General features: G+C 47.0%; 50 protein-coding genes, 16 tRNA genes, 1 rRNA gene and 1 pseudogene. 8 read left to right on the forward strand and 60 right to left on the reverse strand.

Annotation, left to right across the window (positions count from 1 at the left end; genetic code table 11):
- Nucleotides 1-444: 444 nt before the first annotated feature.
- The 12 genes from AC6ESP_RS27070 to AC6ESP_RS27125 form a co-directional block, all read right to left on the reverse strand.
- On the reverse strand, nucleotides 445-2,337 hold the full coding sequence (locus AC6ESP_RS27070; protein WP_497099867.1) for an LTA synthase family protein: 1,893 nt from the start codon (nucleotides 2,335-2,337) through the stop codon (nucleotides 445-447).
- Between the two features lie 172 nt (nucleotides 2,338-2,509).
- On the reverse strand, nucleotides 2,510-4,606 hold the full coding sequence (locus AC6ESP_RS27075) for a YhgE/Pip domain-containing protein (protein ID WP_497099868.1): 2,097 nt from the start codon (nucleotides 4,604-4,606) through the stop codon (nucleotides 2,510-2,512).
- A 115-nt stretch (nucleotides 4,607-4,721) separates the two neighbouring features.
- Nucleotides 4,722-5,306: a TetR/AcrR family transcriptional regulator gene (locus tag AC6ESP_RS27080; RefSeq protein ID WP_497099869.1), complete on the reverse strand. Its 585-nt coding sequence runs from the start codon at nucleotides 5,304-5,306 to the stop codon at nucleotides 4,722-4,724.
- Nucleotides 5,307-5,504: 198 nt separating this feature from the next.
- A complete protein-coding gene (locus AC6ESP_RS27085) occupies nucleotides 5,505-6,764 on the reverse strand; it encodes a helix-turn-helix transcriptional regulator (protein ID WP_497099870.1) in 1,260 nt (419 codons plus the stop codon).
- A 26-nt stretch (nucleotides 6,765-6,790) separates the two neighbouring features.
- Nucleotides 6,791-7,810, reverse strand: a complete 1,020-nt coding sequence (locus AC6ESP_RS27090; protein WP_497099872.1) for a hydroxyacid dehydrogenase — start codon at nucleotides 7,808-7,810, stop codon at nucleotides 6,791-6,793.
- Between the two features lie 96 nt (nucleotides 7,811-7,906).
- Nucleotides 7,907-9,049 (reverse strand): glycoside hydrolase family 88 protein, encoded by a 1,143-nt coding sequence (locus AC6ESP_RS27095; protein ID WP_497099873.1) that lies wholly within the window; start codon nucleotides 9,047-9,049, stop codon nucleotides 7,907-7,909.
- Nucleotides 9,050-9,194: 145 nt separating this feature from the next.
- On the reverse strand, nucleotides 9,195-10,067 hold the full coding sequence (locus tag AC6ESP_RS27100; protein WP_497099874.1) for a histidine kinase: 873 nt from the start codon (nucleotides 10,065-10,067) through the stop codon (nucleotides 9,195-9,197).
- 6 nt (nucleotides 10,068-10,073) lie between these two features.
- Entirely contained in the window at nucleotides 10,074-10,490 is a 417-nt protein-coding gene (locus AC6ESP_RS27105) for an ATP-binding protein (RefSeq protein ID WP_497099875.1), read from the reverse strand.
- Nucleotides 10,474-11,613, reverse strand: a complete 1,140-nt coding sequence (locus AC6ESP_RS27110) for a sensor histidine kinase (protein ID WP_497099877.1) — start codon at nucleotides 11,611-11,613, stop codon at nucleotides 10,474-10,476. The genes AC6ESP_RS27105 and AC6ESP_RS27110 overlap by 17 nt, the downstream gene beginning before the upstream one ends.
- Before the next feature lie 21 nt (nucleotides 11,614-11,634).
- Nucleotides 11,635-12,276: a hypothetical protein gene (locus tag AC6ESP_RS27115; RefSeq protein WP_497099878.1), complete on the reverse strand. Its 642-nt coding sequence runs from the start codon at nucleotides 12,274-12,276 to the stop codon at nucleotides 11,635-11,637.
- Nucleotides 12,277-12,511: 235 nt separating this feature from the next.
- A complete protein-coding gene (locus AC6ESP_RS27120; RefSeq protein ID WP_497099880.1) occupies nucleotides 12,512-16,951 on the reverse strand; it encodes an S-layer homology domain-containing protein in 4,440 nt (1,479 codons plus the stop codon).
- 482 nt (nucleotides 16,952-17,433) lie between these two features.
- Nucleotides 17,434-17,703, reverse strand: a complete 270-nt coding sequence (locus AC6ESP_RS27125; protein WP_497099882.1) for a YolD-like family protein — start codon at nucleotides 17,701-17,703, stop codon at nucleotides 17,434-17,436.
- Between the two features lie 238 nt (nucleotides 17,704-17,941).
- Here AC6ESP_RS27125 and AC6ESP_RS27130 point away from each other — a divergent pair, with 238 nt between their 5' ends.
- Together AC6ESP_RS27130 and AC6ESP_RS27135 are read left to right on the forward strand one after the other, a co-directional pair.
- Entirely contained in the window at nucleotides 17,942-19,114 is a 1,173-nt protein-coding gene (locus tag AC6ESP_RS27130; RefSeq protein ID WP_497099883.1) for a response regulator, read from the forward strand.
- A gap of 25 nt (nucleotides 19,115-19,139) precedes the next feature.
- Nucleotides 19,140-19,238 (forward strand): annotated as a pseudogene (locus AC6ESP_RS27135) (IS5/IS1182 family transposase); the annotation flags it as partial.
- On the opposite strand, the gene AC6ESP_RS27140 reads toward AC6ESP_RS27135, so the two are convergent.
- Nucleotides 19,231-19,362 (reverse strand): hypothetical protein, encoded by a 132-nt coding sequence (locus tag AC6ESP_RS27140; protein WP_497099884.1) that lies wholly within the window; start codon nucleotides 19,360-19,362, stop codon nucleotides 19,231-19,233. The pseudogene AC6ESP_RS27135 and the gene AC6ESP_RS27140 sit on opposite strands and share 8 nt — an antisense overlap.
- A gap of 375 nt (nucleotides 19,363-19,737) precedes the next feature.
- Between AC6ESP_RS27140 and sspI (AC6ESP_RS27145) the strand changes: the two genes are divergently transcribed.
- Nucleotides 19,738-19,875, forward strand: a complete 138-nt coding sequence (sspI, locus tag AC6ESP_RS27145) for a small acid-soluble spore protein SspI (protein WP_497099885.1) — start codon at nucleotides 19,738-19,740, stop codon at nucleotides 19,873-19,875.
- Here sspI (AC6ESP_RS27145) and AC6ESP_RS27150 read toward each other — a convergent pair.
- The 9 genes from AC6ESP_RS27150 to AC6ESP_RS27190 all read right to left on the reverse strand — a co-directional run bounded on the left by AC6ESP_RS27150 (nucleotide 19,869) and on the right by AC6ESP_RS27190 (nucleotide 28,017).
- Nucleotides 19,869-20,216, reverse strand: a complete 348-nt coding sequence (locus AC6ESP_RS27150; protein ID WP_497099886.1) for an amidohydrolase family protein — start codon at nucleotides 20,214-20,216, stop codon at nucleotides 19,869-19,871. The genes sspI (AC6ESP_RS27145) and AC6ESP_RS27150 overlap by 7 nt on opposite strands.
- Nucleotides 20,195-20,533: a hypothetical protein gene (locus AC6ESP_RS27155; RefSeq protein WP_497099887.1), complete on the reverse strand. Its 339-nt coding sequence runs from the start codon at nucleotides 20,531-20,533 to the stop codon at nucleotides 20,195-20,197. The genes AC6ESP_RS27150 and AC6ESP_RS27155 overlap by 22 nt, the downstream gene beginning before the upstream one ends.
- Nucleotides 20,534-21,173: 640 nt before the next feature.
- Nucleotides 21,174-21,980 carry a nickel import ATP-binding protein NikE gene (gene nikE / locus AC6ESP_RS27160; protein ID WP_497099888.1) on the reverse strand — a complete coding sequence of 269 codons (807 nt, stop codon included), beginning with the start codon at nucleotides 21,978-21,980 and terminating at the stop codon, nucleotides 21,174-21,176.
- Nucleotides 21,977-22,810 carry an ABC transporter ATP-binding protein gene (locus AC6ESP_RS27165; protein WP_497099890.1) on the reverse strand — a complete coding sequence of 278 codons (834 nt, stop codon included), beginning with the start codon at nucleotides 22,808-22,810 and terminating at the stop codon, nucleotides 21,977-21,979. The genes nikE and AC6ESP_RS27165 overlap by 4 nt, the downstream gene beginning before the upstream one ends.
- Nucleotides 22,811-22,827: 17 nt before the next feature.
- The gene (gene nikC, locus AC6ESP_RS27170) at nucleotides 22,828-23,661 is read right to left on the reverse strand and encodes a nickel ABC transporter permease subunit NikC (protein WP_497099891.1); all 834 of its coding nucleotides are present in this window, start codon (nucleotides 23,659-23,661) and stop codon (nucleotides 22,828-22,830) included.
- On the reverse strand, nucleotides 23,658-24,602 hold the full coding sequence (gene nikB, locus AC6ESP_RS27175) for a nickel ABC transporter permease subunit NikB (protein WP_497099893.1): 945 nt from the start codon (nucleotides 24,600-24,602) through the stop codon (nucleotides 23,658-23,660). Before nikB ends, nikC begins: the two co-directional genes overlap by 4 nt.
- Nucleotides 24,603-24,620: 18 nt before the next feature.
- Entirely contained in the window at nucleotides 24,621-26,246 is a 1,626-nt protein-coding gene (nikA, locus tag AC6ESP_RS27180; RefSeq protein ID WP_497099895.1) for a nickel ABC transporter substrate-binding protein, read from the reverse strand.
- A gap of 300 nt (nucleotides 26,247-26,546) precedes the next feature.
- Nucleotides 26,547-27,344 carry a TrmH family RNA methyltransferase gene (locus AC6ESP_RS27185; protein WP_497099897.1) on the reverse strand — a complete coding sequence of 266 codons (798 nt, stop codon included), beginning with the start codon at nucleotides 27,342-27,344 and terminating at the stop codon, nucleotides 26,547-26,549.
- A gap of 7 nt (nucleotides 27,345-27,351) precedes the next feature.
- The gene (locus tag AC6ESP_RS27190; protein WP_497099899.1) at nucleotides 27,352-28,017 is read right to left on the reverse strand and encodes a potassium channel family protein; all 666 of its coding nucleotides are present in this window, start codon (nucleotides 28,015-28,017) and stop codon (nucleotides 27,352-27,354) included.
- Nucleotides 28,018-28,190: 173 nt separating this feature from the next.
- On the opposite strand from AC6ESP_RS27190, the gene sspI (AC6ESP_RS27195) reads away from it, so the two are divergent.
- On the forward strand, nucleotides 28,191-28,418 hold the full coding sequence (gene sspI, locus AC6ESP_RS27195) for a small acid-soluble spore protein SspI (protein ID WP_497099901.1): 228 nt from the start codon (nucleotides 28,191-28,193) through the stop codon (nucleotides 28,416-28,418).
- On the opposite strand, the gene AC6ESP_RS27200 is transcribed toward sspI (AC6ESP_RS27195), so the two are convergent.
- The 5 genes from AC6ESP_RS27200 to AC6ESP_RS27220 all read right to left on the reverse strand — a co-directional run bounded on the left by AC6ESP_RS27200 (nucleotide 28,412) and on the right by AC6ESP_RS27220 (nucleotide 33,805).
- Nucleotides 28,412-29,629 (reverse strand): alpha-D-ribose 1-methylphosphonate 5-triphosphate diphosphatase, encoded by a 1,218-nt coding sequence (locus AC6ESP_RS27200; RefSeq protein ID WP_497099903.1) that lies wholly within the window; start codon nucleotides 29,627-29,629, stop codon nucleotides 28,412-28,414. The genes sspI (AC6ESP_RS27195) and AC6ESP_RS27200 overlap by 7 nt on opposite strands.
- 139 nt (nucleotides 29,630-29,768) lie before the next feature.
- Nucleotides 29,769-30,872, reverse strand: coding sequence for a Gfo/Idh/MocA family protein (locus tag AC6ESP_RS27205; protein WP_497099904.1), 1,104 nt, complete (start codon nucleotides 30,870-30,872; stop codon nucleotides 29,769-29,771).
- Nucleotides 30,862-31,560, reverse strand: a complete 699-nt coding sequence (locus tag AC6ESP_RS27210) for a ThuA domain-containing protein (RefSeq protein ID WP_497099905.1) — start codon at nucleotides 31,558-31,560, stop codon at nucleotides 30,862-30,864. The genes AC6ESP_RS27205 and AC6ESP_RS27210 overlap by 11 nt, the downstream gene beginning before the upstream one ends.
- A 36-nt stretch (nucleotides 31,561-31,596) precedes the next feature.
- On the reverse strand, nucleotides 31,597-32,763 hold the full coding sequence (locus tag AC6ESP_RS27215) for a Gfo/Idh/MocA family protein (RefSeq protein ID WP_497099906.1): 1,167 nt from the start codon (nucleotides 32,761-32,763) through the stop codon (nucleotides 31,597-31,599).
- Between the two features lie 19 nt (nucleotides 32,764-32,782).
- A complete protein-coding gene (locus AC6ESP_RS27220; protein ID WP_497099907.1) occupies nucleotides 32,783-33,805 on the reverse strand; it encodes a LacI family DNA-binding transcriptional regulator in 1,023 nt (340 codons plus the stop codon).
- A gap of 217 nt (nucleotides 33,806-34,022) precedes the next feature.
- Between AC6ESP_RS27220 and AC6ESP_RS27225 the strand changes: the two genes are divergently transcribed.
- Nucleotides 34,023-34,364: a TM2 domain-containing protein gene (locus AC6ESP_RS27225; protein WP_497099908.1), complete on the forward strand. Its 342-nt coding sequence runs from the start codon at nucleotides 34,023-34,025 to the stop codon at nucleotides 34,362-34,364.
- Between the two features lie 8 nt (nucleotides 34,365-34,372).
- Complete coding sequence (locus AC6ESP_RS27230) at nucleotides 34,373-34,780, forward strand: NINE protein (RefSeq protein ID WP_497099909.1); 408 nt, start codon at nucleotides 34,373-34,375, stop codon at nucleotides 34,778-34,780.
- A 66-nt stretch (nucleotides 34,781-34,846) separates the two neighbouring features.
- Here AC6ESP_RS27230 and AC6ESP_RS27235 read toward each other — a convergent pair whose 3' ends face one another.
- From AC6ESP_RS27235 to AC6ESP_RS27245, 3 genes are all read right to left on the reverse strand, one after another.
- Nucleotides 34,847-36,439, reverse strand: coding sequence for a peptide chain release factor 3 (locus AC6ESP_RS27235; RefSeq protein WP_497099910.1), 1,593 nt, complete (start codon nucleotides 36,437-36,439; stop codon nucleotides 34,847-34,849).
- Nucleotides 36,440-36,569: 130 nt separating this feature from the next.
- Entirely contained in the window at nucleotides 36,570-38,126 is a 1,557-nt protein-coding gene (gene zwf, locus AC6ESP_RS27240; RefSeq protein ID WP_497099911.1) for a glucose-6-phosphate dehydrogenase, read from the reverse strand.
- 126 nt (nucleotides 38,127-38,252) lie between these two features.
- Complete coding sequence (locus tag AC6ESP_RS27245; RefSeq protein WP_497099912.1) at nucleotides 38,253-39,050, reverse strand: YwmB family TATA-box binding protein; 798 nt, start codon at nucleotides 39,048-39,050, stop codon at nucleotides 38,253-38,255.
- Nucleotides 39,051-39,297: 247 nt separating this feature from the next.
- Between AC6ESP_RS27245 and AC6ESP_RS27250 the strand changes: the two genes are divergently transcribed.
- Nucleotides 39,298-39,666 carry a hypothetical protein gene (locus AC6ESP_RS27250; RefSeq protein ID WP_497099913.1) on the forward strand — a complete coding sequence of 123 codons (369 nt, stop codon included), beginning with the start codon at nucleotides 39,298-39,300 and terminating at the stop codon, nucleotides 39,664-39,666.
- 86 nt (nucleotides 39,667-39,752) lie between these two features.
- Nucleotides 39,753-40,433 (forward strand): hypothetical protein, encoded by a 681-nt coding sequence (locus AC6ESP_RS27255; RefSeq protein ID WP_497099914.1) that lies wholly within the window; start codon nucleotides 39,753-39,755, stop codon nucleotides 40,431-40,433.
- A 166-nt stretch (nucleotides 40,434-40,599) separates the two neighbouring features.
- Here AC6ESP_RS27255 and AC6ESP_RS27260 read toward each other — a convergent pair whose 3' ends face one another.
- From AC6ESP_RS27260 to AC6ESP_RS27405, 30 genes are all read right to left on the reverse strand, one after another.
- A complete protein-coding gene (locus AC6ESP_RS27260) occupies nucleotides 40,600-41,268 on the reverse strand; it encodes a response regulator (RefSeq protein ID WP_497099915.1) in 669 nt (222 codons plus the stop codon).
- A 40-nt stretch (nucleotides 41,269-41,308) separates the two neighbouring features.
- Nucleotides 41,309-42,289: a sensor histidine kinase gene (locus AC6ESP_RS27265; protein WP_497099917.1), complete on the reverse strand. Its 981-nt coding sequence runs from the start codon at nucleotides 42,287-42,289 to the stop codon at nucleotides 41,309-41,311.
- A 79-nt stretch (nucleotides 42,290-42,368) separates the two neighbouring features.
- Nucleotides 42,369-43,061, reverse strand: a complete 693-nt coding sequence (locus AC6ESP_RS27270; protein ID WP_497099918.1) for a PspA/IM30 family protein — start codon at nucleotides 43,059-43,061, stop codon at nucleotides 42,369-42,371.
- A 1-nt stretch (nucleotide 43,062) separates the two neighbouring features.
- Nucleotides 43,063-43,566, reverse strand: a complete 504-nt coding sequence (locus AC6ESP_RS27275; protein ID WP_497099919.1) for a PspC domain-containing protein — start codon at nucleotides 43,564-43,566, stop codon at nucleotides 43,063-43,065.
- Nucleotides 43,563-44,249, reverse strand: coding sequence for a PspA/IM30 family protein (locus AC6ESP_RS27280; RefSeq protein ID WP_497099920.1), 687 nt, complete (start codon nucleotides 44,247-44,249; stop codon nucleotides 43,563-43,565). Before AC6ESP_RS27280 ends, AC6ESP_RS27275 begins: the two co-directional genes overlap by 4 nt.
- A 27-nt stretch (nucleotides 44,250-44,276) precedes the next feature.
- Complete coding sequence (locus tag AC6ESP_RS27285) at nucleotides 44,277-44,573, reverse strand: LiaF transmembrane domain-containing protein (protein WP_497099921.1); 297 nt, start codon at nucleotides 44,571-44,573, stop codon at nucleotides 44,277-44,279.
- Between the two features lie 251 nt (nucleotides 44,574-44,824).
- Entirely contained in the window at nucleotides 44,825-46,372 is a 1,548-nt protein-coding gene (locus tag AC6ESP_RS27290; protein WP_497099922.1) for an ABC transporter substrate-binding protein, read from the reverse strand.
- A 130-nt stretch (nucleotides 46,373-46,502) separates the two neighbouring features.
- Nucleotides 46,503-48,047 (reverse strand): ABC transporter substrate-binding protein, encoded by a 1,545-nt coding sequence (locus AC6ESP_RS27295; RefSeq protein WP_497099923.1) that lies wholly within the window; start codon nucleotides 48,045-48,047, stop codon nucleotides 46,503-46,505.
- A gap of 109 nt (nucleotides 48,048-48,156) precedes the next feature.
- Nucleotides 48,157-49,089 carry a carbohydrate ABC transporter permease gene (locus AC6ESP_RS27300; protein WP_497099924.1) on the reverse strand — a complete coding sequence of 311 codons (933 nt, stop codon included), beginning with the start codon at nucleotides 49,087-49,089 and terminating at the stop codon, nucleotides 48,157-48,159.
- Nucleotides 49,090-49,100: 11 nt separating this feature from the next.
- Nucleotides 49,101-49,970: an ABC transporter permease gene (locus AC6ESP_RS27305; RefSeq protein WP_497099925.1), complete on the reverse strand. Its 870-nt coding sequence runs from the start codon at nucleotides 49,968-49,970 to the stop codon at nucleotides 49,101-49,103.
- Nucleotides 49,933-50,205 carry a hypothetical protein gene (locus AC6ESP_RS27310; RefSeq protein WP_497099926.1) on the reverse strand — a complete coding sequence of 91 codons (273 nt, stop codon included), beginning with the start codon at nucleotides 50,203-50,205 and terminating at the stop codon, nucleotides 49,933-49,935. Before AC6ESP_RS27310 ends, AC6ESP_RS27305 begins: the two co-directional genes overlap by 38 nt.
- Entirely contained in the window at nucleotides 50,202-51,815 is a 1,614-nt protein-coding gene (locus tag AC6ESP_RS27315; protein WP_497099927.1) for a response regulator, read from the reverse strand. Before AC6ESP_RS27315 ends, AC6ESP_RS27310 begins: the two co-directional genes overlap by 4 nt.
- Nucleotides 51,808-53,565 (reverse strand): sensor histidine kinase, encoded by a 1,758-nt coding sequence (locus AC6ESP_RS27320; RefSeq protein ID WP_497099928.1) that lies wholly within the window; start codon nucleotides 53,563-53,565, stop codon nucleotides 51,808-51,810. Before AC6ESP_RS27320 ends, AC6ESP_RS27315 begins: the two co-directional genes overlap by 8 nt.
- A gap of 197 nt (nucleotides 53,566-53,762) precedes the next feature.
- Nucleotides 53,763-53,844, reverse strand: a tRNA-Leu gene (locus tag AC6ESP_RS27325).
- A gap of 12 nt (nucleotides 53,845-53,856) precedes the next feature.
- A tRNA-Arg gene (locus tag AC6ESP_RS27330) sits at nucleotides 53,857-53,933 on the reverse strand.
- A 13-nt stretch (nucleotides 53,934-53,946) separates the two neighbouring features.
- A tRNA-Cys gene (locus tag AC6ESP_RS27335) sits at nucleotides 53,947-54,020 on the reverse strand.
- A 7-nt stretch (nucleotides 54,021-54,027) separates the two neighbouring features.
- Nucleotides 54,028-54,102, reverse strand: a tRNA-Gly gene (locus tag AC6ESP_RS27340).
- Nucleotides 54,103-54,108: 6 nt separating this feature from the next.
- Nucleotides 54,109-54,183, reverse strand: a tRNA-Gln gene (locus tag AC6ESP_RS27345).
- Nucleotides 54,184-54,213: 30 nt separating this feature from the next.
- Nucleotides 54,214-54,289: transfer RNA gene (locus AC6ESP_RS27350), tRNA-His, on the reverse strand.
- A gap of 22 nt (nucleotides 54,290-54,311) precedes the next feature.
- A tRNA-Trp gene (locus AC6ESP_RS27355) sits at nucleotides 54,312-54,385 on the reverse strand.
- 7 nt (nucleotides 54,386-54,392) lie between these two features.
- Nucleotides 54,393-54,476, reverse strand: a tRNA-Tyr gene (locus tag AC6ESP_RS27360).
- 5 nt (nucleotides 54,477-54,481) lie between these two features.
- A tRNA-Thr gene (locus tag AC6ESP_RS27365) sits at nucleotides 54,482-54,557 on the reverse strand.
- A 34-nt stretch (nucleotides 54,558-54,591) separates the two neighbouring features.
- Nucleotides 54,592-54,667, reverse strand: a tRNA-Phe gene (locus AC6ESP_RS27370).
- A 13-nt stretch (nucleotides 54,668-54,680) separates the two neighbouring features.
- Nucleotides 54,681-54,757 (reverse strand) — tRNA-Asp (locus tag AC6ESP_RS27375).
- Nucleotides 54,758-54,790: 33 nt separating this feature from the next.
- A tRNA-Met gene (locus AC6ESP_RS27380) sits at nucleotides 54,791-54,867 on the reverse strand.
- A 17-nt stretch (nucleotides 54,868-54,884) separates the two neighbouring features.
- Nucleotides 54,885-54,960, reverse strand: a tRNA-Val gene (locus AC6ESP_RS27385).
- A gap of 69 nt (nucleotides 54,961-55,029) precedes the next feature.
- A tRNA-Glu gene (locus tag AC6ESP_RS27390) sits at nucleotides 55,030-55,104 on the reverse strand.
- 32 nt (nucleotides 55,105-55,136) lie between these two features.
- A tRNA-Ser gene (locus tag AC6ESP_RS27395) sits at nucleotides 55,137-55,227 on the reverse strand.
- A gap of 3 nt (nucleotides 55,228-55,230) precedes the next feature.
- Nucleotides 55,231-55,306: transfer RNA gene (locus tag AC6ESP_RS27400), tRNA-Asn, on the reverse strand.
- 73 nt (nucleotides 55,307-55,379) lie between these two features.
- Nucleotides 55,380-55,486: ribosomal RNA gene (locus tag AC6ESP_RS27405) — 23S ribosomal RNA — on the reverse strand; the annotation flags it as partial.

Below are 55,486 nucleotides of genomic sequence, written 5' to 3' on the forward strand. Positions count from 1 at the left end.
AGCGAATTCACGGAACTTTAGGGTACGTATCGCCTGTTCAGTTTGAGTCCATGTATTACAAAAGGGGAAGCTAAATGATTGATGTTGTCCACTTTCTTGACAGAGGTCCATACATACAACCAAATCCGTTGTTTTGGCTCATAAAAGTAAATTTCAGGAAACTGAATTGTAGTGAGTACAGTGTATAGCAAGCTATTGTTGCTATACCGCCATAAGGTTGTATGAAATACAGTCTGCATCAAGCGAGATTGACTATGTAATTGTGCGCGCTGGAGCTACATTGTATGTAGTGCAATCAAATCAGTGGGGACGGCACTAAACCACCAAATAAAAAAAGTGCCGAAAAGTCCCTTGGACTTTCTCGACACTCTGAAAAGACCTTCGCTATTAGCGAAAGTCTCTTCTCTACCCACCCCATCCACATTTCTCCACTATTACTCACAGCTAGGAAGCAAGTCCGCGCTTCGGCAGCAGCCGAACATACTCATCGGACAGCTTCATCAGCTGTGTAATGTATTCGTAATCACTACGGTACTGCTCGATATCGGCGACTGGCTCCATCGTATCTAGAGATACAGCCGTCCCATCATCGAAGCCTTTCCCAGGAACGAATAAGATATCGTTGTTGAAGAAAGAGCCTGTCGGCAAATAATAACGCATGCCGAACACGTTCTGTTTCACATTAAGAAGGTCCTGCCCGAAAGCAACGACGCCCTCATCCTCCGGCTTTATCCCAAGCAGATTAGCCATTGTCGGCATCATATCAAGCTGGCCACCAGGCTGCTTAACCGTACTGCCTTCCGACTGACCTGGAGCATGAACGACAAAAGGAATATTGAAGCGGCTAAGGCGGGCATCATACTTAATGCCAAGCTCGGAGCTAATCATAGCGGCATCAGCCTTATCCGGCTGCAGCCCGAAATGATCGCCGTAGACAACAAGCATCGTGTCCTCCCACATACCGCTGTCCTTCAACTGATCTATGAGCGTTCCGAGTGCATAATCGGCATAATGGACAGCCATCAAATAATCACCCAAATGGGTTCCATCAAGCGATTCTGGCAGCACAAGTGTATTGCGATCAGCAGGCACCTTGAATGGGAAATGGCTGGACACCGCTACGAACTGGGCATAGAATGGTGTACCTTCCGCATTTAATTGCTTAAGATTATCCATCCCGACCTTGTACAGCTCTTCATCGGAAGGTCCAAAATCATTGAAGTAATCATTCTCGAAGCTTGGCTTATCGTAATAGTGATCGAAATTAAGTGCTGGATACAGCTTATTCCGATCCCAGAACGATACATCATTCACATGATAAGTGCTCGCTTCATAACCCCGGCTCTGCAGTAAGCGCGGTAAGCCTGGAAGCTCGCGATCACCGAAGCCTGTCGACATTGCGATGTCTCCAACCGGATAGATCGATGTGTTGGACATGAATTCGGCATCCGATGTATTGCCTTGTCCAATCTGCTGATACACATGCGGGAAATAATAGCTCTCGTCAGTAAGCTTGTTCAACACAGGAGTCAGCTCGACCCCTCCAACGGACAGGTTAACCGGGAAGTTCTGGAACGCCTCCAGCTGGACGACGATTACATTCTTCCCTTCAGCTGCCCCGAAGCCTACAGGCATAGTATCTCCTGACGCCGCATCCCGATAAGGATATGAAGCCTGAAGCTCTCTTACAGCAGCTGTCGTTTCTTCCAAGCTTCCGGTCTGCGCAGCAAGCGTGCTGTTCCCTGCCTTCCACACAGCAGCTGCTTGATATCCAAGGAAACCAAGACTTTCAACTTGGGCATGTTCATTCTCTATAGCCGCTGCCTTATACAACGAGCCGCCAGAGAGCGCCAGACAAATAATAGCCAAGCCAAGCACAATGCTCACACGCCCAATACGGCTGCGGCCTGGAATACGAACCCCTCTTACTCTATTAATAATAAATAGAAGGGCAATCGCGGCAACATCAATAAAATACACGAAATAAATGCCTTTTACCAGGGATTGAATACTGCTGCCAATTTGAGAGACTTGATCAAGCGCTTTAAGCGCGGTATAGGTCGGAACCGAGCCATAATAGCTGTAATAGACTGTCGCTGCAAAAAGCAGCAGAGATACGAGCAGATTCACCATCCAATAGCCTGCCCCTCTCCATCTTGAAGGGATAATCAATTCGAATAGCAGCAGAATACTGAGTAAAATCGCAGCATCTGTTAACAGACCTGTGATAGACACTTGGCTGAATAGAAAGAGACGAAATACGATAGATTTGATGAACAGCAACACAAATACAGGAATAATAAGCGATCGCCTATATCCATTATCATAGAAATTCATAGCTTCACTCCCCCGTGAACTTACCTGAACAAAGAAAGAAGCCATCAACGAGTGACGGCTCCTTTACTTTCTCTTAATCTACTATTACTAATACTAACTCATTTGATTAGCTTTATAAAGCCAGATAGACAATTTTCACCATACCAATTGCTTCCCTGGTATTCCTTTGTCATTATACTGTCACTTCTGCCAAGCGCGCTTTTTTCTCCTTCAAGCCTTGCCGTGCGAAATACAGGAAGGTGAGTGCCAGGAAGACAACAGCATAGATGGCAAGATAGAGCATTTGCTCCCGCATAAGCGCAAAATCTCCGCTTGCGATAATCGCTTTTAAGCCTACAATACTATGTGTCATTGGAAGCCAAGGATTAATCGCCTGCATCCAGCTCGGCAGCAGCTCCAGCGGGAACGTCCCCGCACTGGAAGTCAGCTGGAATATCATAAGCACGATCGCCGCGAAGCGTCCCGGATTATCAAGCCAAGTGACAAGCGCTTGAACGATCATCGTGAATGCCAAGCTAGCCATTAGTGTGAATACGAAGAAAAGTGGAACACTTTGCACTTCAATCTTAAGCACGTACAGCAGCACAACATCTGCAAGGATAGACTGCACAATACTTACTGTCACGAACGTTAGCGTACGGCTTGCGAATCTTCCCATCGCCGAAGCGCCAGGTACATTCGATTCACGTAGCGAGAATACCGTCGTGAATACGAGTGCCCCCATGAACAAAGCTAGCGATAAGAAATAAGGTGCAATGCCCAGACCATAGTGAGAAAGCTTATAATCCGTCTTCTCAACCAGCTTAACGGGCTCAGCGAACATGTTAACCGTATCATCGCCCGATTTCACCTCGGAGGTTTCGGTGGCCGCATCATTCAGCTTATCAGCAAGCTCACCGCTGCCATCAACTAGCTTCTCCGAGCCATCCTTCAATTCGCCAGCACCATCATCCAGCTTCTTGGAGCCGTCGGCTAATCCATCAACTCCGCTGCCAAGCTTAACAAGCCCCTCTGCCAGCTGCGCAGCACCTTGATTAAGCGCTGTTGCTCCCTCAGCAAGCTTGCTTCCGCCTGCCGATGCTTCATCGAGCTTCTCTCCGAACGTATTCATCCCAGTAACAAGCTGCGCTCCGCCTTGCTTCAGCTGCGCAGCACCATCAACCAGCTGCTGCTGGCCCTCATCCAGCTCCTTGCTGCCAGCCAGCAGCTGCTGCTGACCTTGGTGAAGCTGTTCACTGCCTGCCGCAACCTTCTGGCTTGCGGCAAGCAATTGCTTAAGCTGCTCATTCTCTTGAAGCTCAGGCGTCGCCTCAATCAGCTGCTCCAGCCCTTTGGCTACCTGATCCGCACCATCTGCAACCTGAGCGCTGGCTGCCTCGGAGGTTGTCAGACCATCCTTCAGCTTGCTGCTGCCGGCTTGTGATGATTTCAAACCTTCCTCCAGCGAAGAAGCGCCTGCTTGCGTCTGTACAGCTCCCTCTTGCAGCTGCTTCTCTGCTGCTGCCAGCTGATCCAGACCGCTTGCCAGATCCGTTGTTCCTTCGGTGAGTGCGCTTGTGCCCTCTTGCAGACTGCCAGCACCGTTGTAGAGCAGCTTAAGCCCACTCTGAAGCTCAGTCGTGCCGCTTGCCAGCTTATTCAAGTTAGTCTTCAAGGTAGTCAGACCATCTGTCAGCTTGCCTGCTCCATCCTTCAGCTCGTTCGCGCCATCGCCCGCTTCTCCCAATCCTTCGGATATGGTATCAACCTGCTCGAACATGCTGCGTGTATAAGCTTCCGTAATCTGCGAGGAGAGCTTCGACTTCAGCTCCTTCATCGCGCTGTTGCCGATCTGTCCTGCTACGAAGTTATAATGGCTGTTCGGCTCGAATATAATTTCGGCTTGCACCGGATGCTCCTGTGTTAGCGTCGTTGCATTCTCAGAAAAGTCAGATGGAATCGTGATTGTCATATAATAGCGATTATGCGACATACCATCCTCGGCTTCATCTTGATCGACGAATATCCATTTGAAATCATCGTTAGTCTTCAGCTCATCGACAAAGTCTTTGCCGACATCCATGCTCTCACCCTCATAGTCTGCTCCTTGGTCTAGATTAACAACCGCAACAGGAAGCTTGCTCGTATTGCCGTAAGGGTCCCATGACCCCTCCACAAGGAAGCCGCTGTAGAGCATAGGCAGCGCAGCTACACCTAAGAAGGTGAGCAGTAGCATCGGCTTGCTTACGAGTATTTTCATATCCTTCAAAAAAACGCGAAATGCATTCAATCGTCACACACCCTCCATCTATTCAGTTATGAATAATTGACCATTTCAGTATTTCGGTCATTTATTGACTAAAAAAAATTCCTCCAAACCAGCAGAGGAAGCTAGAACAACCTATTCAACCTTTGTCTTGCAATATACCGTCCACTACGAACAAGGTCAAATGCTCTTTAATCTGCTCTTTGGTTAAGGGTTTCTCATGCGTATTATCCCAGTCCGTCGTAATAGCCAAATATAGACGTAGAATCATATAGGCAGCAATGTCGGTATCGCAACGCTTCATTTCACCTTTCTCGATTGCATCATCCATCTGCTGCTTCAGGAAGGCAATTGAGAACTTCTCCATCAGACGAATGCCTTGAAGTGCTTGATGTGTTCCAATATCTCTAACCTCTTGCGTGAGCTTGACGAATAAATCATGATCAGAACGGAATTCTAACATAGAGTCGAGCAAACGTAATAAATTTTGCATCAACGAATCATTCGGTCTAATCGCTTCTTTCATAACAATAGTCAGCTCGTCAAACGCTTGAGCCAATATTTCATCGAACAGCTCTTCCTTCGTACTGAAGAACGTATAGATCGTCCCCTTGCCTACATTGGCAATCTTCGATACCAGATCCATCGTTGTTGCTTTATAGCCGAACTGGACGAAGGATTGTGCTGCCGCTCTCAGGATCAATGCCTTCCGATCAATAGACATGTATGTGATGACCCCCTTTCCTATTACATACCGCATTAATGACTAAAAATCATTTTCGGTCAACCAGTCAATCAATACTGTATCATAAATGCTCCTCGTCTTGCAATACATTCTAGCCAAAAGAAAAATACCGTTCCTATTCGAACGGTACATGGTTCATCCATTATCATCCTAAAGTTTCAAGCAAATTATTCCGATTCAAGCTTTTCTGTACGGTTCTCGGTACTCATAAGTCGTCAGACCGACATTTTTCTTAAAGATGCTATAGAAATATTTCGTATTCAGATACCCAACCTTTTCTGCAATGACTTTGGCTGTGTCCTCAGTATCCTCTAACAGCTTCTTAGCAACCTCTAGGCGGTAGTTAAACAGAAATTCGGTAGGCGAGCTATTGTGAACTTCTTTAAACAGCCTCCTCATATAGCTTGCCGAATATTGAATATGCTCCGCCACCATGTCGATCGTCAGCTCGCTATTGCCATAATTCGCTTTAATGAAGTTAATGGCCGCCGCCAGAAGCTCTTCCTTCTTCTGCTGATCATGATGCTCCTTCGCTACCATCTGCTTAATAAGCCCACTTGAGATGAGCTCTTTCTTCTGATCTAACGTATCTAGATTCAGCAGATCATTGTTGAAGCTTCTAACATTATAATCCCCCAGCATGACAGTGCTATGCAGTGACTTAGCCAGCCTGCTCAAGGATGCGCCTAGCTGCAGCAAATATAAATGAGTATCCTGTAAGCTGCCCCATTTAATAGCCTCTATGAACTGCTCTAAGTACAAGCTTGCGTTCTCCGAATGATTCTGTCTAATGGCTAAGAGGAGCAAGGACTCTAATTCATAAGGATAGTCATACATTCTCTTATCTTGACTCTCTATATCCACATAGGAAATGACCGATTGCTGCCCCATAACCGCTCGATAATCGCTGGCCGTCAGCGCATGATGATAGCTTAAGCCAGGCACCAAGCATTCTACCGTACCGATACCTGCCGTTGCTTTTATGTTCAAATACCTATCGATAGTGACAATGGTCTCTGCTACTCTGTCATGCAACAACTGCAGCTGACTATCGGTAATCAGCTCGCCGTTAATCATTAAGGTCACATGGTCGAGACCATTCTCCAGTCCTTCGCATGCAAAATCCCTTCTCAGCAGCTCCAGAGCAATGTTCGTTATCGCATACTTGAATGAATAGATGTCTTCGGACTTGTATTCCCTCTCGAAACGCTTGAAATGATCGAATCGTATGATGACGGCCACGAACTGCTCATTCACGAATGGAACCTCATACAAGGCGAAAATATCTTCCACTTTATCTAATGAGGACAGCTCATTATGAAGCAGCTTGAATAGCATATGCTTTTTGGCCGTATCCTGCACTGCCTTAGCAGTCGTATGGGCCGCATAGCTGCCATTGCTGTCGCCCTGCAGTCGTTTGAATTGATGAAAAAACATCGCGACCGTCCTCCTCCTAAGCAGCACTAACCCAAGGTGCTGAGCATGTCCGGTGTAATTTCATATTTCAACGGCTTTCCAGTCACATATGCAAGGCATTCCTCTAACATATATTCGCCCATCCGCGCCACTTCGTTACTGACACTTCCCGAAATTCGCGGTGTTAAACATACATTATCCATGGAGAACAAAGGATGTCCCATAGGCAGCGGTTCAGGATCGGTCACATCCAGAATAGCCGTAATCGTGTTATTCTCTTGCAGCAGCTTAATGAGATCATTCGTGTTAATCTGTTCGCCCGCTGCCGTATTAATAATCGTTGTATAATCACTCATCTGGCAGAGAAGATCATCATGAATAATCCCTCTAGTGTGGTCATTATTCGCGAGATGATTGGAGATCACATGACAGGTGCTAAAAATCATATCCAAAGACGTCTTCGTAACGCCTAGACGTGCGGCTTCATCGAACGATAAATACGGATCAAATACGAGAACATCTAGACTGAAGGGCTTTAATAATTCAATAACCTTCTTCCCAATTCGTCCAGCACCTAATAGGCCAACCCGACTATGGAAATTACCTTCGAAATTCTCAGCATAGCTTCTCGCGTGTTCATGTCCCTGCTTCTTAAAGATCCTATTGGCTGGCATAATTCCTTTATTAGCGAGCAATATATGAGCAAAAGTAAACTCTGCCACCGGGACTGCATTTGCCGCCTGAGAGCTGAACACCCGAATACCACAGTTGAAGAAAGGTTCGGCGAAAAACTTAACCGTCCCCGCAGCGTAGAAAACAGCCTTCAAATTTGGAAAATACCGTCTGATCTCCTGTTCGGATAAATATCCAATTCCCCAGGTAGAGAAGATTACCTCCGTCTGGCTAAGCTGTTCAGCATGCTCCTCCAGATGACCTCTATCCACGATGAAGGGACTGATCGCAATAATTTCTGATAATCTCTCTATCGTATATTCACTAAATATTTCATAAAATTTGTTCGTGTCGAATGCAGGGCTCGATTTGTCTGATAGAAATATTCCTTTCATTCTGGCCCTCCAATCTTAATGGTATTGCTTCCGTTGCTTGATCCGGATACATAGACATCGGAACCGTATTCGTATACTCATCAGGATAATTACACTCTACCAGATATGGATCCCATTCTCACGTAATCGCAATATAGCCTCGATGAAAAAGTAGTCTCCATATATAATTGGAACACCATCATCTCCGTTTGTTTTCCCATGATATGCTGCTGTTCCATTCGCCACGATGGAATCCTCGTCCACATTCCAATTGCAGAACCTTCTGTCTGTTGCCTTAAGAATGTTGATCGCTGCATTCACATATAGAGACTTCACCGAGTCATCCACCGCTTCCGCAATTTCCAGCAAGCCGCATGCAGCCGTAGTACCGGCAGTCGTATCCCACAGTATAGGTTCAGCAGGTGAACGGAAATCGACCACAGGAACAAAATCCGTTGTCGATACATTGGAGATGAAATAGTGTGCGACTTTTTTGGCCGTATTCAAGTAACTGTCGTCTTTCGCATGTCGGTAGCTAAGAGCAAAGCCATACAATGCCCAAGCCTGACCTCTTGACCACGACGAGCCCGATCCATAGCCTTGGCCTCCTGCTGCTTCTACGAAATCTCCATTCTCAGGATCGAGAATAACGATATGATTGCAGGAGCCATCCGGTCGCACCGTATGCTTCGAGGTTGTATCGGCATGATCCTTAGCGATATAGCTGAACCTCGGATCGTTCGTTTCAAGACTAGCCCAGTACAGCAGCGGAATGTTCATCATACAGTCCACAATCATCCAGCCTGTACAATCATCATTCCAAGCACGAATGAACTTCCCGCGAGGATTATACCTTCCAGCCAGCAGGTTAGCTGCATGCAAGCCTCTAGTCTTTGCCTTCTCATTACCTGTAATCCGATAGTTGGCAACGGAAGTATGAAGCCACATAAATCCGACATCATGATGCAAGCCCTCATAGCCTTCAAGTGCCTTATCCAGCTTAAGCTCCACTCCCTCAGCCGCGACCAGATACTTTTCATCTTGCGTCGCAGCATACATCTGCCACAGCATGCCCGGCCAGAAGCCATTCGTCCACCAGTAAATATCCGTCTCAGCCTTATCCTCCTGATACTTCCCATTGACAGGTATATAAGGAATCCGATCTCCGACTCGATCACATTGTGCAGACATCTTCTCTTGTACTTTGACCCATACTTCATCCAACCACGCCTGATTCTCTGTGATCAATTGATATGCCAATTCATATCCCCCGCATTCTATGGTTATCGATCTCTATGTCCAATATAAGTGCTCCCATAAGCATCAACAAGCACCAAAAATCAGGTATGAAGGCAATAATCAGATATTGAACCTAAGGGGATTTAATTGACGAGAACTTAACCAATCACTTCGGCACGACAAAGGAAACGGTCGTACCTTGATCCGGATAACTATGAATTTGCAATCCATTCCCATACATTTGTTTCAACCGTCGATCGACATTGATCAGACCGACTCCCTGCCTGCTGTCCGAACGTCTGTCAAGTACTTGTTGCCGCATTGTTTCATCCATCCCTACGCCGTTATCGGCAATGACCACTTCTGCGCGGTCTTCATATTCAGTGATTTGAATAAGGATCTTTCCTCCCGACGAACGCCTCGATATACCGTGCCGTACTGCGTTTTCCACGAGCGGCTGAATCGAGAGAGGGGGAAGCTGTAGCTTCATGCTCACCCCGACTTCCCACACAATATCCAGATTGCCACCGAAACGTTCTTTCTCGATATTCAAATATGAACGGACGAGAGCAAGCTCCTGATCAAGCGAAACAACCCGTTCGGAATTTTGGAATTTGAAGCTTGCTCGCAAATAATTGCCGAATTCATCGAGCAAAAGGCGCATTCTGTTCAGATTGATGTCGCTTAGCGCCGCTATCGCATTGAGCGCATTGAACAAAAAGTGCGGCTGTATTTGCGCCTGTAGCCATGCCGCTTCCATACGCAACCGTTCACGCACGGAACGCTGCACATCAGTTAATGCCCTCACCCGAGCCATCAACTCCATTGCATCCGCAGGTTTTACAACGTAATCGTTGGCGCCCGCCAAAAATCCTGCGGCAATATCTTCAGTTTTGTTGCGCGCGGTCAGAAGCAGAATGGGCAGCTCCGAGCTCGAATAGCGCTCACGGATCGCGCGCGTTAACTCATACCCCGACATATGAGGCATCATGACGTCGGCAATAACCAGATCCCACTCTCTTTTTTTCAGTTGGGACAATGCTTCTTAGCCGCTCGTAACCGCAACGATATTGAAATATTTCGCAGTTAAAATGTCCTCCAATATTTTCAAGTTAAGCGGATCGTCGTCCACAGCCAATACAACCGGTCTATCCGTAGAGCCGGAACTTGGCGTATCCGCATCTGCACCGTATTGAACGTCCGAGCTGGCAACGCCTGTTTCCATATAAGCGGGCAACAGAGCTGATGCAACTTCCAATTCCGGTTGAACGGACGACGAATCGGACAGCGCCAAAGCAAACGTGAATACCGCGCCATCACTGGGGGCAGTGCTGACCTCCAACGCTTCTCCGTGCAGCTCCACCAACTGCTTGCAAATACTAAGGCCCAGTCCGATGCCGCCGCTGGGAGCCGCCGTCATTCCGGAGTCGCCTTGCTCGTAGGGTTTAAAGATTCTTTGCAACGTCTCCGCGTCCATGCCGCCGCCCAGTATCCGCAACGCTTATGTACGCCTTCCCGTCCTTCGCGACCGCCCGGATGACGACAGTTCCTTCGTTGGTAAATTTGATCGCGTTGTGAACCAGATTAAACAAAATTTGAACGAGACGGTTTTCGTCGGCCATCACACGCGGGAACGTGTCTGGAATCGCATTGACGAGCCGAATCGGCTTGCCATCGGTCATGAAGCGAAGCATGTCGAATACGCCGGAGGCGACCGCTTGTAACTGAACGCTTGTCGCGTGCAGACGGACAATGCCTTCCTTGAGACGCGTCAAATCAAGCAAGTCGTTTAACAAAAACGACATGCGTCGACCGACAGTAATCATTAACTCCAAATTTTTGGCGTTCTTATCGCTCAACGAATGTTTTTCGCTGTCGAGGACGGTTTGTGCGATATTCATCATCCCGTGCAGCGGATTTCGCAATTCATGGGATGTGTTCGCCAGAAAATCATCCTTCAGCATGTCGGCTCTCTGCAACTCTTCAGTCAGCTTTTCCTTTTGGGCAAACGTACGGATATAGCGCTTAAACCAATAACATACAAAAGCGAAAAAGTTAGCGATTATATCGATGGGGTAGAAACCCATATCGACCAAACCCATCTCTTTTGGGATGGCCCAAATGAAGTTGTTCATAAGCGCTGCATTGCCAAGCAATAGAAATATGGCATCCGTGTCTCCTTTCATCGCGGTGCGAAAAGAAATCACTGGAACGACCACATAAGGGACTAAAATGAAAATCGTATGCACATTGTCCAAGAGCCACAGATATTTCGCGGGCGCAAGCAATATGTATAGTGCAAATATCGCACTAAGGAATGTGTACCAGCGAAACACTCTAACAGTCGAATATTCGGGCAGTAAACGTTTGTAAAATTCAAGGAGAAATACGGAAATACCCAGATAGGAGAAGTAGAAAATTTTGACCGCCCATTCGTAGTTGATCGGCGTCCACACCAACAGCATCATATCGTCGGAAACCAAAACCGTTATCACCCACATAACCATCAGTATGGCGAAGGTGATTATTCCCGGTTGGCGAGCTCGGATTAAATATAAAATGAAAGCATATAACGCGTGGCTCATAAGAATCACGCATAACATCAACTACAAGCCGATCGAGAACCACGTTTCATGATTTACGGCGCGCTCGGTTCCGAATGCGACCGGTTCAAAAATGCCGCCAAAATGGCTATCATCAAAGTTCGCGACATGAATGACAATATCAATTTCATCTCCGTCCACCGTAAATGAAGCGGAATACGGTACGATTCGAGCCGTGTATCGATCGGCGCTCTGTTCCGGTTGTCCCGATTTTGCCAACAGCCGGCCGTTCACGTACAGATCGGAAGCCGACATTATAATCGGCATGCGGATGCTATACGTTTGCTCTTTGCGCGGATCAACCATGACGCGCAGCCGATACGTCCCGTAGCCATACGGCGAATTTGTGTGCGAAGATAGTGAAGCGCTCCAATTTCCGGGCACTTGAATAAACTCCTGCTCCCTAGCGGAAGAACGCATATCGTCCGCACTTGACATGAGGAAAGTATGGGGATAAAATTCCCACTCTCCATCCAATTTAAGGGTACGCGTCGTTGTCAAGTCCCACCCCCGCAAATCGACTTCACCGTGTACGGCGTGGGCAGAATCCGGCGGCTTGAACATTATGATCCAAATGATTCGAATCGTGACCAAGATAAGAAGGAACAAGCTTGTGACGAGAAATATTTTTCTTTTAGTCATCATACGTTCATAATTCGACAAAAGTGGCGTGAGTTCCTTCTACCGCACCCAACCGTCCAAGACTCGCTATTGGCAGCTTGGCTTTAGCCTTTCCAAGCAGGATTTCCACCTGCTAAACTTCACAATCTGGGATTGGTCGCACCGAGAGTTGAGTTATAAATTCTGTAATGTAAAGAAAGCCCGCCAACATACATTGGCGGGCTTTCTTTTTTTGAGCTTACTTATCAATGGCGTTTAGTTACGGTACCCAAATTTCCATACCGTTTAATTTTTCGTATTGATGGGCATTGGTTGCTTCCATGATATCATAGTATGCCCAGTAGCCACTTGAAAGGTCTTTGAAAACTTTGATGCTGGTAGACGCATCGATGACTTTCTTGTCAGCCTGACGATTGAGCATTCTGTTTACAATCGTAGCAGACTCAGCGCGTGTGATGGTTTTATTCGGTTCAAAGTTGCCGTTCGGATAGCCATTTACCCATCCATATTCCGCTGAAGTTGCTATGCTGGAATACGCCCAATGGGTGTTGGATACATCTGTAAAGCTCTTATTGCCTGCAGCATTATTCGAAAATCTTACTGCTATGCTTGTAAACTCTGCACGAGTGATGGCCTTATTAGGTGCGAAGGTGCCATCTTCATAACCGTTAATAATACCGAGGTTTGCTAAGGTCTTCACCGCTTTTGCATACCAAGCATTTTCAGGTACATCACCAAAGTGCATTCCTGAAGTATTTACATCTTGATTATTTAGAAGATTATAGAACATCTGAGCTACTTCAGCACGGGTTATTGAGGCATCCGACCTAAAGGTTCCATCCTCATACCCATTTAAATATGCTAAATGTTCAATAGTATTGAGCAACTTAAATACTCCCGTATCTTCTCCGCCTGCGTCATCGGTGGAATCGATGAGGCCTCCGCCATTACCATTGTCAGATGGCAGTGAAGGTCCTGTGCCCGGCAAGTTATCCACAAATATCATTTGGTTGGAGTAAACCAAAGCATAAGTCGAAAACTTGGTCGAGGAGAACGTTACGGTTGTTCCATTGACAGAGCTTGGTATGAATTCCGCAATGCCATTATGAACTCTCGCAATTGCGAAATATTTATAACCCAACAGGTTTGTCGGAATGTTCAGTGTAATACTAATTGGCTGCGGTACTACATGAACAAGCTGTGGAGTGCCGGCAGTACTCACTGCACCACTGTTGTTTAGTACATCTACTTTTTTGGTAATGTTAATATCATACACAAAGCCAATGTTAGCCGTACTTGGGTCAATGAGGGTTGATATCAAGCCTTTGTCGTCATATACACTTTGGGTTGCGCTAGTAGACACATCCGTTGCATTCAGATTAAGAGTGACATTCAAGGATTGGCCATTCAATGCCTGAGCCTGAGCAATTTCATCAGACGTAAGCAGCATACCCTTTTGAGCATCCAATTGATTTCTTGTAACAGCGGGATTTGCAACACTGCCGCTTACGATACTGTTAATATTTAATGAAGGCAGCAAATTCAATATCGCATTCGATACATCCTCTACCGTTTTCCTGCTTATTTGCAATTGTTCTTCCGGTGTGAGATCCGTAAATTTTTTATGTGCTTCTTTTAAATCATCTAAAGTATTCGTATTGATAGCAGTCACCATTTCATTGACTACCTGTGTTACAGCGGTAGAAGGATGAATAATAATGTTTCCCTTGTCGCTTGTAACGCTCATTCCCGCAGGTGCTTCGGCATTTGGCGTAAATGGTCCAAATGTGACGTTGCCTGCGTTATCTACGGTAGCAGTAGCCGTAAATGTTGCGTTAAGTGCTGCGTTGTCAGGGTTCGTAATCGTAATACTTGCCGGATACAGCCCTACCGGTACATCGTTAACAGTATATTTGCCGGTATATTGATTGACACTGCCTGTAACGCCAGCCACAGTGATTGTTGCTTGTGTAGGATAGGTTCCATTCTCATACATCATCACGCCGGTTATATTAACCAACGGAACACCATACCCGTAAGTAACATCTTTTGTGGCAGTGATGATGTTAATGACACCGGAATTATACTCAACAATAACTCCTGGATCTTTAAATTCGCCAGAACCGTGTACATTAAGTACGGGTAAGTAACCTATTTTAGTATTATTTGTATCTAGCACAAGTGTAATATGGTCGTAGGATCCATTAGGTACAATCTCATTCGAGGTTTCAAGACCTGTTTGCCAACCCGTTGATACATACCTTGTCGTTTCACCAATAGAAGTATCCCAATTAGGTGCGTAAGTTTTAGAGGCGCCAATAAAGCTTATAAAGTTCCAGTTCCCCGTCCAGGCACTCTTAAATTCTTTAAACATACTGGCAATCGTAAGCATTTCTTCAGGTTCAGCTGGTGCTGGCTCTACAAGATGTCCGTTATTGCTCGTTGCAATAGTTACAGCATCTTTAAAAGTCATGGTATCCAGCCTTTGCACATATGCAAAATGACGTCCATTGTAGGTACGCACAGATGTTTTTCCATCGGACAATGGCGCCCCCGGCGTTACATTGACTGTGACACTTTGGGTTTGCCCTGCAGCTTGTGTAAATGTCATATTTCGAATGACAGCCTGAATTTCTTCATAAGTATTAGTACTTGAAAAATTGAACACTCTATTTGTAGGTATAGATTGGTCAGTAACAATGCCGCTAATTGTTATGCCATTAGTCAACTCGGTAATACCGCTTGGAAGCGTTCCAACAGCAATTGAGCCATTATTTACAGCCACTGTAAAGTACCCGCCGTCTGTGTCAACGACACCCGTGCTCCCAAACGCAGCATCTGGCAGCTGATAGTTTGTTGTGGACGATCTTACAGGAGTACCGAGATCAAGTACTACAGGAGCGACAATAATTGTCTTCGTCGTGCTAATTTGAATACTGGTGTCGTCATTCGGCATTCCGCCGTATTCGACGACGTAGCCTTGAACAGCAGCGTTGCCAGGGTTAAAATCGTTCCACGTGCCATCAGTATTAAAAATATGTGCGACATACTCACCTCCACCAGAGTCGTTAGGCTCACTTCCGAAGGCACTTACAGCCCAGTTTGCATACGCGCCTACTGAATTTCCCGGTAGGTAACCGCTCCAGAACGGCAAGCCGCTCCCGCTGTTTTCCAAGCCTTCAGGGCCTGTCACCCAACGCCAGTCTCCAGCGCCCGGAGTGGTGATAGGTTCTTGATTTGGTCGTCCAATATCTCGCGCGCCCAGCCAACCAGCTCCGCTCGTTTTTTTCCATATGAAATCATTTTCGCCTTGACTTGTTATGGTTGCGAGGTAACCTTCCCGCCCAAAGTAGGATTGGCTGCTAGACGCCGCTACTGCAGTGTTCCAAGCAATGGCTTCTTGGGGAACATATTCATAGAAATGACCGTTCCCGCTGTAAGACAGCGCGGGACCCATTGAGAACGCGATGGTTCTGTCGCTTTTATCAGTAGATGTGGTTGAATACATCACGGTTCTTAATAAGTTTTGATAATATGCTGCTGAAGCATTGCCTTTAAGTATTATAACCCCATTAGCAGCATTGCTATTATCTACCGTAATGCCGCTGCTCAGAGCCACAGTTTCATCGACGGACAAGGAATCTCCGCTTTTAAAATTGTCAATGACAACCGTAGCGCCCGGCAATATGCCGCCATTATCGGTATATTCGATAGTTAAATTCCCATCAACCTGTACAGGAGTACTGCCTTGGGATGCGGTAGTTCCTGCGGATGCGAATATTCCAGTCGGTATTGGATCGGCACTTATCAGTTCTTTAAGTTTAGTGCCATCCGCCACATACACATTGTCGTTGCTGTCTACGGCTATACCTCCTGGAGAGTCAAAGCTTCCCGAACCGGTGATGTCCGTCCAACTAGTACTTCCGTTCGGCAGTTTTTTTACTTTCTTATCGCCAATATCCGTCACATACACATTGCCGATGCTGTCTACGGCTACGGTTTGTAAATTGTTAAAGCTTTCCGAACTGGTGATGTCCGTCCAACTAGTACTTCCATTCAATAGTTTTTTTACTTTGCGATTTGCAGCATCCACCACATACACATTGCCGCTACTATCTACGGCCGCGCCACCGGGACGGTTAAAGCCTCCCGAATGGGTAATGTCCGTCCAAATACCGTTCGACCATTTTTTAATTGTGTTAGCTACATTATCCGCCACATACACATTGCCGCTGCTGTCTACGGCTATGCCAAAGGGAGCACTAAAGCTTTCCGAACCGGTGATGTCCGTCCAACTAGTACTTCCGTTCGATAGTTTTTTTACTTTACTATTGTTATTATCCGCCACATACACATTGCCGCTGCTGTCCACGGCAACTCCATTGGGACTTACAAAGCTTTCCGAATAGGTGACGTCCGTCACACTGCCGTTCGACAGTTTATTAATTGTGTTATTGCCAATATCCGTCACATACACATTGCTGCTGTTGTCTACTGCTACGCCATAGAGAGAGTTAAAGCTTCCCGAACCGGTGATGTCCGTCCACGTTCCAGTTGCCGCATAGGCTGAACTCCCGCTTGCAGCCATCTGGAGCACAGGGAGGAGCATCAACAAGAAACACATCAGCGCATTAGGTATTCTTTTTTTCATTTTCTTCTCTTTCAATTTGTACTCATCCTCTCTTTGATTGTTCAACATGTCATCGAACCATATAAATTTTGATAATATGCTACTGAAGCATTGCTTTTATCCGTAATGCCGTCATTTCCGCTGTAGTTGATATTTAAATCCCAATCAACCGTTACAGGGGTACTGCCTTGGGATGCAGTCGTTCCTGCGGATGCTGTCCGTAGTTTTTTCAGCTTGGTAGCTTCATTTCTTTTCCTCTTAAGTGATTAAGAATCCTTGGCAGCAAAGTTCTTTGATGTCCGTTGCCATACTTGACCGAATAACGTCGAAACTGTGTTACGGATGTTGTATTTCCCAGTCGCCTTAAACCGGAACACGTCCCGAAATCCTACTTTCTCCCATTAAAAAAATGATCTCCAACCACCGTAAAACAACCGCCCGTTCTTAATCTATTCCGCTCTCAACTCCTGTCCGAAAGGGAGTCAAAGCACCTCTCCCATAATTCGATAAAACCCACTTCTTTTCGACAGATAGGATCATAACATAAGGATCTATGCAAAATCTTTACAAGCTTCGATTGCTTTCACACGCAGTTCATTCGTTTCGTCTGACTGAAAGCGGATGTGAAGTATATCGTCCATCGAAATCCAATCCACTCCTTCTGTATGGATTATTTTCACACTTCGGGTTTGCTGATCTGTCATAGTCGCCAGTCCTCTCAGTTCATGATTGTTCATCCCGTCAAAAAAACGAATATGAATAAAACGCTGATTCAATAGCGATTCTTTAATGATGTTTGCAAATTCATGGTCGTTTGTCATGTTCGATTATACACACTCTCTCTCCAATGAAGTTAAGTTAAGAGGGGATTCGACAAAATCCACTTCCTTTCAACAGGTATGATCATAACAAAAGGAACTATACAAAATCTCTAATGCCAACACCGGCGCTAATCATCCATAGCCAAAATGCCGATAGTATCGCTATAACAAGTCGAATCAAGCCGAAAAAACAATGCAAACATTATTATGGAGCGTGGAATATTTGAGGATCATATTGGTGGATGACGAGCTGTTGGTGCTAAATCAAATTCGGCGAATGCTATCGGGATATTCCGGGATTTCAGTGGTCGGCTCGTTTCAGAATGCGCGAGAAGCAATTGCGCGAATGCCGGAACTTCAACCGGACGTCATATTTTTCGACATTCACTTGCCGGAACTATCGGGAATCGATGCGGCGGAGTTGGTACGGAAGACTTGTCAGGGAGTCGATATTGTGTTTGTAACGGCATATGACGAATATGCTATCCGAGCGTTCGATCTGAATGCGGTCGATTATTTGCTTAAGCCGTTGCATCAGGCTCGTTTGGATCAAACGATAAAGCGACTGATGCAAAAAAGTTTGCATAAACAAGAGGATATCACATCAACGGCGCCTTCCCGCGTTCTCTGTTTTCGGTCTCTCCGTTTTCAGCGCAGCGGCGGGTCTACGGATATTCCGAAATGGCGGACGTCAAAAACGCAGGAGCTGTTCACTTATCTACTGCACCATCGCGGCAATATTGTCCCAAAGGAAACACTTCTGGAACTGCTGTGGCCGGAGCTTGACGCGAAACAGGCGACGAGTCAATTGTATACATCGATTTATCACATTAGACAGTGCTTGAAGCAAATGGGTATCGATGCCCCCATCCGCAATCTGACTATTCAGGAAGGCTACGTGCTCGACACAAGCCGTATTCGGATTGACGTGGATGAATGGGAAAATGGTTTGCGGCAGGCGAGCGGAGGAAATTTGATCGATAGTCACTCCGAGCTGCGGCGGTTGCTTGAACTTTATGAAGGGGACTATTTTCAGGAGCACGGTTATTGGTGGGCGGAGAACGAACGCGAAAGACTACGAAAGCTATGGTATCAGCACGCCCGTTCTTTAGCCCGATTCTATGAGAAAGCCGGGATGCGAAAGGAAGCGCTGGCGATGTACGAACGGATTCAGGATGCGGACCCGTATAACGAAGAAGACGGACTTGCGCTGATGAAGCTTTATACGGCAACCGGACGGCACAAAGAAGCGGAGAGGCACTACCATAAGATGGATCAACTGTTTTCAAATGAGCTGCGGATCGGCTTGCCTGCCAGGCTGGTAAACTGGTTCGAACAAGCAAGAATGAAATTGCCCCCTGACGCAATGAGGGTGACGATGAAGGACATCGACAAGGCAGAAACAGGGTGACCATCCATTGTCCGCTGCGCGGTACCTCAAACATAACCGCCAATTGGCTACTCGTTACGATAAATTAGCCAGTACCTTTCCAGCCTTTTTAAAGCTAGCTTCTATTATGGTCTGGCTCAATTAGGTTTGAAAACACGTTCTAGTCCCTTAATCATCTGCTGCTCAGGTTCCGTACGCCGGTTGAGGTTCTCTGGCTTCAACGCTCCCAGCAATCTGCTCGCCGCCGCTTTCTCAAAGTAATACGTCAAGCGGCAGTCTTCCTCTACCAGTGCATACTCGGTGCCCTCGCGACGTCAGCCGTTCCTTGGGATTCCGCGTTTCCATCAAGCCCCGGTGTAACCGCTCAAATCCTACAGCTCGTCCAAACGAGAGCAGGAGCTGATCTGAGGGACCGTTAAGGTCGTCCAGAGGTTATTATCTATATCAAAGGTTCCCCTCATGTCAGCTATCAGAGGTGAAAAACTGGAAGAGAACTGGATGAATTGTATACGAAAACGAATAAAATTAGTTTCCTTCAAAACAGGAGAATAGGGGAATGATCGGGAACTGAGCTTAGGATCGAGTGAGAGATTGAGAAAATGCTTGGGGAAAAAGCTGAGAAAAGTCTTGATAGTATGTGTTTTTTGCTTGAGGAAAGAATCGGGGAAAGTCTTGGCGTTCTATTCGAAATGATCTGGAAGCAGATTAATGCGCAGGAGCAATCCAGCTTAGTGGAAGCTCTTCATACACAGCTGCAAAGCTACAAGCCTGCTGCTCAATAGCGAATATCTGCTCTGTAGAATGATTTCCCGCTGACCAGTGTCCTTGTGACCCGAGGATGCCCTTCATAACGATCCACAATGATTAGATCGGCCGCTTTGCCCGGCTCAATGGACCCAAGCTCCTCTGCAGCGCCTAGCGCTTGTGCAGGATTGAGGGTAGCCATTCGCACAGCCATGGGCAATGCAGCTATTCCATCATCCGCTAGCTTGAATACAGAACGCAGCAGCGAGGAAGAATGATAATCGGAGCAGATGATATTCGCCGCACCGCTCGCGATTGCATCAATTGCACGAAGATTATGATCATGCGAGCCTCCTCTTACGATATTAGGCGCTCCCACGCACACCGACAGCCCTTTCTCCACCGCATAGAGAGCTGTTTCAATGCCTTGATGGTCATTCGATCGATTCCTGCCGCGCCTCGGTTTCGCTTAACCTCCTTGAAGGCTTCCTCCAGGTTTGGTTTAGCCCATATCTTGTCGATGAGGCTGTACCATTTACGTCCAGCTTGCTCCTTCACTCCTTCACGAGAGCGATTATTATTCCCTTGTTCTTCCATGCTCGTTCTCATTCCCTTGCAGTTCCATGGTTTGTAGCCTTTCAGCAATCTCCATTTCTCTGCAGGTACTCGCCCCAGACGGCTTCTCCTTTTGTTCATTCCCCGGTTCTACGCGCTTCTTGGCTCGCCGGCTCCTGTCTGGCACATGGCCTCACTCCATCTCTCTACTTCCACGGTTTCGGGCTTCGCTCGAGTCACCGCATTTGAGTCAGTGCTCTCATTGGCAACTTCGTGCCAATTCACCTGCCTTTGCGGCCTTTCTGGCAGATTTATTCACTATTATCCCTACGTCTGACTTCTCACCGTTCATAGCCTCTCCTTGATCCTCACGATCTTGGGTACAGTTACCGCCTAGTGCGGAAACGATGAAATCTCCTTGGGTCACGTCAACCGACTTTCCTCCGAACCCAGTCCTCTTAACTTCCGGAGCCTCTGGTGGTATTGGACTTTCCCTTCTTTTGCAGGGTTATCCGGCTCCGTTAGCCAACCTGGTTATGCCGCCTGTTCCGGGATTTGCCTTCACATCCTCCGCACCTATCCTCACGGACTACGCACTATGTGTCAGCTATGTACTTCCGCCACCTCGCGGTGTACTGGAGACTTTCACTCCTTAATCGATTGCGCTGCCAAGCGCACAAAAAGCACCGCCCTTTCCTTGAATAGAAGGGGCGATGCTTATCAATTATTGAAAATATAGTCCTACAATTCTGTCTACTATGACTCCGAGTATCCTCGGTATTCATGTAGTTGCCACGCGCGAACGGGGATGCTCCGAAAGGATAGAAGAAAGCATCCTCTTCACGATCGGTGTGTTGGACTGAAAGAGCTGTTCCTTACTATCGAAGAGCTCGACACATTCTCCATGTTCCATGATTCCTAACGTATCCGAGATAGAATAAGCGGCTTTAATGTCATGCGTAATAAACAGATAGGAGAGCCCATATTCCGCTTTCAATTGGTTCAATAAGTGTAGGATATGCGTCTGGTTGACCATATCCAAGCTGCTTACTGCCTCATCCAGAACAATGAGCTTAGGCCTCAACGCAATGGCTCTTGCGATATTAATCCTTTGCAATTGCCCTCCACTGAATCCATCCGGATATTTGACTCTATCATCCGGCTGGAGACCAACCTGCTCCAGCAACTCCTCAATTCTTTTTCTATGCTCTGAAGGAGTATTCCGTTCATAATTTTCCAGTGGTTCTCCGATAATTTGTTCTGCGGTCATGCGGGGATTTACAGATGAATAACAATCCTGAAACACAACTTGAAGATCTCGGCGCATACGTCTGCGTTCATTACGGTCCATCGCATATAAGTCATGTCCTTGGAAAATAATCTGACCCTTATGCGGCCGCTCCAAACCAAGAATCACTTTGCCAAGCGTACTCTTGCCTGCTCCACTCGTTCCTAGCAGCCCCATACAGGTTCCTTCTTCTATAGTAAACGAAACGTTATGCAACACCTGCTTCGGCTTTTCCTTCCAGTTGAATAGATTACGGGACCCATAGCTGTACGTTATGTTCTGTACTTGCAGTAAGCTCATTCTCTCTCCACCTTCATCTGTTCATCCAAGTTCAAAATAGGCCTAGCTTGCAGCAGTTGTTGTGTATACGAATGCTGTGGATGATCAAATAATTCGAACACATCGGCATGCTCAATAATCATTCCATGCTGCATGACCGCTACTTCATCGGCCAACTCAGCAATCACTCCGAGATCATGAGAAATTAATAGAATAGCTGTACCTTGTTCTTTACGGATTTTGTTCAGCAGGCCCAATACCTGCAGCTGATTATGGACATCAAGCGCAGTAGTAGGCTCATCGGCTATAAGTACAGAGGGACGCAAGCATAGTGCCAGGGCAATCATAACACGCTGAAGCATACCTCCGCTTAACTGAAAAGGATATTGACGCATAAGCTGAACCGGGTTAGGCAAGTTCACATCATGGAGAGAGGAGACGGCGAGCTCTATCGCTTGTTTTTTGGACAATTCGCGATGATGTGTACGAATCGTTTCAACAAACTGATTGCCGACAGTATAGACCTGAGTGAAGGCATTCATCGGATTTTGCATAATAAAGGCTATCTCTTTGCCCCTAATTCTCTGCATTTCCTTCGGTTTCATCCCTAGCAGCTGCTTGCCACCTAACGTGATGCTACCTTTCACCGATGTTGTTTTACTATCAAGTAATCCTAATAATGACATGCAGGTCATCGTTTTGCCGCTTCCGCTTTCCCCAACAAGGCCAAGGATACGCCCTGGCGTTAGTTCAAAGCTAATCCCTTTGACAACAGGAACGGCGTCACCATTCTCTGTCTTCACAATTACCTGTAAATGGTCTACCTGTAGACCGCTCTGTTGCTGTTCCATATTCCAATTCATTCCTTCTACTTGCGTCGTTTCACTCCATAACGCTCAGACAAAGCTTCACCTAATAAATTAAATGTGACGACAACGAACATAATCATGATACCTGGATATATCATCAACTCTGGATAGCTGCGGATATAGGATTTGCCGTCATGGATCATAGCTCCCCACTCCGGGGTCGGCGGCTGAACGCCGAGACCGAGAAAAGATAGTGCCGAAATATCCATAATGGCCCAACCCATTTCAAGAGTCCCTACGACCACCATTGGCGGAAGAATATTGGGGACAATATGTTTTTTGATTATTTTCCAAGATGAAGTACCGCTAACTCTAGCCGCAGCAATGAAATTTTGTTGCTTCAAGCTAAGAACCATCCCTCGGAATAAACGTGCGTAATACACCCATTGTACCATCATAAGCGCAATGACGACCTGGGTTAGCCCTGGTCCAAAAATCCCTACTAGTCCTAGAATAAGCACCAGGCTCGGAAAGGCCATTACACCTTCGCAAAATCTCATCAATGCGACATCGATCCAACCGCCCAAATAACCGGACAATGTCCCGATGAGCAAGCCAATTGCAAGTGAAGATACGAATATTAACGAAGCAAAACCTATAGAAATCCGCGCTCCATATAGCAGCCTAGATAGGTTACAGCGGCCCAATTGGTCGGTGCCAAGAGGGTAATCCCATGAAGGAGGCATTAGCTTCATCGCCAGATTGACATGAATAGGATCATGCGGAGCCAAATACGGAGCAAACAGCGCAACAACCGCAAGAATAACGATCATAATTGAGCAGCACACGATTATTTTCTTATTGCTGAACAAGGAAATAATCCTTACACTCATACGTTTCGGCCCCCTTTTACGGAAACACGCGGGTCGATATACATTTGAATCATGTCCGTTATTAAATTACATACAATATAAATGATTGCCGTAAAGAAGACATAACATTGAATAACCGGAATATCCCGATTAAAAATCGCCTCAATAAAATACCGGCCGAACCCCGGCCAAGAGAAGACCGATTCCACAATAATTGCTCCGGTGAGCAATTTACCAATATTCATCCCAAGCCCTGTAATGACAGGGGAAATGGCTACCTTCAGCACATGCTTACCTACAATTCTCCTCTCGGAAATCCCTCTCGTTCTCGCGTACAGAACATAAGGCTCTTCTAGATTCTCCAGAACCCTATCGCGCAAAAGTCGAGTATACATCGCTATGAGCGGTAGAGCCAGAGTAACCGAGGGTAAGATCAGATGGGCTAGACCGCCCATTCCTTCCAATGGCAATAAATCAAGCTTTACAGCGAAGAAGAACATCAATAAATAACCTAACCAGAAGGAAGGAACAGATGCACCAATAAAGGCTAGCACACGGCTAAAATGATCGATCAGACTGTTCTTTCTGATGCCTGATAAGAATCCCAGCGGGATGCTAATGAGTATTGTTATGAGAAGACTACTTGCTGCCAGCTTAAGCGTGGCTGGAATCCGGATGACCACTTCTTCCCATACTGGCTTATTCGACATATAAGATAGGCCAAAATCTAACTGGCCTATCTTCTTGAGGGTATCCATATATTGAACAAGTAACGGCCGATCAAGGCCGAATTCAAGTCTCTTTTGAGCAATCAATTCATCAGTTGGCTGGATATGCGAGACAGCCAGATACGCTTCCACCGGATCAACCGGTGAAAGTTGTATCATTAGAAAGGTAAATAGCGTCGCAAATAAGAATATAGGAATGCTGGCCAACACCCGCTTTACGATAAAAGAGATCATGATTGCTCCTCCAGCTGTCTATTCCGTAATCGCAATGTCAGTAAAGGGATGCTCATCACGATTCGCAGGGAATGTAAAGTTGGCAACATCCTTCTGGTATACGGCCATCTTCTTCAAATAGGAAATCGGCAGAATCGAGCCCTCTTCCTGTAGCTTCGTTAAGATGGACTTATAAAGATTTTCACGCTGTTGCTCTTCTGTTGATTGTAAGACATCGCTGATTTGCTGATCAAGCTCAGCTTTTAAAGAGTCCGAAGCAATCGTATTGGAGAATCCGAAGCCTTCTTGGGAGACAATGTTGACGAACGTATGTGGATCATACGGCGCTCCATAGTTACTGAAGAAGTTCATATCATACTCATTGCCTTTGAACCGTTTGACTTGAACGGCTAATTCCACTCCGACGATGTTAAGCTTCACACCGATCGCGCTCCACTCCGCTTGGAGAGTCTCTGCCATAGCTTTCTGAATAGAGTCTTTAGAATCGTACATCAATTCAAATTCAAGCTTTACGCCATCCTTCTCACGTACGTTCTTCCCAGAAGGCAACAACCAGCCTGCAGTATCCAACATAGCTTGCGCTTTATCCGTATCATAGATAATAGGAGCCGTATCGATCGCAGTATAAGGCAGGTTGCTCGGTAAAATATAATCTGCTGAATCCTCTAGTCCGAGAGTGATCCCTTCTACCATTGCTTGTTTATCAAATCCGTATTGCAGCGCTAGACGAACCCCTTTGTCAGCAAGCTGCGGAATCTTCGCATTCATGACCAATTGTCTCGTTGCAACAGGATCTGACAAGCTTGTTTGATAATCACCTGATGCTTCTAGCTCCTTGAAGGCATCCAAGCTAATCGTTCCTTCTCCATAAATCAAATCAATGTCGCCTTTTTCAAGCGCAAGCACTCGTGTCTCTGCATCAGGTATAACCTTAACCTTTATTTTATCGACATTAGGAGCTTCTCCCCAATAGTTCTCATTCCGTTTGAATACCGCATACTCATCGGTCTTGTACTCATCCAGAATCCAAGGACCTGTACCGATCTCAGCCTTAACCCCTTTGCCAGTATCGCCATCATCCGGGAACCCCGCTTCACCTAAGAAACGCACGGGACGAACAACCGCTAATTCCTGCAAAGTAGGATAATACGCTTGCTTCAACGTCATGCTGAAGGTAAACTCGTCCACTGCTTCCGTATGGTCGATGACCGTAATGACCCCTAACCAGCTGTGTAGATCTATGTTCTTTAAGACTGCATCAAAGTTCTTTTTGACTACAGCAGCATTAAAAGCCGATCCATCCGAGAATTTCACACCTTGACGAAGCTTAAACGTATAGACTTTTCCATCCTCAGAAATTTCCCATGACTCCGCAAGATGAGGCTTTAATTCACCGTTCTCACCATAACTGACAAGCGGCTCATAGACCATAGATTGTGCGAACATTTGAGAAGGGTTATATACATGAGGATTCATCGTTCCGATATCTCTTGGCCATGCAACTGTTAGTGTTTTTTCTGTATTTGCCGCATTGCCTTTATCGGCAGATTCCGATGGCTGGCTGCTACAGCCAACAAGGAACACCAATAAGAATATAGCCATAGTTAAAAACAAATTACCGATCTTTTTGTTGCTAGCAAACATGAATAGTTCCCCCTATGTTCTACGTTCTCTCGATAGTGATAATCGTTTTCAATTATATGTGGGATAGGGATCACTGTCAATGACAGTGGTACAACTGTGTGAAGCTGATCCTATACTACCTAGAAATAAGACATTTTATCCAAAATCAACCAATTCATCTATGTTTGAAAAGATGAGCTTACTGTAACTGGTGAGAAATTCAGCCTTTTAGAACTAATTTCAAAGCTTAAAATGGAAAAAACCCTTTTTTTTAAGGGTTTTTTCCATTTGATAAAGAAAATAATAGATTAAATAATCCTCTTACTCCGCATACCCCCGCTGCCGCAGCGCCTCATACAACAGCACCGTTGCCGCCATCGCTACATTCAGTGATTCGGCCTGACCATGCATCGGAATAATGACCGATTCATCTACAATCTGGCGGACGGCATCAGACAGCCCTTCCGATTCATTGCCCAGGAGCAGCCATGACGGCTCTCTCCAGTCATAGGAATAACACGTATGGGACGCTTGAAGACTCGTCCCTACGAGCTTAATGCCTTTTGCTTGCGCAACAGGCAGCAGCACAGCCAGATCTGCCTCCACAATCGGCAGATGGAACAGCGAGCCCATCGTCGAACGCACCGTCTTCGGATTGTAGAGATCGACGCAGCCCTTGCCCAGCACAACTGCGTTGGCGCCAACGGCATCCGCGCTGCGAATAATCGTCCCCATATTGCCAGGGTCTCGAACACCGTCCAGCACAACAACGAGACTGTTGTCTTGGAACAAGGCAGCCTCATCATGCTCAAGCTTAGACAGAACAGCGAAGACAGGCGGCGGTGTATCCGTCCCTGTGCACTTCGCCATTACAGCCGTTGAGGCCTCGACCCATTCCACGCCATCCAGCTCCGTATACGCCTCCAGCTCACGAGGAACCCCGCGGCTCCCATCGTAGACAATAGACTGAATAGCTGCAAACACCCTGCAGGCTTCCATCACGAGATGCACGCCTTCGATCACGAACAAGCCCGTGCGATCACGATATTTTTTATCGAGCAATGAAGCCCACTGCTTCACCCGATCATTCTGAATAGAGGTAATGATGTAAGCATTCATCTATTAATCAGCCTTCCGAATATGCAATTTCCAAATTAGTTAAATCCGCATTCTTGCCTACAATAACGAGCACATCCCCAACTCGAATTAGATCATCCGCATAAGGGGCAATATTCATATTCGAGCCTGTCTTAATGGCCATTACGTTGCACTTGAACTTCACTCGGATATCGAGCTGCTGTAAGCTTTTACCGATCATCGCGTCGGGTGCTTTAATCTCTATGATACTGTAATCCTCAGAAATTTCAATATATTCAAGAATGTTGGGTGAGATCAGATGATGTGCCACTCGCAGTCCCATATCCCGCTCCGGATAAACAACTTTGTCAGCGCCAATCTTCGTGAGCACCTTGCCATGCAGCTCATTCTGCGCTTTGACAATAATCATCCTTACTCCCAAATCTTTCAGAATTAGAGTGGTTAGTATGCTGGCTTGAATATCTTGTCCGATTGCTACAACAACGACATCGAAATTCCGCATGCCAAGTGAACGAAGCGCTTCCTCGTCTGTTGAATCGGCCGATACTGCATGGGTTACCTTGGATACAGCTTCTTGAATACGCTGCTCACTCGAATCGATTGCCAGCACTTCAAATCCCATATCTGTTAAGGCAGAGGCTACGCTTGAACCGAACCTGCCCATTCCGATCACGGCATATTGTTTCTTGGCCATCACTCTCACTCCCCTTCCACTAGTCAGCTAATTCCATTATTATAACATATCCAGCTTACTCGAATGAAAACCGCCATACAGGGACATAGTAACGGATGTACGCTATTTGCTTGCCATCCTCCTTACAATTTCGAGGCAATCCATTCACTACAACGATTTGGAGGGAATTCTAGTTGAATAATCTGGATTTGCGTCAAGCCATCGTCAATCGGGTGCATAACAATACGCAAGAACAACTGAAGGAAGTCATTGAGGACTCAGTAGGTAATGATGAACGCACACTTCCCGGTCTTGGCGTTCTATTCGAAATGATCTGGAAGCAGATTAATGCGCAGGAGCAATCCAGCTTAGTGGAAGCTCTTCATACACAGCTGCAAAGCTTCAAGCCTGCTGCTCAATAGCGATAGCGAATATCTGCTCTGTAGACTGATTTCCCGCTGACTAGTGTCCTTGTGACCCAAGGATGCCCTTCATAACGATCCACAATGATTAGATCGGCCGCTTTGCCCGGCTCAATGGACCCAAGCTCCTCTGCAGCGCATAGCGCTTGTGCAGGATTGAGGGTGGCCATTCGCACAGCCATGGGCAATGCGGCTATTCCATCATCCGCTAGCTTGAATACAGAACGCAGCAGCGAGGAAGAATGATAATCGGAGCAGATGATATTCGCCGCACCGCTCGCGATTGCATCAATTGCACGAAGATTATGATCATGCGAGCCTCCTCTTACGATATTAGGCGCTCCCACGCACACCGACAGCCCTTTTTCCACCGCATAGAGAGCTGTTTCCATATTAATCGGAAATTCCGACACCGTTATCCCATATGACATCGATTGATCCACGCTTGCTCTAGAATCATCATCATGCGAAGCCGATGCAATTCCCCGCTTAGCCGCAAGCTTCCCTAAGCTTCGAAGCTTATCCCAATCCACTTGCTCTCTACGTACGAGCAGCTCATCCACAATCTCTTTTACTTCATCGACAGTTACGCTTTGATTCTTCATCACGTAACGTTCGAAGGACCCAGGCGCGTGGTACTGCCCCTGTCCTGGAGAATGATCCATGAAGGACAAATAATCGATCTTCCCATCCTCTATATACCTCTCCACAATAGACAGCCCCGTCAAATAAGAAACCTCATAACGAAGATGAATCCGATTACGGATAACCGAACGAGAATTCCGATACCGGTTAATCAGCTCTACCATCTCAGTCAATAGATGCTCTCCTCGCAGACTAAGGCCCACACCAAGAGAGAGTGAATGATACATCGTCGTGATACCATGCAGCGGCAGCTTCCTCTCGAATTCAATAAGCGACATATCTAGTGGAAATAACGTATTCGGACGAGGCTGTACTTCCTTCTCAATAGCATCATTGTGAATATCGATAAGTCCAGGCATCACATACTGCCCGGCAGCATCGACCACCTCAGCGTCTATATGAGCGTTCAACCACTTAGCAACGGCTTCCTCATCGTATAAAATAGCATCAATCACGCTGCCCTTGACGGCTATAGCAGCTGTAACAACCTGTTCCGGCAATACTACGCTGCCATTCTTAATTAGAGTTGCTTGTACGTTGAGGTTAATTTGCTCTTGCTTTGGCATAAGTGCTCGTTCTCCCCTTTAATCACGTTCGTACATCGATAATAGTTCTACGATACCATGTTTTAAGAGGGAGAACAAAAAAAACAGCACAGCAAGTCATCGACTCACCATGCTGTTATTGGATGACTTCCCTGCTGCATTAATCCAAGCAATAAGGGGCTAAGCCTAGCGGTAGAGAAGCTGGCTTCTCACATGAGCTCTTCATCACATAATGAATGCCTTGCTCAGCTGCATCATGGAATCCGTGCATCGCCTCAAGCACATGATAGGCTAACTCCCCGCTCGCGCGATGCTTGCGTCCAGTCTGTACAGCCTTCGCTATATCAGCTGCTCCAACTCCGCGGGCATTCTCGGTATACCCATAAGCTAACGGAATATCCGACCACTCCCTCGAGCCTGCACGGCATATACGGATTGGACCGGCGAAGGTGTTCGGGTCTGGCACCTGAAGGGTTCCTTCACTTCCATATACCTCAATTCGCGGGAGGATAGAGCCGCCCTTCACATCGAAGCTCGTTAGCAGTGTCCCGATCGGGCCGGCAGCGAAATCGATAATACCAGCCACATGCGTCGGTACCTCAACAGGAATCTGCTGGCCATATTTCGGCTGGCTTCTGATCGTTCGCTCCGTGAAGGATGCCCGTGCAGAGCCAGTAACTCGTGCAATTGGACCGAGCATCGCAACGAGTGCCGTCAAATAATACGGCCCCATATCGAACATAGGGCCTCCGCCCTTCTGATAATAGAATTCTGGAGCCGGGTGCCAGGACTCATGACCACCGGACATCATGAAGGCAGTCGCTCCGATTGGCGTTCCGATCCAGCCATCCTCAATCAGCTTGATGCTCGTCTGAATACCGCCCCCAAGGAACGTATCAGGCGCACTGCCAACGCGCAGTCCTTTGCGCTCTGCCAGCTCCAGCACTTGCTGAGCTTCCTCGCGGGTAACCGCGAATGGCTTCTCGACGTACACATGCTTGCCTGCTTCAAGCGCTTGAATGCAGACTGCCGCATGCGCTTGCGGGATCGTCAGGTTAATAATCATTTGAATCTCTGGATCTGCCAGCAGCTCTTCCACCGAGCAGCCGCGAATGCCGAACTCTTCCCCTTTGGCCTCAGCCCTTGTAACATCCAGATCTGCGCAAGCTACCACTTCCATCGCATCGAAGCGTGCACCGTTATTGAAGTAAGCACCGCTAATGTTGCCTGTTCCGATAATGCCTGCTTTTATTTTATTGTGCATAGCTTAAGTTTCCTCCATGTACTGCAGCCGACTTGCCTTCCGCACACCAGAGGAAGCCTCTGCGAATCATTTCCTTCACGACCGGGATATCAACAATATTCGCTTGATGACCTAGGGAATGATAATATACTCTGCCGACTCCCCAGCGCTTCGTCCATGCAACCGGCATATCAACTGCTCTGTTAAGGGCATGCGGCCCCTCTGCTACTGGGAACCTTGTAGTTGCCAGCACCTCTACTGCCGGATCAACATGCATATAATATTGCTCCGAGCTTACTTCAAAGTCCTCGATACCTACCGTAAGCGGACTCGAAGTATTTTTAATATTCACCACATAATTCACGCCGTCATTGCCTGGATGTGCTACCCACTGTCCACCGGTCATGAACTGCCAGTCTACATTGTTCCGGAAGGAGTCGCACATGCCCCCATGACAACCGGCTAAGCCCACGCCGCTCTGTACGGCTGCAGACACATGATCCACATACTCCTGTTCAATCTGCCCCATCGTCCATACCGGAACAATGAGATCCAGCGACATCAATTTCTCCTTATCGGCGAATGCCGCAAGCGTATCCGACACTTCAACCTCGAAGCCTTCCTCCACCAGCACATGCTCGAATATTTCCGCTACTTCCTTCGGTTGATGGCCGTCCCAGCCACCCCATACGATTAGTGCTTTTTTCATCGCCCAGTCACTCCCCCATTTATATGAACAAGAATATTATTGCAGCTCCTGCAGAGCTACCCAGCGACGCTCCGCGATTGATCGCTCAACAGCCTCCAGCACCTCTTGGCATTTGACTCCGTCATAGAAGTTCGGAACAGGCTGGCGGTCCTCTTCAATTGCGAGCATAAGCTCATGCACCTCATGAGTGAACGTGTGCTCGTAGCCAATCGTATGTCCTGCCGGCCACCAAGCATCCATGTAGGCATGTGCAGGATCTGTAGCAAGCACACGACGGAAGCCCTGTACATCCTCAGCATCATCTGTAAAATAAACCTGAAGCTCGTTCATACGCTCGAAATCGAACTTGATGCTGCCTTTGCTGCCGTTAATCTCAAATGCATTCGTACAGCGATGTCCCGCCGCGAATCTCGTTGCCTCGAAGCTTCCAAGCGCACCGTTCTCGAATCTGGTCATGAACAGCGTAGCATCATCAACGTCAACCTCGGCATGCGGCGCATCTTTGTCACCCTTGGCGCTTAGACCCGTCATTGAGGACGGCAATGGCCTTTCCTTGACGAACGTCTCTTCCATGCCGATTACTTCTTTGAACTCGCCCACTAGAAAGCGCGCTAGATCAATACTATGAGCGCCAAGATCGCCATGCGAGCCTGAACCGGCTATTTCCTTCTGAAGCCGCCATACAAGCGGGAAGCTCGGATCGAGAATCCAATCCTGAAGAAATACAGCACGGATATGATGAATACGGCCAATACGGCCCTCTTCGATCAGCTTCTTCGCCAGCAGTACAGCTGGAGCGAAGCGATAGTTGAAGCCGACCATATGCTTAACGCCTGCTTTCTCCGCAGCATTCAGCATTTCTTTGGAATCCTCAAGCGATAGCGCGAGCGGCTTCTCGCAGAACAGATGCTTCCCTGCAGCGGCAGCAGCAATCGCAATATCCTTATGTGCGTTGCTTGGCGCATTAATATCGATGAGATCGATATCCTCCCTGGCGATGAGGTCTCGCCAATCTGTCTCCGAGCTTTCCCAGCCGAACTGCTGCTTCGCTTGCTCCAATGCCTCGGGATCACGCCCGCAGATGGCTTTCATTTCCGGTTTGATAGACTGAGGGAAGAACATAGGCAGCGCACGATATGCATTACTGTGAGCTTTGCCCATAAATTTATAACCGACCATACCTACTCGCACATTTCTCTTCATCCTACATCACCATTCCTTATTATGAAGTTTCACGCCTCACCAATTGCACAGGAAGCAGGTTATTTCCTTCCTTCAGCTCTGTGGATTGCTCTGGATCAAGCAGCTTAAGAACAGCCATTCTTCCCATTTCATAAAAGGGGACCGCTACGCTCGATAGCTTCGGACTTACAATTCTAGAGCTATCCGAATCATCGTAGCCGACGAGCGAGACATCTACCCCAGCCTCAATTCCTAATTCTCTAAGACCATCCATTAGTCCAATCGCCATCCGATCATTGGCAGCGAACACGGCATCGATGCTCCCGCTCTTCACCAGCTCACCAATACGCTCTGCTGCTTCATAGCCGCTCTTCCGACTATAGTTGCCGATCAACATGGGAATAGAAGTGTCTTCCCTATTCAGTCCTGCATCCTGCAAGGCTCGCTTGTAGCCTGCAAGCCGATCCTGACTGCTGGAGAAGACAGGCGGCCCATTAAGAAAAGCAATCCTGCTGCGCCCCTCAGCTATCAAATGCTTCACCGCCTCGTAGCTGCCGGCCTCATGATCCGCATCAACAGACATGTAGCCCTCAGCCTCGAATCGCTGGTTAACCAGACAGAAGGGATACCCCTCCTCCTTCAGCTCAGCGAGCGCTGCCTGCTCCTCCGGCACATTTTGCGCGCCTAGAATGATACAGACATCCACCTTCTGCGTACGGAACAGCTTAGCATAATCCCGCTTGCCCTCCTCCTCTCGAAATATAAGAAGCAGGTCATAATCGTACCGCTTGGCCATCTCGCCAATCCCGCTCAATATTTCTGCAAAGTAATAGGTAGAGAACAGATGAACCTTAGGTACGAATGGCAAAATAACGCCAATGTTCCCGCTCTTCTTCCGCGCGAGCCGCTGCGCCAGTGCATTCTGGACATAGCCCAGCTCTTCGGCTGCCGCCCGAACACGGACGCGCGTCTCTTCCCTGATTGGCCCTACATTGTTCAATACTCGTGAGACCGTCGCTTCGGAGACGCCAGCCAGCTCTGCAACTTTTTTTCTGCTGCTCATTGTTGGTAGCCTCCTATTATTCATTCATGCCAGCTGCAGAATGATTGATGTACACGCGTACATTATGTCATGAAAGCGCTATTCCGTCAATAAGACGTAGTTTAATTTTTCGTAAAAAAATCAAAATTGTCTAAATATAACATTGTCTAAATTTGTCATATCCGTTATACTTTAGACTGCGTAAGCAACTTTTTTTCAACAGAAAGGAAGACTTGTTATGTCATTCAACATCGCTCAAAAGAGTCAAATGGACGCTAGAGAGCTTCTGCTTCTTGAACAAGAAGTAAAAAACCGCGGTAAAAACATGGTTATCGCCTATGTACTGTGGTATTTCCTTGGTGTATTCGGAGGACATCGCTTCTATATGGGGCGCACGGGCTCTGCCATTGCTCAATTGGTTCTTACTCTGACAGTCATCGGAGCCATTGCCACTTTCATCTGGTGGGTCGTTGACGCCTTCCTGCTGCATGAATGGGTGAAAGACCATAACCGCGGCATCGAGAATCAAGTCATTCATGAAATTTCGAATCACAGAGCTTTTAACGGTATGCCTCTGTAATGGAAACGATGCATAAATCAAACCTTACACTGGATGAGCTGATGGTGTTCAACTCCGAGATTCGGGGTGTAGAGAAGTCCGCAGCAATTGCTTATCTGATGTTAATTGGTGGACATCTTGGCGTCCATCGGTTTTACTTGAAACGCAAAGTGTCCGCTATCATTCAGCTTGTATTATTCTTGGTTGCCTGTCTTGGGTATTTGGGACTTAGCATTGCATCCGCAATAGAGAATTTACCTCTTCTAATCATCACCATTCTATTATTTGGACTCCCTGCACTGGCTTTATTCATCTGGATTGTAGTCGATCTCTTCATGATCTCAGGCATGGTCCGTGAATATAATGAGAAGCAGGAATACGAATTGCTGAAGCAAATATTCGAATATAGAAATAATCGAAATAATGGGATGATTTAGGACTTAAAAATCCCCTGACTTACGCTATGGCGTTTGTCAGGGGATTTTTTCATGCCTATCGATTTCTTATGGAGCCGTCTCCAGAAACTTCATTGTTGGATTTTTGTCCATTGCTGTGCGCATCGCATACTCATTCTCGAACAGAACGACATAATTGCCTTTCTTATCCTTCACGAGAGTAGAATTGATGCGGAATTTGGCAGGATCGATCTTGTTCGTCTCATCAACGATCCACCTTGCGAACTGGTAGGTCATCCGGTGCAGCTGAATGTCCACCCCATACTCCCCGCGCATCCGATATTCGAATACCTCGAATTGCAGATGGCCGACTACGCCGAGAATGGTCTCCTCGAAGCCGCTTGCCGAATGGAATACTTGTATCGTACCTTCCTCGGTCAGCTGATCAATACCCTTCTGGTATTGCTTATGCTTCAAGGCGTTCTTAACCGTTACCTTGGCGAATATCTCAGGAGAGAAGGTCGGCAGCTCGTCGAATACTACCTCTGATCCCTGTGACAAGGAATCTCCGATACGGAATATACCTGGATCGAACAAGCCGATAATATCGCCGGGATAAGCTGCTTCTACAATATCCCGATCCTGTGCTAGGAACTGCTGCGGCTGGGATAGCTTAATATCTTTGCCCGCACGGACATGACGAACGCTCATCCCGCGCTCGAATCGACCAGACACAATACGAAGGAATGCAATCCGATCTCGGTGTGCCGGATTCATATTCGCTTGAATTTTGAACACATAACCGGTAAATTTCTCATTCGTCGGTTCAATTGGACCCTGTGTGCTCATTCGCAGAACAGGCTTCGGCGCGAGCTCCAGGAAGTTATCGAGGAACGTCTGTACACCGAAGTTATTAACCGCACTTCCGAAGAAGATAGGCGTTAATTCGCCGGCCTGAACTTTCTCGTAATCGAATGGATCACCTGCTACGTCCAGCAGCTCAATATCTTGAATCAGCTGATCATGCAGGTATTCACCAGCCATTTCACGAATGATCGGGTCATTGTAGCTCTCTGTCTTACGAACCTCAATCTTGCTATGGTCATTGCCTTGGAACAGTTCGACTTGGTTTTTCATACGGTCATAGACACCGCATAGCTCGCGGCCCATTCCAATTGGCCAGTTCATTGGCACGGAACGAATACCGAGTACACGCTCCAGCTCCTCCATGAGCTCGAACGGGCTCTGACCTTCGCGGTCAAGCTTATTAATGAAGGTAAAGATCGGAATCCCACGCTTGCGGCATACTTGGAATAGCTTAATCGTCTGTGCCTCGACACCTTTGGCAACGTCGATAAGCATAACCGCGCTATCTGCTGCTGTCAGTGTACGATAAGTATCCTCACTGAAGTCTTGGTGACCAGGTGTATCGAGGATATTAACCCGATGTCCGTCATAATCGAATTGCATAACGCTGGATGTTACCGAGATACCACGCTGCTTCTCGATCTCCATCCAGTCAGATGTGGCATGGCGGCTCGCTTTACGCGCTTTGACCGACCCTGCTTCGCGGATGGCTCCCCCGAATAAAAGAAGCTTTTCCGTTAACGTTGTTTTCCCTGCATCAGGGTGAGAAATGATCGCAAACGTGCGTCGTTTATCTACTTCCTGAGCAAGTTCATTACTTAGCTTTTGGCTCATGCTTGAATTCCCCTCATTATAAAGCTTGTATAGCTGATTTGATTCAATCTCCAACATATGCGAAGACGCATCGACAAAATATGCTCAAAAAGCATACTTATCGATGCGCACCGGATACGCCTGATTTACGTTATTTGCCGCTGTTGCTTACCCAGACCACTTTATCTTCTTCTTGACCGTTCACAGGCCACCAGTGGAAGCCATCCTGCGCGAGCAGCTGATCTGCCCCTTCAGGGCCCCAAGTACCTGCCGGATAATGCTGAAGGTCAGTCTTATCTTCCCGCCAAGCAGCAGCAATGCGGTCTACGAAGTCCCAAGCTTGAGCAACTTCATCCCAACGAGTAAAATACGTGGAATCCCCGCGTACAGCATCGTGAATCAGACGCTCATAGGCTTCTGGCGTATTCAGGCCGATCTGGCAGCTTTGGCAGAATTCCATTGCAACAGGCTGAACAGAGTTGTCTGCTCCTGGAGTCTTGGCATTGACTTTGATATAGATGCCTTCCATCGGATTAACCCGAATAACGAGCAAGTTCGGAGCGAGATCATGACGCTGTGCGAACAAGACATTCTGTGGCATCGATTTAAATTCGATAACGACCTCTGTCGTTTTCACCGGAAGACGCTTGCCCGTACGAATATAGAACGGCACACCTGCCCAGCGGAAGTTATCGACTGAAATTTTGGCTGCAAAATACGTCTCCGTTGTGGATTCCTCACCAACCGAATCCTCCTGACGGTAGCCCGGCAGTGTGTTGCCTCTGGAAGAACCTTCGGTATATTGCGCACGCACGACATTGCTGCGTACATCATCACTTGAGTTATATCCGCGCAGAGAACGAAGCACCTTAACCTTCTCATCGCGAATGTCCTCACCATGCAGACGGCTAGGCGGCTCCATCGCAATCATCGTAAGCATCTGCAGCATATGATTCTGACCCATGTCGCGAAGGGCGCCAGACTTGTCATAATAGCCGCCGCGTTCCTCAACGCCAACCGTCTCCGATAACGTAATTTGAACGTTCGCGATATGATTATTGTTCCAGAGCGGCTCGAAGAATGCATTGGCAAACCGAATCACTTGAATATTTTGCACCATTTCTTTACCTAGATAGTGGTCAATACGGAAGATTTCCTCTTCCTTGAACACTTGGCTCAGCTGAGCATTCAGCTTGCCTGCCGATTCCAGATCGTAGCCGAAAGGCTTCTCGATTACGACACGGTTCCAACCTCTAGACTCCAGAAGGCCTCCGTCACGAAGACTGAAGGATACCGGACCGAACAGCTCAGGCGCAAGCGCTAAGTAGAACAGTCTGTTGCCTGGAATTGCAAATTTCTCATCCAGCTTATCAGACAGCTTAGACAGCTCTTTGAATGCCTCAACATTGTTAATATCAAGCGGCAAATACTCAAAGTGCTCTGCGAATCGATTCCAGAGCTCTGTATCATCTGCTTTGTAACGACAAAATTCCACGATGGATTCATATACATCAGAACGGAATTGTTCATTCGTGCGAGTTCTACGAGCAAGACCAACTACGGCAAAATTTTCAGACAGCTTGCCTTCTTTATATAAGCTGAACAAGGCCGGGAACAGTTTACGCTTCGCAAGATCACCTGTTGCCCCAAACAAATAATAAATAGCGCCTTGTGCGGAATTCGTATCGAGGTTCATAGTTTCGCTCATATTCCTCATTCTTTCCTGTTGATTTTATAGTTTCACATGTTATGTAGTTTAGCATATTAATCCTTAAATTCCTATTCATTCAACCATAAAAAAAACTGATGAGACTTCATATATATTCTGATTGTCTCATAGCCTCGAGGCTGCGTAATCCCCTGTAATGAGAGGACTTCCTACAATTAAATCCAACTGGCTAGTATCGGTATCTGTACGAACCGCGATCTGAAGATTTCCCTGTCGACCTTTTCCCGCCTGAATAACGGCATAGAGACGTTCCGTATAGAACGTTTCGCTGATCGTTCCCCCGTCATCGTAATGATCAATTCGCTTCGCTCCAGCCAGCGCTGCAATCTTCTTTGCTGCATTATCGTATTCTGTCTGCCCTCGAATGGTCATGCTTCCGGTATAAGCTATTTTATTCTGCCTAAGCGACGTCTCAACTTTACCATTGAGAGCAAGCAGAGTCTCAAGAGCCGTCCTCTCATTTGTCTCAAAAAGTACGATTGCCCTATACTCAGAGGAGTCCGTGCTTATGGAATGATACGAGAGTATTCCTCCCATCAGCTCCTTCGACAATGGATTGCCCCCCTCATTATATAACCTGCCCTCATCAGCTGTATTTTCATCCGTAAAAAGCAGTATCGCCAATTGGTCAAGCGAAGTCCTGCTGCCTGATACATCCCATCGGAAGGTCCACATTGCTTCACCCGCTCCACCTGCGTAGACCTTATCATTCCATTGCCATAATGCCTCTATATCATGCTGCATCGCACTTGTGGCCGCCTTATCGAGACGGGGGATTTGTGTCAACTGCTCTCTGTTAGCCAATGCCCATGCGCCTCCTAAGAGAAGTACGAGCACAGCCAGAATAATGCCTATACGGCTGCGACGTCGGAGCTCACTATTAGGCTTAGCAGGATTAGCCATACCTCTGCCTCCTCACGAGGAATTCGGATTATCGTTGCATTCCGCCAAAGAATATGGGTGAATGACCATACCTATAGCCCTCTAGGTGAATATACTGGTAGCAAAAGCCCACACCTTTGCTTCCGAAGTGATTTTACTCCACAAAGCTGCGCCTTTTGTTTCATAAAATCTAGGTCTTTGCTTCCGAAGTGATTTTACTCCACAAAGCTGCGCCTTTTGTTTCATAAAATCTTTAGGAGGGTAAATAATGGAACAAATATATCCTTTACATGAAGAGAATATTCAGAGGTTCTGCGGCTTGCCCGTCTGTGTTGTAATGTTCGACGGAACTCGCCATGTCGGTGTCCTTAGCCATTGCGGTAGCGGTAGAGTGACGTTGAATGGAGAATCAGGCGTCAGCCACGGCTCTGAGGCAGAAGTGATGAAGGTACAGCAGAAGAGCGCCAAGAACAAAAAAGGCAAAAAGGTCAAAGCCAAAGAAACCAAACAACCTGATGCTCAAACCCAGTCTTATCCATACGATCCTAACTACTACGGACCTGGACCATTCTTTCCGTTCGGAGGCGTACTCGGCCTAGATCTTGCGCTAATCGCTTTTCTATTCCTGCTCATTTGATTCAAAGTTCGCAGACTGCGACAAGGTTCGCTAGTCTTTGCACTTAACTTATTGTATGCTTAGCCCATCTGAAGGAGGTAGTTACCTTGCCAATCTCTCCTGTGAGAAGAACCGAACGCACGATCACCTTGACTCCTGTTCAAGCCGTCACGCCCTACGGAGCATACCCTTACCGGGATGGAGAGCCGCAGCTGCCTCCTGATTCTGGATTCGACTGGAATACTCCCTATCGTCAGGCAGCCCATCATGCAGCCGAATGGATTACAGCGTGCAGACAAGCCCAAGCAGCTGTAAGGTACATCGAGCACTCCATGCAGAAGGACTATTCACCTGACAACCTGTTGCATCAGCTTGAAGCCCTGGTTGCTGCCATGAATCAATTACATGATACCTATCATAGCTTGTCCGCTTATATTAACCGGAATATATGGGATAGGATCGAGCAAGCTATGCGGCATTCCGCTGCTGAGCTCATCGGTATCCAGCAGCATCCTGCTGCTGATTGCTGGGCCCTTGATACCGAGATTGCTGCAGCTGCCATTCATGACCAGCCTACTAAGAAGCAACCTCTATACCAGCAGCTCCTGGGTTCAAGCGGCTTACTCTCTTCCCTTCAGCTTGCCTTAGCCCACTCCAATGAGAGTAGTAGCATTGATGTGCTTCGCCAGGACATCTCGCTGCTACAACCCTATACAGCGTACTACCATACGATGCAAACGTACTGGCCATTCCCTTCAAGCGGATGGATTCTCAATCAGAAGCTTTAACTCATTTTACCAAAAAACCCAGCCGCACTCTATCCCCCTAACTGCCCTAGTCCACATAGCAGCTTAGCCAACTTTGTCACGTTGTGACGACAACACATCCATATAATCACAAAAAAGCACCGGAAGCCTCAACGTTACGGCTCTACCGGTGCTTTGCTTATATTGGTTATTCTGCAATCCCTTGCTTATGTGCATATATCGCTGCTTGAGTACGATCATCCACACCCAGCTTATTGAAAATATTCGTAATATGGAACTTCACTGTTTTCACTCCGATATAGAGCTCATCCGCGATTTCCTGATTGGACATCCCCTGCGCAACCCGCTTAAGCACATCCATCTCGCGCTCAGTCAGATCATCATGCAGGGCTGCCTGCTGAGGCTGCTTAGGCTGACGCAATCTGTTCATCATCTTAGCCGCAACCTGTGACTCCAGTACGGATTGGCCGCGAGCTGCTGCTCGAATGGCATCCGCAATTTCATTGGCACGGGAGGTTTTGAGCAAATAGCTGAATGCTCCCGCTTCAATTACAGGATAGAGCTTGCTATCGTCCAGATAGCTGGTCAATACGATAACCTTACAATCTGGATAAAGCTCAAGCAGCTTGGCTGTCGTCTCTACTCCGTCCATACCATCCATGACGAGATCCATCAACACAACATCAGGCTTATAAGCCTGAGCTAATCGAATACCCTCATAGCCGTTGCTTGCTTCTCCGACTACTTCAATGCCATCCTCCGTATCCAGAACGGCGGCAAGTCCGATCCGCACCATCTCATGATCATCAACCAGCAATACTTTAATACGTGGTTCTGATTGTACTATCGGCTCCACTACTTTTCACCGCTTTCGAATGGATCACAATCCAATTTCGTTATTCTATAGGTACTTTAATATCAATAAGAGTGCCTTCTCCAGGCTTAGAGTACATATGTAAAGAGCCTCCCAGCTCATTTACCCGCTCCTCCATTGTAAGCAGACCATAGGAGGTTTGCTTCTTCGCTTCTAGGTCGAATCCAACTCCACTGTCCTTCAATACCATACGCGCTTCATTCCCAGAACGTTGCAACTTTATTTGCATACTGTCTGCTTTTGAATGCCGCAGCGTATTGGATAATGCCTCTTGTGCAATTCGGAACAGATGGTCCTCCGCCTCAGGCTTCATCACGATCGTATCATCGAGCTCCAGCTCAATACTCATCGGAACCTTTTGCTTCAGCTCATCAACAAGGGCTGCTAATGCAAGTGCAAGGTTTTTTCCATCCAGATGAACTGGCCGCAAGTGCAGCAGAAGTGCACGCATCTCCGACTGGGCTACTGATGCCATTTCTTCAATAAGGGATACCTGCCTGCGGGCTCTCTCCCAGTCCTTCTCGATCGTCCTGCCTACAGCCGTTGCTGTCATCGATATAGCGAACAACTGCTGACTTACAGCATCGTGAAGCTCTCTGGCAAGACGTTGCCGTTCTTCAATTACGGCAGAGAATTTCACTTTCTCCGTCCAGATTGCATCACTCTGCTCCTGCTCTGATTGGGACTCCCGCTGATCGTCGCTTGTATTGAATGTAACCCGATAGTTCCGCTTACGTTGCTGCTCACTTAGTCTCTGCAAAGAAGCTTTGAGCTTAGAGTTTTGCAAATATCCCGCTAACGCGGCGGCTGCCAGCGCCCCTCCAATGACGGCGAGCCCAATGGCGGCCCACTTCCCTTGCAGAGTGAACAGCTCCACATAACCAATGCCCTGCAGCACAATAACAAATAAACTGACGATAATGAGCAGCCACAATATCGTTTCGGTTATATTTTTACGACGATCTGCTCTATTGACTTGTCCAGGCGGCTTCCCTTCTGCCATCCGTTACACTCCTTCGCCTGCAAGCAGGGAAGAGCAGACCGGACACAAGTGTCCGATCCGCTCTATCCATTCTACTTGTTTATTCCTCTGTCGTTTTGTTCAGCTTGCTCTTCAATGCTTCGAGCTGCTCATCAACCTTAAGCTTCTTCTCCATATCAGCCGCGCTGAAGCTTGTTGCTGCCGGGCTGCCTGTGTAGGAATAAGGAGTGCGAAGAACATCCGCTTCTGCTTCAAGTTGAATTATTTTCTCCTCCATACGGTGGAAGCCTCTTGAGGCCGAACCATTATCAATCGTATGGTTGGAAGTAATTGTAGCCATTTGTTTTTGTGCTTTGGCTACTTGTGCACGAGATGCAAGCTCATTACGCTTGTTGCGAAGCTGGTAGAACTCATCCTTCATCGTGTGCAGCTGCTGCATCAATTCCTCAGCCTGTGCTTTCGCTTGAGCGTATAGACCATTGTATTCTGTAGCCTTCTGGTCAAAATACAACTTCTCTTCCAGCAGCTTGCGAGCCAGCTCCTCTTGACCTGCGCGAAGGGCAGCTTCTGCCTTGGTCTCACGATCATTCGTGCTGCGTACCGCTTCTTCCAGGCGCTGCTTCAGACGACGTTCATTTGCCATTTGCTTAGCTACCGTCACTTCAGCTTGATGAATTTCCGATTCCATGTCACGCAGATATTGATTCAGCATAACAACCGGATCCTCCATTTTATCCAATACCTCATTCACCGAGGCCTTCGTCATATCCTTCATTCTTTTGAAAATTCCCATCTTAAATCTCTCCCTTCTCGTATTTAGCTAGTTTAGCTCGAAGCTCTTCATTTTCTTTACGCAGTGCCTTCTTCTCCAAATCATCCATCATGCTATCGAACTGCGATGAGGCTTGCTGAGATCCAGCAGTCTGTCCGTTGCTGCCCCACTGTCCTTGCGGTGGATTCTTATATGGTCCACCGTACCCAGAACCGAAGCCTTGCTGGCCTCCGAATCCGCTGCCATTGTTGAAGCCTCCGCCAAAGCTGTTGCTTCCGAAGCCTCCACCGAAGTTTGCACCTGCGCCAGGGCCGGGGCCTGGACCAAAGCCGTTATAGTATGGCGGTTCTTTCGGTACAACCAATCCTGCTATGATATACACGGGGATTACAAATCCACTTGTGAAGATCGCTGCCACGATTAGCAGAATACGCAATAGTGTCGCATCAACGTTGATCATCTCTGCTAATCCACCGCATAATCCGAACAGCTTTTTATCGCGTGTCGATCGGTACAGTTTTTTCAAGAGGTCCAACCTTCTTTCTCCAGCTTCCGTTTCAGCTGTTCTAATTCTCGTTCGATAACGGATTGTACAGTATTGCCTGCTTCAGACACGAATTCCTTTCCCATCCGGCGCAGATCCTGTAAGCTCTTCGCTTCCAGTTCCATATCGCTAATGCGGTCTTCTAGCTTTCTGAACATCGTTCCTGGCTGAGCACCCTGCTCCCCAAGTCCTGAAGCATACCGAGAATTCATCCGCTGCTGTAGTCTAAGCGACTCCATCCGTGCCGAGTAATATTCACGTTTATCGTATACACTCTGATATTCACTGCGCATTTGTCTAAGCTGCTCTTCTAGATCCAGTGTATTTTGTCTGCTCTGTTCGTACAGCTCGCGATATTGAATCGAGCGTTCCTCGCTTGCTGCTTTCTCATGTAGTGCAATTCGTGCTAACTGCTCTTCGCCTGCCTTAAGGGCGGTCAACGCCTGCTGCTCGCGTTTCTCCTTCTGCTGCTCAGCCTGCAGCCACTGCGCCTTCAGGTGATTGCTATGTCCGGCATACTGTTGGTATAGCTTCTCTGCTTGAATAATATCTTCTCTTGTTGACCAGAGAAATTGATCGATCAGGCGAACCGGATCTTCTGCTTTCTCTAGCCTTTCATTCAATGTTGCGACTGTAATGTCGCGAACTCGCCGCATTATGCTCATATCATATCCTCCTAGCTCCAATTTTCATTAGTAACCGCGATTGCTGCGTTTTTTGAATAGCGATATACCGAACACGATCAATGCAATCACGATAGCCAGCTTAATAATTCCTGTAATGTTGCCGAGTATTATGAATCCGCCGATAACGACGATAATACCGCCGAGCCATTTCTTATTATTGTTCCAGCCTACAATACCCAACCCTACTAGAATGGATCCGAACAAGAGTCCGACCAGGTTGCCTAGATGTATGCCGAAAAAGTTGAGAACAATAATACTTCCTATGACCGCTAACACGATGCCTAACACCTTTTTAACTTCCATCTCAATAACCACCGCCTTTTATCTTTTATTTGGTTGCCCGTTGTTTCCCGTTGTTTAAGGCTTGCTGCTTGCGTTTCTTGCTTATGTACCTATTGTAGATCTTTTCAGTACTTTCTAAAACGGACTTGCGGCGGTTTATGTACTAGACTTAGGTCGAGTGACGCTCCCATCCCTGAGTAATAGAGCGTCTAAGCACAAGAAAGAACGCCTTCCTCATTAGGCTGGAAGACGTTCATCTCTAAGCCGCATTCTCAACGTTTATTTTTCAAAAACAAATCGAATTGCCGCTGCTTCTCCGCTATAATCTTGTCAATGCCAGCAGACTTGAGCCTATCCATATATTCCGGCAGCACCTGATCAATATCTACAGACCCCGTCTCAAGCGCTGTCAAATATTGACGATCGACATTGACCACAGCAGCCATCTCCGCCTTAACGGAATCCCCATTGAATATGAAGCCAAGCCCTGGAGATACTTTCGTATCTTCATTGAACGCTCTGAATTTATCCCACTTGTCAGGGTCCTCTGTATCCCACACATAATTAAGAAATTGATTGCCGAACATCCAGTTGGTTCCGGGGTTATATTGGCTTGTTTTCTCTGTGCTCTTAATGACCTCATCATTAACCTTCACATAATGCTCACCCTCAATGCCGAAGTTAAGCAAATTGTTCAGATAGGGGTCCGTATGCAGCAGGTTAATGAACATCATTGCTCTAGCCGGGTCATCCGATGTTGAGGATATACCGAGCATCGCGCCTGCAGTCTCTGAGGTAGCCGTTGTCTTCGTATTCAGCTCCACCTGAGCAAGCTTCCCATTCAAGCCAGTCTGATTGGCTAGCTCTGCATATTTTCCCGGCTTCAGTGCTGATGTTACCGAGAATACTTTTCCTGACATCAGGGCATCATTGTTCATTGTCTGATTCGTTGCTGCATCACTGTTAATATACTTCTTCTTATAGAAATCCCGTGTAATTCTAAGCGTCTCTAAATACCTCTGCGTCTCATAAGTAGGCCTTACAATCGTATCATCAGCATCCTTCAGTATAATTCCTGGTATCGAGGTGTCACCAAGGGCATCATAGTTGCCAATGTAATGCGTATTAAAGGTTTCTCCCAGCTTCATATAGATGGGGATCATACCCGGCTTCTTCTCCAGTATGACTTTGTATACAGCATCCAGATCAAGAATCGTATGAACCTTCGACATATCAATACCAAGCTCCTCTGCAATATCGGAACGGTATACAATTCCTCCCTGTGCAGCAAACTCCTTATTCGTCGGTATGCCATAGTTTTTCCCATTAATCTGAGAACCAGCGAGAATCATAGGGTTCAGTGACTGCAATATGCCCTGTCCATAGATCTCCAGAAGCTCATCCAGCTCCAAGAATGCCCCTTTGGCGACATTCGCCGAATGCTTCGTCCACTGCGCTGTGAATATAATATCTACTTTTTCCCGCGATGCAATCATCAGATTAATTTTGTCGTCCCACGGGCCCCAATCGATTGGAACGAGATCGATTCGAGCGTTTATTGTCTTCATCAGATAGTCGCTCATTGCTGCTTCAATCTTTTGTTCATCCAGCTGAGGTGAGCCTACATAAACGAACTTAATCGTGTAGGGCTTCAGCTCATTCATATCCACCTGTATTGAAGCGCTTCCATTATCGTCCACAGCTTCTGCGTTATTTGGCATATTCGTTACCTCATCTCGGCCATAGCAACCACTCAGTATCAATAGACAAATAGCGATAGCGATCCACACACGAAAAAAACGGCCGCTCGTTCGATTCATGCTCGGAAGCCTCCTAATGGATTATCAATTAATTGTATAAGTTAGTTTAATTGTAAATAATAAGAATGAAAATGCAAGCACAAAAAAACCGCGTCAATAGCTGACGCGGCCTTTTTCCATTGCAGTGCTGTTATTTGCTTGCCAAGAATGCATCGTATTGCTTCTGCTTCTCTGCGACGACTTTTTCTACACCTGCCGCCTTCAGCTTCGAATCATACTCTGCAAGCACTTTATCAATGTCAACAGCTCCTGTTTCCAGTGCCCGCTGATATTGCTTGATAACGTTAGCGATTGCGCCTACTTCCGCTTTTACAGGCTCACTGTCGAATACGAAGCCGAGTGCTGGGGACACGATAGCGTTCTGATTGAACTCTAAGAATTTCGCCCACTTCTCCGGATCTTCCGTATTCCATACATAGTTCAGGAACTGGCTGCCGAACATCCAAGCGGAGCCAGGATTGTATTTCGGAGTATTAGCTGATGCAGTAATGATCTCTCCACTGCGTGTATAGTGATCGCCCTCGATTCCGAAGTTAAGCAGGTTGTTGATTTCTTTATCGGTATGCAGAAGGTTGATCAGCATCATCGCACGATCCGGATCTTTGGAGGTTGAGGAAATCCCGAGCATGGAGCCCGCAGTTTCTGAGGTTGCTACCGTCTTCTCTGTCATAATAATCTGAGCCAGCTTGCCAGTTAGATTGGATGCGCTTGCAATTTCGGAATCCTTACCTGGCTTCATCGGTTCTACTGTTGAGAATACTTTGCCTGCTTTCCAAGCGTCAGCAGAAGCAACTTGTGTTGTAGAAGCATCTGCATTAATGTAACCCTTCTTGAAGAAATCACGAGCAAGGTTCAAATATTCCTTATAGCGATCCATATGCTCAACTTGTGTAACTACAGTTGCATCAGCATCTTTGAGGATAGCACCTGGAATCGTTGAATCACCAAGGAAGTCATAGTTAGCGAAGAAGTGAGAGTTGAATACAGCACCAGTCGTGTACAACGGAACTAGATCTGGTCTCTTCTCTTTGACAACGGCATATACGGCATCCAGATCCGCAGGAGTTTTCACATTGCTCATATCAATGCCCAGCTCATCCGTTACATCTTTGCGATATACGATACCGCCTGCGGATGCAAGCTCCTTATTCGTAGGAACGCCATAGTTCTTGCCAGCGATTTTGGCTCCTTCTAGGAAGGCAGGATCAAGTGAATCCTTAATGCCTTGACCGTAATTATCAAGCAACGCGCCAAGCTCGATGAATGCGCCTTTTCCTACGTTCTTAGCGTGACCATTCCATTGTGCGGTAAAAATAATATCTACTTCCTCACGAGATGCAATCATCAGGTTGATTTTATCATCCCAAGCACCCCAGTCGATCGGCATGAGATCAATCGTTGCATTGATTTTGGCAGTCAGCAGCTTATTCAGCGCTTCTTCTACCTTCTTCTCATCCTCTTGCGGTGTTCCTGGGTATACGAGAGAAATGGTATAAGGCTTCAATTCAGGCTCCGGTGCCTCTGTTGCTTCCGTAGTCGGAGCATTTGTAGCTGTATTGCCTTCTGTCGCCGGTTCATTGTTATTACCCCCATTGCTTGAGCATGCAGACACGAGCAATACGACGGCCATCATGACCATAAGAAGCATAGATGTTCTTTGTTTGATCTGCTTCATTCCCGGTGAACCTCCCTTAAATAAATGGTTTATTTATGCTAAACCGGCATTGCTGCCGGCTACAGCCTAACTCATAGAGCGCTCGGATCGCTTGCAGCTTCGCTGCGGCTCAGCCTTTAACGGCTCCAACCGTCAGCCCTTTGACAAAATATTTCTGGAAGAACGGATAAGCGAATATAATGGGCCCAATACCGACTACAACCATCGCCATACGTACCGTTTCACTAGGGAAGGTGAATTTGCCCCCCGCTGCGATAATCGCCTGTGAAGCTGTACTGTTATTGGCAAGAAACTGAATGTTGAGCATCGTTTTGTACATCAGGTATTGAACCGTAATGTTGGAATCCTTCGTGATGAACACGAGACTGAGGAACCAATCATTCCAATACGTCAGTGTCTGGAACAGCGCAACCGTCGCAAGCACAGGGAGGGAGAGCGGAAGCACGATTTTGGCAAAAATCCGCATTTCTCCGGCGCCATCGATTTTGGCTGATTCCAATACCGCTGCCGGTATTGTCGTCTGGAAGAACGTACGCATGATGAGAACGAAGAAGGCAGCTACCATCAGCGGCAGAATAAGTGAGGCTAACGTATCCTTCAAGTCCAGCACCTGCACATACACCAGATACCAAGGCACAAGGCCACCAGAGAACAGCATCGTGAAGAACACGAAGAAAGTGAAGAACTTGCCATGAGGGAAATCCGGTCTCGATATCGGATAAGCATACAGAGCCATAATGACCAAGCTCAGTAAGGTACCAACAACGGTCACAATTATCGAGATACTATATGATCGAAAGATTTGTGTAGCATCTGCGAATAGGAACTCATACGCGCCGAAGCTTAATTGGGATGGAATGAATTGATAGCCCTCACGAACGACTGTGCTCTCATCCGTTATCGATACCATCACGATTAGAACGAGCGGAATAATACACATCAATGAATAGAGAATGAAGAAAATATGGATTCCTAGAGAAGCCGCGAACGGCATTTGGTTTTTCGGGTTGGATCCCGATGATATTGTCCTGACTGCTTCCATAGGCTCACCTCCTAGAATAATGCGTTTTCTTTGTTCAGACGTCTGACAACCCAGTTAGATAGGAACACCAGTGTAAAGCCTACGATAGACTGCAGCAGCCCTGCCGCGGATGAAAGTCCGATGTCTCCAACCGTTAGGAAGGTTCGATAGACGTAGGTGTCTATTACGTTCGTTACTGGGAACAGAAGCCCTGACTCTCTTGGGACCTGGAAGAATAGCCCGAAATCTGCGTTGAAAATCCGGCCAATCTGCAGCAGCGTCATTATCGTAATAATAGGTGTAATGAGCGGGATCGTAATTCCGGTGATCTGCTTCCATTTGCTTGCGCCGTCGATTGTGGCCGCTTCATAATACTCATCATCGATTCCGATAATGGCAGCCATATAGATGACGGTGTAGTACCCCATGCTTTTCCACGTATTGACGATCGGTAGAATGAATGGCCATACATTTTGCGTGAAGTACCATTGTACCTTCTCCAGTCCAAGAGCGGGCAGCAGACTTGTGTTCAAGTAGCCGTGCTCTTCGCTTAGGAAGCCGAATACGAGGTAGCTAATAACGACCATTGATAGAAAGTAAGGTAGAAACATAACCGTCTGGTGGAACTTCGCAAGGAATTTGTTCTTGATCTCATTGAGCATAATGGCGAAGGCCAGCGGGAAAACCAAGTTCAGTACGATAAACAAGGAATTGTACAGCAGTGTGTTCCGGGTAATGATCCAAGCATCTGAGGTTTTGAACAAATACTCAAAGTTCGTTAGCCCGCTCCATGCACTGCCCCATATTCCATCCGCATAGTTAATGTTCTTGAAAGCTATGATAATTCCGAACATCGGGATGTAGTTATTGAATAACAACAACGCGATAGCCGGCAGCATCATGATGTAGAACATCCAATATGTTTTGAAAATTTTCAGTTGAGAGCGTTTGCGTAATTTCGGCTGCGGAACGTAGGCCATTGATGCCGCTTCCGATGTATGCTTCGCCATCGCCTTCCTCCTCCTTCTCCATCTCTATCCTCTTGACTGTCTGATCTTGCTTATTATTGTAATCAAAAAAGACGCCGACTACTGTCGGCGCCGTGACCGCATTAACGGTCATGTGACTTCTAATCATACACTTTGAAATTTCTTGCGGTATTCTTGAGGAGTCAGCCCTGTTCCCTTCTTGAACAGCTTGGAGAAATGAGAGAAGTTCGAATAACCAACAGCAGCAGCAATGTCACTAATCCGGTTATTCGTCTTCTCCAGATCTGCTCTGGCCTTCGCTATTCGCAGCTTAACCAAATAATCGGTAAGCGAGCAGCCCGTTTCTTTGCGGAACAGTCGGGATAGATAAGCTGGATTGAGATAGACGGCTTCTGCTGCTTGCTCGCGGCTGAACTCCTCTCCCATATGCTCCTCCATGTAACGCTTAATTTTCTCCACAACCTGTGATACATCTTTCCCATGTTTGCCTGCGTACTCCATAAGCTCATTACTTAGCTGATGCGTCCAGCTTCGCATCCGAGTGAGAGATTTGAGACTAGTCTCCGGTACCTCCCATTCTCCTTTCGTGAACACATCTGTTATCGTCACCGTCTTTTTATGGAACCATTGGAAGAGCATATTCATATAGCCAAAATAAAAAGAGGACAAAGATGTATAATCGATCCTTTGCTCCTGCATGTGGTCGAAGCATTCGTCTATTCGCAGCGACAGCTCTATCCGCTTACCAGACTCGAGCAGCAGCAGCCATTCAGAGAAGTCGATTTGCGGAGCGACATGGCTCACGAGCTTTTTGCTATGCTCTTTCTCCTTCAGTACAGTACATGTACCGCTCACATTCATTCGCTCCAGCTCTAGCAGCCCTTGGACAGAGGTGCGGATTTGCTGAACCTCTGCCATCTCCCCAATGTAGCAGGACAGCTGACAGTGCAGCATAGCTCTGCATTGCTCAATGAAGGATTGACATCTCCCCGCTAGTACTGAATCACCAATTCCCTCTTGACCTGGTATCTCATAAAAGAGTGCATATAAGATTCCGCTGCCATCCTGTATCACAATGCCCGGCTCATCTTGCAGCAGCAGCTCCTCAGCTGCATTCTTAACACCGTAGGTCATGATCTCCTCGTCACGAGCGGACCATTCCTCCCGCCACTGCTCAATACTGATGAGCACCGTGCGAAGCATCTGATCAGCCTGCAGCGGGATGCCATAGGTGGACAATGCTGCATTCAGCTGCTGCGGAGCTACAGATACCCTGTAATGAAGAACATCCTGCCAGAATCGTTCAATCAAGACTGGCTGCTGTTTTTTCCACTGCTCGTAATAAATGTCATAAGTACTCTTAATCTCGGCAAGCCTCTCCAGCTCTCTTACTTTGTCTATTGCTTCATTCACACAAGCTTTGAGCACACTATGATCAATCGGCTTTAATAAGTATTCGAAGCAGTCCAGCTGTACGGCCTGCTGCGCATATTTGAAGTCAGCATGACCGGTTAAGAAAATGGTCACACTCGAGGAGGAATACGTGTTCACCCATTCCAATAAATCAATGCCGCTCTGAATCGGCATATCGATATCAGAGATAATAATATGAATCGTATGCTCGGACAGCAAGGCTCTTGCCTCTTCGGCATCATACGCTGTATAAATACCGGATATCGGCAGATCCTGCCAATCGATACCTTTTACAATACCCCGAATTGCAATCTCTTCATCATCTACGACTAGTAGATTATACATTCGACTTCTCCCCTTCTATTGGCAATGGAAAAGCAATACGTACGACTGCGCCGCTGCTGCCCTCAGCCATATTGCTGAACTGAATAGACACTTTCTCACCATAGAGCAGTTGAAGCCGATGGATGACATTCATAATGCCAAGCCTGCTTGATTCGCCCTGCTGCAAGGGCTCCTTGCTCGCAAGCTTGGCAAGCACATCCTCTGTGAAGCCTACACCATTATCTGTAATCGTCAGAATGAAGCCTTCTGTATCGATGATTTCTCCTGTTATATGGATATGGAACAGCTGTCTCCGATTCTTAAATCCATGTATGATCGAATTCTCGACGAACGGCTGAACCGTCAGAGCGGCAATAGGGTAGCTGCGCAAGCTGTCAGGCCCGTCAAAGATGAATTCTAGCTTATCCGGAAACCGCATTTTTTGAATCGTAATATAATTGCTAATATGGTTCAGTTCCTCGCCAAGCGTAATCATATCCCGGTTAGCAGTCATAATAAAACGGAAATAATCAGCTAGATGGAGAGACATCACCTTTACTGAATCCGTATCACCCAGCGCTGCGAGATTATATATGATATTCAAGCTGTTCATATAGAAATGCGGATTAATTTGTCCCTGCAGCTGCTTCAGTTCACCCTGCTTCACTCGCAGCTGCTCCTCATAGACGTCGATCTTCAGCGTTTTGATCTGCTCAGCCATCTTGTTGAAGGTGTTACCTAGAAATACGAATTCCAGTGATTTCCCCGTCTTCAATCGGACATCGAGCATACCAAGCGATATCTTCTTCATCCCTACAATGAGCTCCTGTAGCGGCTTGAACAGCATATTCCGCATAAACACCAAGTAGATAAGCAAGATCACTAGAAAGCCTATTGGGGCGAGCATTGCCGCATTACGGAAAAATAATAAATCACGCAGCAGCGTCTTCTCCGGTATCATAACTCGGTAAGCAATATTCGCCATGTCGCTCATGCGATTCATAACCATATAAGCGGAGCCTGTATCGCTTTCAGTTACTGTATCATAGAGCTGTATCGATGATGTCTGCTGTGTTGGCGCAACAAGTGCCGCGTTCTCGGACAAGGAATGCAATAGCTGATCCCCCTGCCTAAGATAGATTTCACTATGGCCAATATCGCCATCACTCCACTGCACCGACAACATGGCATTAAGCTCCTTTACCTTGATGATGGCGCCAATATAAAGATCCTCCGATACTTGTATAAAATTAATTAGGAAGTACTTCCCTAGCATCCGGTCATCCGATCTAACCTCCCAAATTTCCTGATTGTTCTGAGCCAGATTCTGCTCTGTCGTCATCTGCTCCATATGGGTCTGAATGATCTCCCTAGTATCGTTGTATATGCTGTTCGTGCCGAATATAATATCGTTACTGTGATATAGAAATACAGAGTCAATCATATTATAGACACCTACATCTCGATTAAGCTTGCCATCAATTCTGATCTTTGTCAGTGTATAAGCATCACTATCCTGGGGAAAAGACATTAACAGCCCCACATCAGAGTCCATGACGGACATCTTATACAAGTAATTATTGATCTGCGCCAGATTGTTGTCTGTCTGCCCGACGAATATATCGAGGGTATTCTGATAAGTTTCAGATACCTTATCACGCACTAAATCTCTAGAGTACATATTGTTCACAAGCATATACACAACAATAGGAAGCATGACGACCATAAAACCAATAACAAGACGTGATCTAATCGACTGGACGAACCTCACAGCGTCTTCCTCCCGGAATCTCTTCTTATAATTGTACCATTCTACCATTTAAAGCGTTTTCTTAATATGAAAAAATAAAAAAATCTCTTAAGATTATTTCTAATCTCAAGAGCTTTGGACGGCTTCCTTGTTATAGGGTTATCGCTTAAAATAAAAAAAACTTGAAGATTACTCTTCAAGTTTTGTGTTAGTATTTATGGTGCCGGTGAGAGGACTCGAACCTCCACGGTTTCCCTCACGATTTTGAGTCGCGCGCGTCTGCCATTCCGCCACACCGGCATTTAGTAAATATGGCGTGCCCTAAGAGATTCGAACTCCTGACCTTTTGATTCGTAGTCAAACGCTCTATCCAGCTGAGCTAAGGGCACAAATATGAGATTGTGGAGGCGCCACCCAGACTCGAACTGGGGGTAGAGCTTTTGCAGAGCTCTGCCTTACCACTTGGCTATGGCGCCACAATAATGGAGCGGAAGACGGGAATCGAACCCGCGACCCTCGCCTTGGCAAGGCGATGCTCTACCGCTGAGCCACTTCCGCATATAATGGCTGGGGATTCAGGGATCGAACCTGAGAATGACGGAGTCAAAGTCCGTTGCCTTACCGCTTGGCTAATCCCCAACAATTTGTTTCATTCATAGTTAGTAAATATGGGGCGATCGAGGGGAATTGAACCCCCGAATGTCGGATCCACAAACCGATGCGTTAACCACTTCGCCACGACCGCCATACTGCTATTAAGTTATTTCTGGCAGGGGCAGCAGGAATTGAACCCACACCAAAGGTTTTGGAGACCTTTGTTCTACCTTTAAACTATGCCCCTAAGTTAATGGTGGAGGGCGATGGATTCGAACCACCGAACCCGAAGGAGCAGATTTACAGTCTGCCGTGTTTAGCCACTTCACTAGCCCTCCACATATGGTGCCGGCGAGAGGATTCGAACCCCCGACCTACTGATTACAAGTCAGTTGCTCTACCAACTGAGCTACACCGGCATATTGAGTTGGTACATCTTACAGCATTTAAAAATGGTGGCTCGGGACGGAATCGAACCGCCGACACGAGGATTTTCAGTCCTCTGCTCTACCGACTGAGCTACCGAGCCTGATGTTTGATAATGGCGGAGCTGACGGGATTCGAACCCGCGGTCTCCTGCGTGACAGGCAGGCATGTTAGGCCTCTACACCACAGCTCCACATCATATTCTCGGATAAGTCCGAAGGTAATTTGGTTGCGGGGGCAGGATTTGAACCTGCGGCCTTCGGGTTATGAGCCCGACGAGCTACCGGGCTGCTCCACCCCGCGTCATTATAAAAGGTATATGGTGGAGGCTGAGGGGATCGAACCCCCGACCCTCTGCTTGTAAGGCAGATGCTCTCCCAGCTGAGCTAAGCCTCCATATTATCGTTGAACGACTTTTATAATATATCATATCTTGAATTTCTTTGCAAGCTTTTTTTAAATAAATGGTGACCCGTAGGGGAATCGAACCCCTGTTACCTCCGTGAAAGGGAGGTGTCTTAACCGCTTGACCAACGGGCCATCTTAATATTCATTACCATTGTAAGGTAATATGGCAGAGAGGAAGGGATTCGAACCCTCGAGACCCGGTTAGAGCCTACACGATTTCCAATCGTGCTCCTTCGACCACTCGGACACCTCTCTATATGGCTCCCCGAACAGGACTCGAACCTGTGACAACTCGATTAACAGTCGAGTGCTCTACCAACTGAGCTATCAGGGAATATAACTTACTCAAAGCGTATTGCGCCTTGAAAACTGGATGCGAAAGATTAGAATGAACACCTTTAGTTAGTTAGGATAAGCCCTCGACCGATTAGTATTCGTCAGCTGCACGCATTGCTGCGCTTCCACCCCGAACCTATCAACCTCGTCGTCTTCAAGGGGTCTTACTAATTGGGAA

It is taken from the genome of Paenibacillus xinjiangensis (assembly GCF_059686975.1).

Bases quoted from the DNA above. Each gene is read 5' to 3' on its own strand.
- AC6ESP_RS27070 (WP_497099867.1), bottom strand. From the start codon at position 2,337: ATGAATTTCTATGATAATGGATATAGGCGATCGCTTATTATTCCTGTA.
- AC6ESP_RS27080 (WP_497099869.1), bottom strand. From the start codon at position 5,306: ATGTCTATTGATCGGAAGGCATTGATCCTGAGAGCGGCAGCACAATCC.
- AC6ESP_RS27085 (WP_497099870.1), bottom strand. From the start codon at position 6,764: ATGTTTTTTCATCAATTCAAACGACTGCAGGGCGACAGCAATGGCAGC.
- AC6ESP_RS27090 (WP_497099872.1), bottom strand. From the start codon at position 7,810: ATGAAAGGAATATTTCTATCAGACAAATCGAGCCCTGCATTCGACACG.
- AC6ESP_RS27110 (WP_497099877.1), bottom strand. From the start codon at position 11,613: ATGAGCCACGCGTTATATGCTTTCATTTTATATTTAATCCGAGCTCGC.
- AC6ESP_RS27115 (WP_497099878.1), bottom strand. From the start codon at position 12,276: ATGATGACTAAAAGAAAAATATTTCTCGTCACAAGCTTGTTCCTTCTT.
- AC6ESP_RS27120 (WP_497099880.1), bottom strand. From the start codon at position 16,951: ATGTTGAACAATCAAAGAGAGGATGAGTACAAATTGAAAGAGAAGAAA.
- AC6ESP_RS27125 (WP_497099882.1), bottom strand. From the start codon at position 17,703: ATGACAAACGACCATGAATTTGCAAACATCATTAAAGAATCGCTATTG.
- AC6ESP_RS27155 (WP_497099887.1), bottom strand. From the start codon at position 20,533: ATGAACAAAAGGAGAAGCCGTCTGGGGCGAGTACCTGCAGAGAAATGG.
- nikE (WP_497099888.1), bottom strand. From the start codon at position 21,980: ATGAGCTTACTGCAAGTACAGAACATAACGTACAGCTATGGGTCCCGT.
- AC6ESP_RS27165 (WP_497099890.1), bottom strand. From the start codon at position 22,810: ATGGAACAGCAACAGAGCGGTCTACAGGTAGACCATTTACAGGTAATT.
- nikC (WP_497099891.1), bottom strand. From the start codon at position 23,661: ATGAGTGTAAGGATTATTTCCTTGTTCAGCAATAAGAAAATAATCGTG.
- nikB (WP_497099893.1), bottom strand. From the start codon at position 24,602: ATGATCTCTTTTATCGTAAAGCGGGTGTTGGCCAGCATTCCTATATTC.
- nikA (WP_497099895.1), bottom strand. From the start codon at position 26,246: ATGTTTGCTAGCAACAAAAAGATCGGTAATTTGTTTTTAACTATGGCT.
- AC6ESP_RS27185 (WP_497099897.1), bottom strand. From the start codon at position 27,344: ATGAATGCTTACATCATTACCTCTATTCAGAATGATCGGGTGAAGCAG.
- AC6ESP_RS27190 (WP_497099899.1), bottom strand. From the start codon at position 28,017: ATGGCCAAGAAACAATATGCCGTGATCGGAATGGGCAGGTTCGGTTCA.
- AC6ESP_RS27200 (WP_497099903.1), bottom strand. From the start codon at position 29,629: ATGCCAAAGCAAGAGCAAATTAACCTCAACGTACAAGCAACTCTAATT.
- AC6ESP_RS27205 (WP_497099904.1), bottom strand. From the start codon at position 30,872: ATGCACAATAAAATAAAAGCAGGCATTATCGGAACAGGCAACATTAGC.
- AC6ESP_RS27210 (WP_497099905.1), bottom strand. From the start codon at position 31,560: ATGAAAAAAGCACTAATCGTATGGGGTGGCTGGGACGGCCATCAACCG.
- AC6ESP_RS27215 (WP_497099906.1), bottom strand. From the start codon at position 32,763: ATGAAGAGAAATGTGCGAGTAGGTATGGTCGGTTATAAATTTATGGGC.
- AC6ESP_RS27220 (WP_497099907.1), bottom strand. From the start codon at position 33,805: ATGAGCAGCAGAAAAAAAGTTGCAGAGCTGGCTGGCGTCTCCGAAGCG.
- AC6ESP_RS27225 (WP_497099908.1), top strand. From the start codon at position 34,023: ATGTCATTCAACATCGCTCAAAAGAGTCAAATGGACGCTAGAGAGCTT.
- AC6ESP_RS27230 (WP_497099909.1), top strand. From the start codon at position 34,373: ATGCATAAATCAAACCTTACACTGGATGAGCTGATGGTGTTCAACTCC.
- AC6ESP_RS27235 (WP_497099910.1), bottom strand. From the start codon at position 36,439: ATGAGCCAAAAGCTAAGTAATGAACTTGCTCAGGAAGTAGATAAACGA.
- zwf (WP_497099911.1), bottom strand. From the start codon at position 38,126: ATGAGCGAAACTATGAACCTCGATACGAATTCCGCACAAGGCGCTATT.
- AC6ESP_RS27245 (WP_497099912.1), bottom strand. From the start codon at position 39,050: ATGGCTAATCCTGCTAAGCCTAATAGTGAGCTCCGACGTCGCAGCCGT.
- AC6ESP_RS27250 (WP_497099913.1), top strand. From the start codon at position 39,298: ATGGAACAAATATATCCTTTACATGAAGAGAATATTCAGAGGTTCTGC.
- AC6ESP_RS27265 (WP_497099917.1), bottom strand. From the start codon at position 42,289: ATGGCAGAAGGGAAGCCGCCTGGACAAGTCAATAGAGCAGATCGTCGT.
- AC6ESP_RS27270 (WP_497099918.1), bottom strand. From the start codon at position 43,061: ATGGGAATTTTCAAAAGAATGAAGGATATGACGAAGGCCTCGGTGAAT.
- AC6ESP_RS27280 (WP_497099920.1), bottom strand. From the start codon at position 44,249: ATGAGCATAATGCGGCGAGTTCGCGACATTACAGTCGCAACATTGAAT.
- AC6ESP_RS27285 (WP_497099921.1), bottom strand. From the start codon at position 44,573: ATGGAAGTTAAAAAGGTGTTAGGCATCGTGTTAGCGGTCATAGGAAGT.
- AC6ESP_RS27290 (WP_497099922.1), bottom strand. From the start codon at position 46,372: ATGAATCGAACGAGCGGCCGTTTTTTTCGTGTGTGGATCGCTATCGCT.
- AC6ESP_RS27295 (WP_497099923.1), bottom strand. From the start codon at position 48,047: ATGAAGCAGATCAAACAAAGAACATCTATGCTTCTTATGGTCATGATG.
- AC6ESP_RS27300 (WP_497099924.1), bottom strand. From the start codon at position 49,089: ATGGAAGCAGTCAGGACAATATCATCGGGATCCAACCCGAAAAACCAA.
- AC6ESP_RS27305 (WP_497099925.1), bottom strand. From the start codon at position 49,970: ATGATGCTGCCGGCTATCGCGTTGTTGTTATTCAATAACTACATCCCG.
- AC6ESP_RS27310 (WP_497099926.1), bottom strand. From the start codon at position 50,205: ATGATTAGAAGTCACATGACCGTTAATGCGGTCACGGCGCCGACAGTA.
- AC6ESP_RS27315 (WP_497099927.1), bottom strand. From the start codon at position 51,815: ATGTATAATCTACTAGTCGTAGATGATGAAGAGATTGCAATTCGGGGT.